This window comes from Acinetobacter rathckeae (assembly GCF_015627125.1).
GTDB classification, from domain to species: Bacteria; Pseudomonadota; Gammaproteobacteria; order Pseudomonadales; family Moraxellaceae; genus Acinetobacter; species Acinetobacter rathckeae.
In genome coordinates this window covers 57672-115342 of the sequence record NZ_VTDO01000001.1, presented here as the reverse complement: position 1 = coordinate 115342, position 57671 = coordinate 57672, and the positions used below count along the sequence as shown (strand labels likewise).

The window sequence follows — 57671 nt, the reverse complement described above, 5'->3', positions numbered from 1 at the left end:
ATTCTAATTATCGTTATGTTATTCGCTACATTCTATTCACTGTTAAATACTGAAAACAAAGCAAAAGAAATGGCACAGAAAGATTTAGACTCTACAGACTTTAGAACGGTAGAACTCAAAAAAGAGAGTAAATCATCCAATATATTTTTAATTAAATGTGGTACTAATGTCTGTGCACTTATGGATAAGAATAAAAAGACCTATCTAGAAGATACAAAAAATATCGTATTTTCTGTCAAACAAACAGGTACTAAAAAGTAATATAAAAGATGAGTAACTTAAGTTGCTCATCTTTTATAAATTCTTAGTGTAACTACACTAAAGCATTCCACATTGCCAATGCTTGTGATGTCTCTTTAACATCATGCACTCTGACAATACTTGCACCTTGTTGTACAGATAACAAATGCCCTGTCACACTACCCATCACACGTTGTGTTGCATCAGTGCATGCTGTCATTTCACCCACAAAACGTTTACGTGATAAACCCGATAATATTGGAAAGCCTAACTCATGCAAACGCCAAAGTTCATTCAGTAAAGTAATATTGTGCTGTGTATTTTTAGCAAAGCCAAACCCTGGATCAATAATAATATTTTCTGGGCGTATGCCTGATTTTTGTGCGAGTATTATTTTTTCTTTTAGCTCAGTCAATACTTCAGTAACAACATCATCATAACAAGCCAACTGGTTCATGGTGGTTGGCTCACCACGCATATGCATCAAAATGACAGGAACATCTAAATCTACGGCCATTTCAAGTGCACCAGGTCGCGTTAAAGCACGTACATCATTCCAAATATGTGCGCCTGCATCCACTGCAGCTTTAATCACATCAGGGTGACTGGTATCTATAGATAAGATCACATCTAACTCAGATAACACCTGTACAACAGGAATAACTCGACTTAACTCATCTTCTACACTTACAGCTAAAGCACCCGGTCTTGTTGACTCACCACCAATATCTATAATTGAAACACCTTGTGCAATCATTTGTTTAGCACGCTCTACAGCTGGCATGACCTGAGCATAATCACCACCATCACTAAATGAATCTGGGGTCACATTTAAAATACCCATCACCTGTGGTTTCGATAAGTCGAGTATTTGACCTTTACAATTTAGCTGTATGTTTGGTAACTGAACAAGTTGCATAATTTTCCCAGATACTTTGATATTTAGAATAAAAAAAGAGCCACAGTCAGTGGCTCTTTTTCTTAGTGTGCCGTAGGTAACGGCGGTGGTGTAGATGAACTGCTATTTTGCACAACGTCTACAATAGGATTTTCTGCCACATAGACTTTAGGTGGTCTTGGTTCATGACCTGCCATAATGTCTAAGACTTGATCACGATCAATTGTTTCCCACTCCATAAGAGCTTTCACCATCACGTGCGCTTTATCTTTATTCTGTTCCAAAATATCCCAAGCAACTTTGTATTGCTCATCTAAAATACGGCGTACCTCAGCATCGACTTGCTGCTGTGTCGCTTCAGAAATCGTACGACTTCCTACACTGCCTAAGAATGATTGTTGGTTGTCATCTTCATATACCATGACACCCATCTTCTCAGACATACCATATTTGGTCACCATTGAGCGTGCCATTTTGGTTGCACGCTCAAAGTCATTTGACGCACCCGTTGACTGCTGATTAATAAAGATTTCTTCAGCAATACGACCACCAAACAAGATTGCGAGTTCATTTAACATTTTATGTTTGTAATGACTTACATTATCTTGCTCTGGCAACTGCCAAGTCACGCCAAGTGCCCAACCACGTGGCATAATAGTTACTTTATGCACAGGGTCTGTGCCTGGTAAAACTTCTGCAACAATCGCATGACCCGCTTCATGATAAGCCGTCGCTCTACGCTCTTCTTCACGTAAAACCATTGATTTACGCTCAGGCCCCATATAAATCTTGTCTTTTGCATCTTCAAAATCATGCATATCAACAGTATTTTTATTGCGGCGAGCAGCAAACAATGCAGCTTCATTCACCAAGTTAGCAAGCTGTGCACCAGAAAAACCAGGTGTACCACGTGCCAATACTTTTAAGTCAACACCAGTTGCAGATGGCAATTTCTTCAAATGAACTGCTAAAATTTGCTCACGTCCATTAATGTCTGGCAAACCAACCATCACTTGACGGTCGAAACGGCCAGGGCGAAGTAATGCTTTATCAAGTACATCTGCACGGTTTGTGGCAGCAATCACAATAATGCCTTCATTGCCTTCAAAACCATCCATTTCAACCAACATTTGGTTTAATGTTTGCTCACGCTCATCATGACCACCGCCTGTACCTGAACCACGATGACGACCGACAGCATCAATCTCATCAATAAAAATGATACATGGTGCATGGCGTTTTGCTTGTTCGAACATATCACGTACACGTGATGCACCCACACCAACAAACATTTCAACAAAGTCAGAACCAGAAATACTAAAGAATGGGACTTTGGCTTCACCTGCAATTGCTTTTGCCAGCAACGTTTTACCTGTTCCTGGCGGGCCAACCATCAACACGCCTCTAGGTATAGAAGCACCCAAACGTTTAAATTTCGTTGGATCTTTCAAGAAGTCTACAATTTCAACAACTTCTTGCTTTGCTTCATCGCAACCAGCAACGTCTTGAAAGTTAATTTTAATCTGATCTTCTGCAAGCATTTTGGCTTTGGATTTACCAAAACTCATTGGGCCGTTCTTACCGCCTGCACCGCCACCCATGTTACGCATAAAGAACATAAACAACAAAATAATGAGTAACACAGGAAAGCTCGCAATCAGTAATTGCATGAGCACACCTTGACGTTGAGGTGCTGTACCCTCAACAACAACATTATTTTTTATTAGACCCGGCATCAGTTCAGGGTCTTGTACCGCAGGGCGGATTGTTTCAAAACCTGAACCATTCTTTTTTTCGCCAGTGATTTTTTCGCCATCAATTGTGACTTGCTTAATTTGGCCTGCATTAACCGCAGAAACAAACTCAGAATAGTTCATTTGCGATGGTTTATTGTGATCACTGATGTTGCTGAATATTAAAATCAGCACGCCGAGTATCACCAGCCACAACACGGCGTTTTTAAAGAGATCGCTCAAAGCTTCATTCCCATATCATCAATCTAGTTTGATTCTAAGCCCAAATAGCTTAAAACCTTTCACGAAAGTAAGTGATTGCACGTTACGCCATAAATTGCAACCATGCACAATTTTTGCAAGCTTGGCAAGTCACCATTAGCCACTTTTTCTACGTTGTCCAATCAAAAAAACTTCTTTTGACCTTGCACGAGATGCTTCTGGCTTAATTGTCTTTAACACTTGAAAAGTGTCAACGACTTGTTTACGAAACTCATCGAACCCTGAACCTTGGAACACTTTAACGACAAACTGTCCATTTGGCCCGAGTACCTTTTGTGCAAAATCTAGGGCAAGTTCACACAAATAAATTTGACGAGGTTGATCTACAGCCCTGTTACCTGATGTATTGGGGGCCATATCTGAAATTACAACGTCTACTTGCCGACCATTTAAAATATTTAACAATTTTTCAAAGACCTCTTCCTCACGAAAGTCGCCTTGTAAAAAAGTTACGTCTGGTAAAGCATCCATTTCTAAAATATCAGATGCAATCACCAAACCTTTCGAACCTACAAGTTTACCTGCAATTTGCGACCAACTCCCTGGTGCCGCACCTAAGTCGACAACGGTCATACCTGGCTTAATCAGTTTGTACTTTTCTTGGATTTCCAGCAACTTATATGCCGCTCGAGCACGATAACCTTCTTTTTGTGCTTTTTTCACAAAATGATCATCTAAATGCTCTCTCATCCACGCACGACTGCTTTTTGACAGCTTTTGGTTGGTAATGCGTGTTGCCATAATCATCTAAATTCAAAAAATAATTACTTTATTGTACGCAAAAAACCACCGATTTGCAGTAAAGAACTGTCAAGTCAGCATAAGTTTTTTAAATCATGCCTATCGTTTATATACACAATTTGCCATATCTACACCATTTAAGGTGTTTAACATTTAAAATTTAGAAATGACAACTTCAAACATATATTGCCATATTTTCAAAACTTTAAATCAACCACTCCACTGACTTTAAGCAATCTAGCACACTTTAATCTACAAAATAAATGCCATAGAACATAAATGCAGTATAATAAGGGCGCTTTATTTATTACAAAAGCAAGCAAATTTGCTATACTTCAAAGCTTATTTACAATAGGTTAAACCATGGCTTCTTTATCTATCCAAGAGATCAAACGTCTACGTCAAATCGGACACTCACTCAACCCAGTTGTTATGATTGGCGGTCAAGGCTTAACAGAAAATGTAATAGAAGAAACTTTACGTGCACTCAATGACCATGAACTGATTAAAGTTAAAGTGGTGGGTGAGGATCGTGAAATTCGTAGCCAAGTGATTGAAGCTTTAGCAGAGCAAACTCAGTCTCATGCTGTGCAAAAAATTGGTAAAATTGTTTTGTTATATAAAAAAGCTGCGCAACAAAACCAAAAACTTTCTAACCTTGTTCGCTACGCACACTTGTCTAATTAAATTATTATGGCAAGTTACGAACTCATTCCGTTTCAACGCTTTGATGATGTGAATATTATTACAGCCATTGAACAGCAATCCTCTTTGCTCAATGTCGGCTTTTGGGTTAAAGACCCGAATGGCTTAATTGAATGGCCTGCCGTACAAAAAACGCCGAGTAAAGCTGATTTTTTGTGGCAAGACACCTGCTTTGAGCTATTTATTGGCATACGTGATCAGGATGAGTATCTAGAAATTAACTTATCTCCTGCACAGCTTTGGCAGTGTTATGGCTTTGAAGAGTATAGATACCCCGAATGCATACCACCACAGAAAAGTCAGGGCGCTGAACTTATTGAGCTCAAGCGAACACATTACGGCATGAGTGCAACCCTTGATATCGCACAATTTTTAGCAACCAATAAAGTCAGCATACAGCAAGTATTTGTTGGCATATCTGCTGTACTAAAAACGACTCGTGGTGAGCAATTTTACGCCTTACAGCACAGTAGCCCACACGCAGACTTCCACAATAAAAGAGATTGGTTACACCAAATCTAATCCTAACGACATATCATGAGAATAAGACCATATGATTTGGTCTTTCTCGTGCCCTATCAGAACCTCTTCCCTCACCCCACCATTTTTGAATGGTACATCACCATTGCTTGCAAATTATTGTTCGTATTTAAAGTGCTAAAGATATGACAAAACACCCTAAAGCTTTGAGTAAATACAAAACGACTAATAACACTTAAAAACCACAAACAAAAATTAATAATATATATCAATAATTTAAATTAAAAACCCATATAAAACCGTCTTTATCGAATTCAACAAACCGTGCCATATAATAAAATTCGGCATAAGCAATGTTTTTATTATTATTTGGGAAAAAAACATTCTTTTTATAGTCTCAAATAAAGCCATAACAATGACAGTTTATAAGTTTTATGAAAAAAACACCCCAAATAGCTCATGACAGCTTACCTATTTTAGACCTTAGAGCATTCTATAATTTAGAAACAAGACCATCTTTTCTAAATGAATTGCAATATATCGCGCGCCACGTTGGTTTTTTCTATTTGATAGGCCATGGACTAGACACAACAAGAATCCAAGAAATCTTATCTTATACACATCAATTTTTTGCACTAGAGCAATAGGAAAAAGACCGTTTGGCGATAATAAACTCCCCTCATTTCCGAGGCTATACAAAGGTAAATGGAGAAATTACGCAAAATAAACCTGACATTCGAGAGCAAATAGATATTGGAGCTGAACAAAAGGAAATTCCTTTCACTGAAAACACACCAATCTGGACACGCCGACAAGGGCCAAACCAATGGCCACATCAATGGCCCGATTTTAGGCAGGCCATTGAGGCGTGGTTGTCAGACAATCAAAGAATTTCTATCGATTTATTACATGCTTTTTTGTTGGCACTTGGCGTAGATGAAAAGAGTTTAGATCCCTTTGTATTAAAAGACCCCAATGTATCTCTAAAGCTCATTCACTACCCAAAAGTTTCCACTCAAACAGAACCTCAAGGTGTGGGAGCTCACAAAGACACAAATATTCTAACCTTGCTATTACAGGACAATACTGGAGGACTACAAGTACAACTAGATGATCATTGGGTAGATATTCCATATGTTGAAAATGCATTTATTATTAACATTGGCGAAACACTTGAGTTAGCAACAAATGGGTACTTGGTTGCCAATAAACATCGTGTCATCTCACCTAAAAATAAAGATCGTTATTCAGTGGCCTATTTTATTTCACCGAATATTTTTGCAGGGAGTCTTCCCATTCTTGACTTACCACAGCATTTAAAAGATTTAGCAAAAGGCCCAACCAGCGACCCCAATAACCCTCTTCTTATAGATGTAGCAGAAAACAATATGAAGAGTCGTTTACGCTCACATATGATGTCACAAAAAAGTTTTATCCAAACCTCTATGAAACATTAAATCACATTCAAGGTGGTATATATGCAAAACAATAAATGGATATTTTTAGCGATTCTTTCAGCTTTATTTATTATCAGCTGCTCAGGTTATTTAAAAGACTCTCCTACACAAAATCAAAGTACGCAAACTATCAACCTTGGGTCGAACGGCTCGGATGCCCAGATTTGGAGATATATTGCACAATCTGAACAAGCAAAAGCTGTAGGATTAAAAATTAATGTGAAAGAAATTAATGATGGTGTGGCATTAAATAGAGCAACTTTAGACAAAGAGATTGATGTCAATGCTTTTCAATCTTGGGGTTACTTCAATACATTTAACCAAGTGAATCACAATCAACTTGCTGCAATTTCCACAACTTATTTAGAGCCTATGGGGTTATATTCAAAAAAATACCACCTATTAAGTCAACTCCCCAATTCAGCAACAGTTGCAATTCCTAATGATGCAGCAAACACTGCTCGTGCATTAAGACTTTTAGAACAAGCTAAGCTCATTAAACTGTCCAATTCTTTTAATGCTATTTCTGGAAACACACATGACATTATAGAAAACCCAAAACATCTTGTCTTTAAGCTGATTGATGGCTCAACCATTCCAAGAGCATTAGGTGATGTAGATTTAGCTGCAATTGGGAATACCGTTGCTCTAGACAGTGGACTCAATGTTTTAACAGATGCACTTGAGCATGAACGTATTAACCAAACCACCACACAAAACATTAACATCCTTGTTACACGTCAAGAACGTGTCAATGATAAAGCACTGAAAACGCTCGCCACCTTATATCATCAACCATTTGTCGCTCAATACATCAACAAAAATTTTGCTGGCACTAAAATTGATGTCAATCGTCCTATAAATAGGCTTGCTGATTAAAAAAACCAATCGACACCTCACATATACCTCAAGTTCAGTAACCTCTGTGACACTTAAAAACCCAAATCATCTGCGCACAGAGGCGTATTTTCGCAAGGGCCATATTATCTAGAAAGAACATAGACTTTTTTTAGTAATATGCGTACAATGCTTTTTTAAGTTACAAACGTGCCAAACCTTTAAACAAGGTCCATGATCTTCGGTTTAATCGTTTTTTTACAGCTTAAAAATCAGGAGCTTCAACTTGAGCACCCCCGCCATTTTAGCCCTTGCCGACGGTACCGTATTTCACGGCCAATCTATCGGTGCACAGGGATCAACGACTGGTGAAGTCGTATTTAACACTGCCATGACAGGCTATCAAGAAATACTGACTGACCCTAGCTATGCACAACAAATTGTAACCCTGACTTATCCTCACATTGGCAATACTGGTTGTAATGCTGAAGATGTTGAGTCTGGTTCAATTCAAAAAGTATGGGCAAACGGCTTAATTATTCGAGATTTACCATTACTGCATAGTAATTTTCGTGCCACTATTTCTTTGTCTGACTACTTAGTACAGCAAAACATCGTTGCGATTGCAGACATTGATACACGTAAGCTCACTCGTATTTTACGTGAAAAAGGTGCACAAAATGGTTGTATCTTGGCGGGTGACAATATTACTGCTGAAGATGCAATTGCAAAAGCACGTGCATTTGGTGGCTTAAGTGGTTTAGACCTTGCAAAAGAATGTTGCGATCCAAAAGGCTTTGAATGGACTGAAGGCTTATGGGCACTGGGTCAAGGCTTCACTCAACCAGAAATGAAGTTTCATGTGGTCGCGTATGACTACGGCGTAAAAACCAATATTTTACGCATGCTTGCAGATCGTGGTTGTAAACTCACTGTTGTACCTGCACAAACACCTGCAAAAGATGTATTGGCACTCAATCCAGATGGTATTTTCCTATCTAATGGCCCAGGCGACCCTGCAGCGTGTGACTACGCGATTGAAGCAATTCAACAACTATTAGAACAAAGTAACATCCCAATGTTTGGTATTTGCTTAGGTCACCAACTGTTGGCTTTAGCATCTGGTGCACAAACGGTGAAAATGAATCATGGTCACCATGGTGCAAACCACCCTGTAAAAAACACCCAAGATGGTACTGTGATGATTACATCACAAAACCACGGCTTTGCTGTTGATGAAAAAACGCTTCCTGAGAACCTCACAACAACACACATTTCGTTGTTTGATGGCACGTTACAAGGTATTCATCGTACCGATAAACCTGCATTTAGTTTCCAAGGTCACCCTGAAGCCAGCCCTGGCCCACATGACTGTGCACCACTATTTGACCACTTTATCGAATTGATCGAAGCATCTAAAAGCCATTAAGGAGCGAAATAATGCCTAAACGTACGGATATTAAAAGCATCTTAATTATTGGTGCTGGCCCAATTGTGATTGGTCAAGCCTGTGAGTTTGACTACTCAGGTGCACAAGCATGTAAAGCACTTCGTGAAGAAGGCTTCCGTGTTATTTTGGTCAACTCAAACCCTGCGACCATTATGACTGACCCATCTATGGCAGATGCAACATACATCGAGCCAATCACATGGCAGACTGTTGAACGTATCATTGAAAAAGAACGTCCAGATGCAGTATTGCCAACGATGGGTGGACAAACCGCTTTAAACTGTGCCCTAGATTTAGACAAACATGGTGTTTTAAGCAAATACAATGTTGAACTGATTGGTGCAAGTAAAGACGCGATTGAAAAAGCTGAAGACCGTAAACTATTTGACCAAGCCATGAAAAAAATTGGTCTTGAATGCCCACGTGCAGCTGTTGCAGAAAGCATGCAAGAAGCTCTCGACATTCAAGCTGGTTTTGGCTTCCCTGTCATTATCCGCCCGTCATTTACTATGGGTGGTTCAGGTGGTGGTATCGCATACAACCGTGAAGAGTTTCTTGAAATTTGTGAACGTGGTTTTGAACTTTCACCAACGCATCAACTACTCATTGATGAGTCTTTGATTGGTTGGAAAGAGTACGAAATGGAAGTTGTTCGTGACAAAAATGACAACTGTATTATTGTCTGCTCAATTGAAAACTTTGACCCAATGGGTGTGCATACGGGTGACTCTATTACTGTTGCACCTGCACAAACACTGACAGACAAAGAATATCAACTGATGCGTAATGCATCTGTGGCGGTATTACGTGAAATTGGCGTAGAAACAGGTGGTTCAAACGTTCAATTTGGTATTAATCCAAAAGATGGCCGTATGGTTATCATTGAAATGAACCCGCGTGTTTCTCGTTCATCTGCCCTTGCATCTAAAGCAACAGGTTTCCCAATTGCTAAAATTGCAGCAAAACTGGCTGTAGGCTACACCTTAGATGAATTAAGTAACGACATTACAGGTGGTGCTACCCCTGCATCGTTTGAGCCATCAATCGACTATGTTGTGACAAAAATTCCTCGCTTTAACTTTGAAAAGTTCCCGCAAGCAGAACCTGTACTCACCACACAAATGAAATCTGTGGGTGAAGTCATGGCAATCGGCCGTAACTTCCAAGAGTCACTCCACAAAGCATTACGCGGCCTTGAAGTCGGTTGCTGTGGTTTCGATGAAAAATTAGACCCAAGCCTAACCAATCCAAAAGATAAAATTTTGGTTGAGTTAAAAGTTCCTGGCCCTGACCGTATTTGGTATGTGGCAGATGCATTCCGTCATGGCTTTAGCTTAGATGATGTATTTGAAGCCACAAAAATTGATCGTTGGTTCCTTATCCAAATCGAAGATATTATTAAAACTGAAGATCACATTAAATCACTTGGTTTTGGTGATTTAACTGCTGAAAATATCCGTTCATTCAAACGTAAAGGTTTATCTGACTTACGTATTGCAAACTTAATGGGTATTTCACAAAAGCAATTCCGTAAGCAACGCTGGAATTTAGGTATCTACCCTGTTTATAAGCGTGTAGATACATGTGCTGCAGAGTTTGAATCAAGTACGGCGTATATGTACTCAACCTATGACGAAGAGTGCGAAGCAAATCCGTCTGATCGCCAAAAAATAATGGTGATTGGCGGTGGACCAAACCGTATTGGCCAAGGGATTGAGTTTGACTACTGCTGTGTACATGCGGCACTTGCCATGCGTGAAGATGGTTACGAAACCATTATGGTCAACTGTAACCCAGAAACAGTTTCAACAGATTACGACACCTCTGACCGCTTGTACTTTGAACCAATTACCCTTGAAGATGTACTAGAAATTATCCGTACAGAAAAACCAAAAGGCGTGATTGTACAGTACGGTGGACAAACACCACTGAAATTGGCACGTGCACTTGAAGAAGCAGGCACGCCAATTATTGGTACGTCACCAGATGCAATTGACCGTGCCGAAGACCGTGAACGTTTCCAACAGATGATTCAACGTCTTCAACTGCGTCAGCCAAATAACAGCATTGTTAAATCTGCTGAAGAAGGTATCTCTGAAGCATCAAAAGTGGGCTATCCTCTTGTTGTACGTCCATCTTATGTACTGGGTGGTCGTGCCATGGAGATTGTATATAACGAAGATGAGCTTAAACGCTACCTTCGTGAGGCTGTACAAGCATCTAACGACTCGCCTGTACTACTCGACCACTTCTTAAACTCAGCAATTGAAGTCGATGTGGACTGTGTATCTGACGGTAAAAATGTCGTGATTGGCGGGATTATGCAGCATATTGAAGAAGCAGGTATTCACTCAGGTGACTCTGCATGTTCAATCCCACCATATTCTTTATCTAAAGAAATTCAAGACGAAATGCGTCGTCAAACCATTGCCATGGCAAAAGAGCTTAGCGTGATTGGTTTAATGAATGTACAGTTTGCAGTCAAAGGCAACGATGTCTACGTACTTGAAGTTAACCCACGTGCATCTCGTACCGTACCGTTTGTGTCTAAATGTATTGGCGAGTCATTGGCGAAAGTTGCAGCACGTTGTATGGCTGGTATTTCACTACAAGATCAGAACTTTACTCAAGAAATTATTCCTCAGCATTTTTCTGTGAAAGAAGCAGTCTTCCCATTTGCTAAATTCCAAGGTGTTGACCCAATGCTTGGCCCTGAGATGAAATCTACAGGTGAAGTCATGGGTGTCGGTCAAACGTTTGGCGAAGCATTCTATAAAGCTGTACTTGGTTCAAATGAAAGACTGCCTGGTTTGCCAACTGAAGGCGAAACCAAGTATGCATTTTTATCCGTACGTGAGTCAGATAAGAAAGATGTTGTTGCGATTGCAAAACAATTGGCTGACTTTGGCTTTAAATTGATTGCGACAACAGGGACTCAAAAAGTCATTACCGATGCTGGTTTAAGCTGTGAACGTGTAAACAAAGTGACCGAAGGTCGTCCTCATATTGTAGACCGCTTGAAAAATGCGGAAATACACCTTATTGTAAACACAACCGAAGGAAAACAAGCACAGTTTGACTCTGCTGCAATCCGTCGTGCTGCTTTACAAGGTAAAGTGTACTACACCACAACCATTAGCGGTGCTGAAGCAGTATGCCAAGCATTTGCAGTTAAGTTACCAATGGACGTATATCGTTTACAAGATTTAGTAACAATCAGTTAATCCGTTTTACCGAAGGTCCCGCTACCTATTCGGTGGCGGGATTTTTTTATTTTTAAACATCTATTTTTTATTTTTGGAGGGACGACATGCAACGTTACCCAATGACTCCTGAAGGCAAAAATGCTCTTGAAAAAGAGCTACAACACCTTAAAACATCTGAAAGACCACGTATCATTCAAGCGATTGCTGAAGCACGTGAACATGGTGATTTAAAAGAAAATGCTGAATACCACGCCGCACGTGAGCAACAAGGTTTTTGTGAAGGGCGTATTCAAGATATTGAAGCTAAGTTAGGTGCAGCTCAAGTGATTGATGTAAAAGAACTTGAGCAAAACGGCCGTGTCGTTTTCGGTGTTACTGTGACAATTGAAAACCTAGATACCGAAGAGCAAAAGACCTATAAAATTGTAGGTGATGATGAAGCTGATTTTAAAATTAATAAAATCTCAGTCAACTCTCCAATTGCACGTGGTCTTTTAAGTAAAAGTGAAGGTGATGATGTCAAAATCACGACTCCACAAGGTGAAGTTGAATACGAAATCGTCAGTGTAAAATACTTATAACTAAATGGCAGGTCTTAATCCAATTAAGGCCTGCAGTCATTCATTTAAACGGTAAATAGTATTTCAGTACACTATAATAAAAATATTACTTTTCCAATTATTATGTGATGCAAAACACCATATATTATTAATAATAATCAAAAATCACAAATAAAATACTTATTGAGACCTTATCAAGCTATATTTAAAAGCTGTTATTTGATACAAAGAAGTAATGCATCTTTGATGAGGAACTATAATGAAAAAAACAGTTCTTTTACTTGTATTCTTTTTAACATCACAACATTGCCTGGCTGAAGAAATCCATTTTTTGGGTTCAATTGTCGAAGAAAGTTGTAATATCAGAGCCAACAATTACGCAACATGTGCTACAAAAATATCTGGAAATACAGAATACGCAATGCAACACAGCTCAAACCACCACATACGCACATTGACTTACTTTTAATCCATTAAATCAGTTCACTCAAAACTACATACAAGTAAAAATTAACAAATATGGCTCTACAAGGCCTTGGTATTATTAGCTGTATGAACAATTAGATAGTTTCACTATATCTTAAGAGAAAATTCTACTTTTAAGTCCTATTATTTTTAGGGGGTAATGTAATCGTTTAAATGTAGCGACAATCTATATTTATAAAAAGTATAGAATAGCTCAATTAATTCTTAATGTGACAGAACCATTTTTCTTGGCTAGAATTAATATTTTCTCAACAAAACTTGTAATATTTGATAAAAAATGACAGAAATAAAACCTTTAATCGGCATTGATCTTGGTACAAGCAACTCGCTTGTTGGTGTATTTGAAAATGGCCAACCTAGACTCATTGAAAATGCTTATGGAAATAAATTAACTCCTTCTGCAATTGCAATGGATGAAGATCAGCAGATTCTTATTGGACAGGCTGCTTTGGAGCTATGTGCTTCAGGTCAGGATGTTTTAACCTGTTTTAAACGATTAATGGGGACATCCAAACAATTAAAATTAGGTGATCGTAGCTTTTCAGCTGTTGAACTTTCATCGCTGATTTTACGTTCCCTTAAACAGGATGCCGAGCATGCTTTGCAATGTAAAGTGGATGAAGCAGTCATTACAGTACCTGCTTATTTTAATGATATACAACGTCAAGCGACAATTTCTGCGGCCGAACTGGCTGGATTGAAAGTAAGCCGTCTGATCAATGAGCCGACTGCTGCAGCTTTGGCCTATGGGCTAGGTCAAAGTAATGATAGTTGTTTTCTTATTTTTGATTTAGGCGGTGGCACATTTGATGTTTCAATTGTTGAGCTGTTTGATGGTGTCATTGAAGTACGTGCCAGTGCAGGAGATAACTATCTAGGTGGAGATGATTTTGTACAGCTATTGATGAAACAGTTCTGGAAGAAGAATGCTTCTCTCTTTGCTTATAGCGAAAGCACGATTCCTTATGATGTTGAAATCGCATTAAAAGCTAAAGCTCAATATTGTTTGCATGTACTGAGCAAACAGGCTTCTACTCAGCTTAATTTTAAATGGAGAAGTCATGAAGCAACGCTTGAAATTTCGCAAAATGACTTGATTAATTGGGCAGAGCCATTGTTATTAAGATTACGTCGCCCGCTTGAACGGGCTTTACGTGATGCTCGAATTTCACCCAAGCAAGTAGATCAGATTATTATGGTGGGTGGGGCAACACGTATACCTGCCGTACGCAAATTGGTCACCAAGCTATTTGGGCGTTTTCCTTCGACTAGTGTGCAACCAGACGAGGCAATTGTAAGAGGTGCATGTATTCAGGCAGGTTTAAAAGCCAAAGATCAATCCTTAAAAGAAGTTGTTCTGACTGATGTTTGCCCATTTAGCTTAGGGATCGCAGTGGGTGATGAAGGGCAGTTTTCGCCTATTCTGGAGCGTAATATTGTTATTCCAGCCAGTAAGGTAAATACGTATACTGCGATGAGTAAAGGCCAAAAAGAGATTGTAGTTCAAATTTATCAGGGAGAGCATCGATTGTGTAGGGAAAATATTTCTCTAGGTGCTTTAAATGTATCGTTACCGAAAAATGACGATTATTTGTCGATTGATGTCAGATTTTCCTATAATCCTAACGGGATTCTGGATGTGGATGTCTATGTTCCAGCGACTGGTGAGAAATTACAAAAAGTTGTGGTCAATCACCAAAGTGTTATGTCTGCTGAAGATATCGAAAAATCCCGATTACAGTTGCAATCACTTAAAATTCATCCGCGAGATAACTTGATAAACAAGAGTTTAGTCCTACGTGCTGAGCGCCTGTACAGTGAACGAACGGGTGATCTGCGTTCTCAAATTGGTGAACGCACAGAGCGCTTTAATCAAATTCTCAATCTACAAGATGAACGACAAATTCGAGAAGCTAGACCATATTTTGAGGCTTTTCTAAATGAGGTCGAAGATTTGAGTCTATTTGATGACTATTAAATAAGTTTAAACGAGCAATAAGTGCCATGAAAAGCGTCTTATGAATTATTCACATCTTAGGTAAATGAGTGTCTGTCACATCGCCAGACACTCGATCAATACCATTAAGATTTACTCAACTGCTTTTTTGCTTTTAAGCTTTTATATAAATAAAAACTTGTAATGATGCTAAATAAATGAATGTAGGGTCCAAGCAGAATGATAATGACATAAGTGCTATATTTGATGAAAGAAGAAAGCTTTTTTGTATCGAATATTGTAAAAAATAATCCTACAAATACTAGGGAGGCTGCATAAATATAAGACTTTGAACTTTCTGATATGAGAAAATAGCCAACAGATCCTACAAAAGAGATTCGAAGTAAAATGATGATTGCTGTTTTACGTATAAATTGTTGTTTGGTTAAATCATTCTTATTTTTCCCAGAGCCAAAAGTGTAAAAAAGCGGACGAAATGAATCTGGAAATAGCAAACAACAGATTGAAATTAGACTATAACTGATTAGCCAAGGCTGATGAGGTTGACCTAAAGTATAAAAACCAACACTGAGTCCAAGACACAGAACTGCTATTCCTATTGCCATCATTGAGTAGTCAAATTTAGTATAAGCACTTTGAAAGATACGATTCATATTTTTATGGGCATCTAGCTTTAAACAACCCAATAAGATAACGGTAGAAACCAGCCATAAATAACTAAGTGAAGAATACAAAATTGCTGGTAAAAATGAAGCGGTAATGCACATGAGAAAACCAGTGATAAACCAGATTTTTTGATAAAGATATAAAAGGTCATCACGATGTGGAAAAGCTAGAATTTTTGCATGAACCATTGGCTGAATAATCAATGTGAATATAATAAATACGCCTGCTGAAACTAGAATAAAGCTTTTTTCTGTAAGTAAGCTTGATAAAAATTGAGGCAATATCATGAGCGTTGCTATCAAAAGAACTAAATTCACTACAAAAAAATATTTAATTTCATTGATACTTTTAAGAAAATTATAGTTAATATTCGATGCAGTATCATTTATCTCAAATTGATCAACGACATCGATGACTTGCTGATTTGGATAATGGTGTCCAAGCTGTTTTTGAAGATGTAGCATCTTAAGAGGATGAAATTTTTGGGTACCTGAAAGTTGCTCAAAAATAGAATAATCATCTTTAGATAATGATTTAAATAAGTCACGTTTCTGTAAATATTCATGTAAGCGCTGTTGAAGTACGCGACTATAGTGGTGTTCATTATATTCATGTACATCATCTGGATAGATAAGATTCCATAGCTCAAGAAATCTGAAATATTTCGGACTCATTCTATCTACTCTCAGCTCTGCTAGAGCACTCGTAAACTGGTCTTTGATTTCAATTTGCTGTCCAAGCGGAAGATCAAACTGCTGACTAAGTAATAAGCTAAATCTTTCAAAGACTTCATCATTGATATTATCCTCCCACAATAGTTGTTTAACTTTATAAAGCTCATCAATGATAGGACTTATTTTCTCCTCAATAATTGCTGGATTAGTTTTCTCATTACTGAGCTCAAATGCCATTTCAGAATGATCGGAAAATGTATTAATCTGATCAGGCGCTGTAGAAGATTCTGCTACGTACCCCAAAAAGTCGTCAAGATCGTACTTACGTAGCAAATCATCCATGCGTTCAGTATAAGAAAGTCGTGTGGTTTGTTCTTCGATTAAATCTAGATGATAAGCAAATTCGTGCAATGCTTCTCGAATATTGAAGTGAATATTTTTATCGACGATATGTTGTTGAATGGTCAGATGGAGTTCTTCTAGTAAAGTATCTAATGATTCATTAATTTCGTTTTCTTGAGTGGGTTTAATTTGCTCAATTGAGTGGTTTGCTATTTGATCATCATTAAAAATAGAATCCTGACTCTCCCTCTCTTCTTGATCGAATAGTCTATATTCTGCTTCATATTGGGCTGTTTGAAGCGCTTCTCTGAGCAAAATAAACTGATTTGGCTGAGTATCTTGATCAATTTGCTTTAGTTTTACAGCATATGCTTTTTTAATCTCTCTTAAATTTGTGGTTGGTTCTATTCCAAGTTGTTGCCATACAGTCATTTCTTTTACTCAAAATTTCGTTATCTATCTTTAGAAAAGCTGATACAAATCAGCGAAGTAATAATTAATTGATGATCTAAGTAACTATTTAATTTTACAAATAAACTATAAACCACATTAGGATTACTTCATCAAAAAATGGATAAATAATTATTTACTCTCTACATTTTCTTAATACGCAGATTCAAAAACGAAGTGCAACGTTTTTAATGGTAGTTGAAAACGTTAGAGTGTATTAATCTCATTCTGAAGTTTTCAACTCGCAATTGGGTAATACCCCCATTATTAATCGAAAGAATAAGTAGAAACTCTTAACCGATTGTTATTGTTTAAAGTTAGTTGGTCTACTATCAACAGACATATGCGGTCGTTCATAATTATAGAAGTATTGCCATGCTGTTGTACAGTTTTGTACGTCATCAATCTCTTGAAATATAGTCAAAAAATCAATAATACAATACAATTAAAAGATGAGTTATTCAGAACATTTTAGACGCAAAGTGATAGCCAAGCTTGAGGAGGAAAACTCCATCCGAGCAGTTGCCACACAATTTGAGATTGATAAAAATACAATTTTGAGTTGGAAAAAAGACCTTACGCCATCCGCAAGCAAAAGAACCCCTCAGATTAGGATTTAGAAAAGCTTTAGATCCGCTTCAACAAAAGCATCCGATTGTTTATCTTGATAAAAGTGGGTTTAAATCAAACAATCATTGACCTCATGGTTACTCTCGAAAAGGAGTATCATGTTATGGTTCATTTAACTGGCAATGAAAGAACCAAACCAATGCGATTGGTGCATTATATCAAGGTCAACTATTTGCAGTCGGCTTATTCGACTGTAAAATTAATTCCGATGTATTTTATTTCTGGGTAGAACACTTTTTCATTCCTGAATTACCCAAACATAGTGTCATTGTTATGGATAATGCAACCTTTCATAAACGAGTAGATACACAGAAGTTATTAGAACAACATGGGCATGGATTAAGAAAAAGAAAAAAGAATGGCAGGAAGATTGTATTGACCGACTCATTCAAATGTTTTTCCATATCTGTATGAATAGTTAGTAAGTTTGGCTATAAATTGGATGAACAGAATCTTTTGATTTATTTCGTAAGAAGTCTAATATTTTTATCATCTGTATTCAAAATTAGGAATTGCTATTTCAACCCGACACCCATAAAAATTCCAATAGAACTTATAATTTTACAAAAAGTTAGCTTAATATTTATTCAACTTCCCTTTTAAAAACCATTACTTTTCAATCAATATATTCAAAATAAATATATCAATTATGCTTGAATTTACTCTTTTTTCTAATATAATGCGAACCCGTTAACACTTTATTAAAAATTAGCTAACTAAAGTCTTTAGTTATATTATGGGTTCAGACATGAAAAAATTTGCTTTCGCTCTTGCAACATCAGCACTCGTGATCGGTACAGCACATGCAGCTGATGGTACAATCTCTATCACTGGTACTGTAACAGATAAAACATGTAACATCGCAACTGCCGCAGGTAAAAACTTCACTGTTGCTCTACCAACTGTTTCTAAACAAACGCTTGCCAATACAGGTGACGTTGCAGGTCGTACACCATTCACAATTAACTTAGATAAATGTTCTGATGGTAAAGTTGCAACTTATTTTGAGCCAGGTGCTAACGTTGACTTCAATACAGGTCGTTTAAATAATGCTTCTGGTTCTGCTAAAAATGTACAAGTACAATTACTTGGTAGCAACAATGGCTTCCTACCTATCTTAGCGACTAACTCAAAAACTTCGCCAAGTAGCCAAACGAACTCTCAATGGGTTGATGTTGCTAACGGTAAGGCTGACTTAAACTACTATGCAGAATACTATGCAACAGGGGCATCTACCGCAGGTACTGTTGCTACTTCTGTTCAATACACCATTATTTATCAATAGTTGATTTTAGTGAAGCAAGGATTAAACTTGCTTCACTGTTTCATATTACAATATAAGGGCTGTGTTTGACGATGAGTAAGAAATATATATTACCTAGCATTTTAGTTATTATTGCATCTATTTTTACAATAAATGCGTATGCTGAAATTGTACTTCATGGTACTCGTGTTATTTATCCGTCAAACAATAGAGAAGTCTCTTTACAAATGACCAATGAGGGTGAAAGACCAGCTCTAGTACAAGCATGGTTAGATGATGGTGATGCAAACAGTACACCCGACCAAGTCAAACTTCCATTTATGATTACCCCACCTGTATCTCGCGTAGAACCGACAAAAGGACAGACACTTCGTATTTCTGCATTACCGAACAGTAATCTATTAAATCAAACACAAGAATCTCTTTATTGGTTAAATATACTAGATATCCCCCCAAGAGCCACAGGTTCGAATGGATCTGATAACTCCTTACAGCTTGCCATTCGCTCTCGCATTAAATTTATTTATAGACCTGCTTCAATTAAAGAAGATGTCAACAAAGCACCTGAGCAATTACAGTGGCAAAGCTCAGGGCAGCAACTTGTAGTGAAAAACCCTACCCCCTTTTTTATTACCATTACATCTGTTTTTGAAGGAAAGGAACAGCAAAAAAATGAGCTTACCCCCAAAGGTTTGCTACTTGCACCCTTTTCAGAACAAAGCATTAAACGTTCTAATCTAAATACCAATCAACTTGAGTTCACAACCATCAATGACTACGGTGGTCGAGTAGAACAAAGCATTAAACGTTCTAATCTAAATACCAATCAACTTGAGTTCACAACCATCAATGACTACGGTGGTCGAGTAGAACAAAGCATTAAATTAAACAAGTAATCTTAAAGTACGCCTTACATTTATTTATCTTTTAAAGCGTGGCATTTCGGTTAAAAGAAAATCATGGCTAAAAAAATATATTCCCATACGCTCACATTATTTGTCAGTATGATCACATACCCTATGGTCACCCATGCTGAATCAAATACGCTTCAAGAGGCCGATTTCGACCCTGCTTTTATTGTTGGTAATAATAAAAGTATTGATGTATCACGTTTCAAGTACAGTAACCCTGTACTACCTGGTGAATATAACCTTGATGTATATGTAAACGGCAACTGGTTTGGAAAACGCAAAATGGTTTTCCAAATACAACCAGATCAAAAAATTGCCACAACATGCTTTGAAGCAACGACATTACTCAGTTATGGCGTAAAAAAAGATGCCTTAAGCCAATCTATAGATTTTGCACATAAAAACAACCAGTGTGTAAATATAAACCAATGGATTAAAGAGGCATACTATGATTTTGATACATCGAGTCTCAGACTAGATGTGTATATTCCACAATATGCCATGCAAAGTAATGCACAAGGTTATGTTGACCCTGCGATATGGGATCGTGGTATTAATGCTGGATTTCTCTCCTACAATGCCACTGCATATCAATCTAGCAACCGCTCATCAGCAGATAAAGATAGCCTAAATGCATTTATGAGCCTGAGTATGGGAGCAAATATTGCAGGTTGGCAACTACGCCATAATGCGCAAGTACAGTGGAGCAATGCCGATACTCAAACCAAAAAATCGCTGTCTTACACAACCAATAATACCTATATACAAAAAGCATTCCCTGACTATCGTGGTGTAATTACCATTGGTGATAGCTTCACCAATGGTGAGGTTTTTGATTCTTTGAGCTATCGTGGCATCGACTTTTCTAGCGATGACCGTATGCTACCCAATAGCTTACAAGGTTATGCACCACAAATTCGAGGAATTGCAAAAACCAATGCCAAAATTGAAGTAAGGCAACAAGGACAACTCATCTATCAAACCAACGTTGCCCCAGGCCCATTTGAAATTAATGACCTATACCCAACTGGCTTTGGTGGTAATATTGAAGTGCGTGTTATAGAAGCAGATGGTCAAATTCAAAAATTTGCTGTACCTTATGCTTCTGTTGTGCAAATGCTTAGGCCAAAGCTTGATCGCTACTCAATGACACTGGGTAAGCTCCGAGACAATTCACTTAGACATCATCCAAGTTTTGCTCAGGGTAAATACCAACGTGGTCTCAACAACCATGTCACTGGTTTTACTGGTTTTCAAATTGCAGATGATTACATGTCATTTCTTTTGGGTTCAGCATTTGCAACACCTATTGGTGCAGTGTCATTAGATTGGACTCATGCAAACGCAAGGTTGAATCAAAAAACAGTGACAGGACAAAGCTATAGACTAAGCTATAGCAAACTCATCGTACCAACCAGTACAAATCTCACCTTAGCTGCATATCGTTACTCAAGTGAAAACTTCTATAGCTTACGTGATACATCCATTTTTAATAATTTGATTGATCAAGGCATCAATACTGCAGGCGTTGGCAAGCAGCGTAGTCAATTTCAAATCACTTTAAATCAGGGATTACCACAAAAACTAGGCAATGTGTACTTGGTAGGTTCTTGGTCTGATTATTGGAACCGTAGCCAACGTTCAAGACAATACCAATTTGGTTATAATAACAACTATAGAGAAATAACTTATGGTATATCTGCTACACATCGCTTACTAGATACCGTGGGTACGTCATCTAAATCAGATACAGAATATGTATTTAGTGTGAACTTCCCGCTCAGTATAAAGAAAACTGCAGCGAATGTAAGTGCAACCTCAAGTAAAGACAGTCAATCTGTAGGTATAAGCGGTATGGTTAATGACCGTTTAAGCTATGGTGCAAATGTATCTAAACAAAATAATATCAATGCCTACAACATCAACAGTAGTTATAAAACAGATGTTGCAACACTGGCTGCATCTTATAGCGATGCCTCAAGCTACCAACAAATGATGTTGAGTATAAGAGGTAATGTTGTATTACATGCAGGCGGTTTACAATTTGGCCCAGAACAAGGACAAACCATCGCCATTGTGTATGCACCAAATGCTGTTGGTGCAAAAGTTAACAACCTCTCGGGGCTACGTATTAATAAATCTGGGTATGCAGTTGTGCCCTACCTTACGCCTTATCGTATTAACGATGTGACACTCGACCCACAAGACATGTCTGACCAAGTAGAACTACAAGAAACAACCCAACGTATTGCACCTTATGCAGGTTCAATTACACAACTGAGTTTTGCCACCAAAATAGGATACGCCATTTATATTGATGCAAAACAAGCAGATCAGACAACACTTCCTTTTGCTGCAGAAATATCAAGCTCAAAAGGAGACGTCATTGGCTTGGTTGGACAAGGCAGTTTAGCTTACTTAAGAACTCAACTGACAAAAGATACCGTGACGGTAAAATGGGGAGACAATCCTTCTCAGCAGTGCCATATTTCCTATGATTTAACGAATCAGCTGAAAAAAACTCAAGCAAGTATGCTCATGACAGAGGCCATATGCCAATGAAAAAAATTTTAATGACCAGCTTACTCGGTTTCTCAGGCATGGCTTTTTCTGCACTAAACCATGCCGCATGTATACAATATAGCGGTTTTATCACAACAGATATTAATATGGCACTTGGTCGAATTGTTGTTAGACCAACAGATACTGTAGGAAAGATACTCGTTAAAAAACAATTTTCCATACCGCAAAACAACTCTGTAACATACTGCGATCGAAATGGCGGATATGCCAATGCCGTACTTTCAAAAAACCCCAATTTGAGTACTTTAGGAGACTCTATTTACGATACCAATATTCCAGGCATTGGCATACGTTTGTATCGTGAACTACCGTCCGCAACTTATTTTTCAGGTTATTACCCATATAGAAGAACTTTGGGGCAAGGTCCATGGAACTTAGGTGAAGGCTATTTTGTTGTTGAAATTATTAAAACAGCCAATCAAACAGGTTCTGGTCAGTTAGCTTCTGGCCGTTATAGTTCATACTATACAAATAACTATGAAATTACGCCTATTTTAACCAGTACACTTTATGTAAATACAGCCAGTATTAGTTCAGCATCATGTGCAATACAAGGCAATGTCGATAAAACTGTTACTCTACCAACTGTTGCAAGTACGAGCTTTACGGGGATTGGTTCCACTCAAGGCGAACAGTCACTCAATATCAGTATTTTATGTAATGGTGGTTCTACGACATCGACCTATACTGAAAATAGTCAAATTAGTTTAAGTTTTGGCTTTACAGCAGACAGTAGCAGTAATCAAGTCATCAAAAATACAGCCAGTGGCTCAAAAGCAGCTACAGGTATTGGCTTACAACTGATCTCAGATTACAACAATCAAAATAAAGTGATTGAAAATGGCAGTCATATTGATCTCGGCTCAATATCAACCAATCAAAATGCACAATATGACGTTCCATTACGTGCACGCTACTATCAAACTGCAAATAAAGTGACGGCAGGTGAAGTCAAAGGCATTGCAACACTAACCGTAGAGTACCAATAAGACTAAAACTTAAACAAAAAACCTCGCTCAAAGCGATCATCCGAGTTTTTTGTACAAATAAAAAAAGCCACGATTAAATCGTGGCTTTTTTACAATTAAAAACGTATTACGCTAATTTCTTAGATACGTAGTCAATTGCAGTTTGTACAGTTGTCAATTCGTTTGAATCTTCATCTGGAATCGTAATGTCAAAATCATTTTCAAAAGACATGACAAGCTCTACTAAATCTAGAGAGTCTGCACCTAAATCATCAGTAAAAGACGCTTCATTTTTAATTTCTTCAGCGTTCATACCAAGTTGTTCAGCTACAGCTTGTTTTACACGTTGTTCGATATCGCTCACAGGAGGTCTCCTCGTTACTTGCGGCGTTTTAAATTGCCGCTAGTTTAATTGAATATTTAAAATAATGGAAGTTTATACATGCGCTTAAGCCATGTATAAGCCACCGTTTACATGTAATACCGTACCAGTAATGTAACTAGATTTGTCACTTGCTAAAAAACTCACCGCATGTGCAATATCTTGCGTATTACCTAAACGACCAAGTGCAACTTGTTCAGTCATTTTTTTACGAATATCTTCACTCAATTGCTCTGTCATTTCAGTTGAAATAAAACCAGGGGCAACAGAGTTTACAGTAATCTGACGACTACCCATTTCTTTGGCTAAGCTACGGCTAAATGCTTCAATACCTGCTTTGGCCGCTGAGTAGTTTGCTTGACCAGGGTTAGCAAAATGTGCAACCACTGAACTAATATTAATAATACGTCCAAAACGAGCACGCGTCATGCCCTTCAGTACACGCTTAGACAAGCGATAAACTGCTTTTAAATGAATATTTAGAATATCGTCCCAATCATCTTCGCTCATACGTAATAATAAATTATCACGTGTAATACCCGCATTGTTTACAAGGACTAAAACTGGGCCAAAACGTTGTTCGATATCAGAAACAACAGCATCTATAGCAGCTACATCACGTACATCTAATACAGCACCTGTACCATTGTCTGCAAAAGTTGCGCTCAGTTGTGCAGCACCAGATTCTGAGGTGGCTGTACCGACAACAAAGAAACCATCTTGAATTAATTGTTGTGCGATAGCAGCACCAATACCACGGCTTGCACCTGTGACTAATGCAACTTTACGTTGTTCTTGACTCATACAATCTGTCCTTCTGCGACTAAAATGGCACTCAGTGCATCTTCTATACGACTAGGGGTATCTAAAGCAAACGTTTTTTCAAGGTTTGGCAAACGCTTTGCCATATTGCTCAGTACAACACCTGGGCCACATTCTGCAATATAACCAATGCCTTGATCTTGTAATCGTTGAATGGTTGCCGTCCATTGTACCGAGCGATAAAGTTGTTCTTTTAAAGATAAACGCAATATTGCAACATCTTGTGCAACATCTGCACTCACATTTTGTATGACAGGAATCTTAGGCAACTCAATGGCAGTTTGTTCCAATGCATCTGCAAAAGCCTCTGCAGCCGGTTTCATTAAGGAGCAATGTGATGGCACAGACACAGGCAATGCAATGGCTTTAGAACCTTGTTCCTTCGCTTGGTCTATTGCAATTTGTACCGCAGCTGCCGCACCTGCAATCACGACTTGCCCTTTGGTATTGTAATTGGCTGCTTCAACATGACCTGAACCTGCTTGGCTTGCAGCTTGGCATAGGTCTCGCACCTGCTCATCGCTTAAGCCTAAAATGGCAGCCATTGCACCTTGCCCTTGTGGCACAGCACTTTGCATAAGCTTTCCACGCAAATGTACTAACTTTACCGCATCAGTCAACGTAAGTGCTTGACCTGCAACCAATGCACTGTACTCACCCAATGAGTGGCCTGCTAAGTACTTAGGTACAACACCACCTAATGACGTCCACACACGCCAGATTGCAGTGCTTGCAGTAAGCAATACAGGCTGTGTATTTTCTGTTTGATTTAAGCCCTCACCTGATTGTGCAATCTGCCAAAGGTCAAAACCCAATGCATCAGATGCTTCTGTAAAAGTGTCTTGTACAAGACTAAATTGTGTCGCGAGGTCGGCCAACATACCTGCTTTTTGTGACCCTTGACCAGGAAAAACAAATGCTGTTTTTTCCGCTTGAGCACATTGCTCGAGTGGTTTAGCAGACATATTTAGTATCCTTTTATCTTCTTATGAAGTTCAGGCGTGCAATTTATCATTATTTTTTAGACTTTTTAATTGCCAAATACAACATTTCACACATAAAAAAAGGAGCAAAATGCTCCCTTTTTTATCAATCAAGTCACCTTGACCAATGTCACCATTATTCAGCTGATGCTTTAGCGAATAATTGACGACCACGGTAAAAACCATCTTTAGTCACGTGGTGACGACGATGAGTTTCACCTGTAGTTTGGTCTACAGTTAATGCATTCTCGGTTAAAGCGTCATGAGAACGGCGCATATCACGGCGAGAGCGACTTTTACGGTTTTGCTGAACAGCCATGATGGCTCCTTACAGAAATCGAAAAAATGGATCAGAACAATTTGGTTGTCTTATACACAAGTATAACATACTTTATGAATTAAGTTTACCTTTCAAACTTGCTAATACATCAAACGGATTATCCCGTTTTTCTTCAACAATGTCCTGCTCGGTAGGTCGATGCTTATGTTCGCAAGCATGGTGCTTAGGTGACAATGGCATCAACAATAATAATTCATCTTCTAACAATGTCAGTAAATCAACAATCGCAGGCTCATCAAATGACCCTTTGCTTGAAGACTCACTTTCACCAAGAACGACGAAATCAGCATCCTCATCCAAGCGCTCTATCAGTGACTCATCTTCAACCAGTGCAAGATGTACATTAGAAACTAAATCAATTTCAACAACCTCCAAACAGCGTTGGCAAGTCATTGGTGCTTTAGCTTCAATGTCTGCATCTAACCACACAAGGCGTAAATATGCGTCCATTGATAGTTTACAATTTATTTGAACCGGTTGATGCTCAACTGATCCAACTGTTTCACGAGCTATACGAGCAAAGCGAGACAGGGGCAGTGTTCCTGACCATGTAAAGCCTTGTTCAGCCCATTTAAACGGCTCAATGTGTGCCGGAAAGGTATTTGCTGACATAGTTAAGGCGGCAATTCTACAAATTCATCAGAACTCTGTCAAAGTTTAAGATACAATTTCTCACTTTTAAACAGAACTAACGGGTAAATAAGTTATGCTATCGCCTATTTCAAAGCAAAAAACAGCGACATTATCACTCATTGATACCCTAAACCAACTTTGTGTACAACAATCTGTAGATCAAATTGAGCAAATGCCTTGGTTTGATCAAACAACTGAAACACAACAAGTGGATTGGCTCATCTTACACTTTAATGCATGGTTTTCCCACCATAATGTCAAACTAATTAAAGGAAATAACGAACCCGAATATTTTCCAGCATCTACAAACGCACCCGCTCGAATTGAGTTTGCACACGGTTTTTTTAATAGTGCACTGCATGAAATTAGCCATTGGTGCATTGCAGGTGCTGCACGTAGAGCATTACCCGACTTAGGTTACTGGTACGCACCAGATGGTCGTTCTGCCGAACAACAGCAACAATTTGAACAGGTTGAAGTTAAACCACAAGCCATTGAATGGTTATTTGCAACGGCTTTTGGCCGTAAATTTAATGTATCTTTAGACAATCTTACAGGCGAGTCGAGTGACAGCACTGCGTTTAAAGACCACGTTTTTCATCAGGTACAACTTTACTTTTCTGGTCAAGCCAAGCTTCCTAAAGATGCATTACTGTTTATTTTTTATATTTGCTCTAGTGTACGTCAGGGTCAAATGTTATCTATCAATGAGTTTACACGCCATGCATTAGACTAATGACCTAATAAGAAATGGTCACAATGACGGAATCACTATAAGTACCCGGGCTCACCGCAGTTTGTGCAATATTAGGAATTCGGCCATACACTATTGTATTTTGTGCCGTGCCTGTACCTGTAAGACTAACCACTTGGCTTGTATTCCATTGTCGTGTACGCGTTGCATCTGAATATAAGTCATATGCAATATACTCTTGGCTAGCCGTACTATACATTCGGCGTAAACCCAAACTGCTACTATAGTAATCTCCTAGTCCAAGCTGAATACTATACGGCGTACCTGAATTACAAGTACTATTCACTGCACCTGTTGCATCATAAACTGTGTTCGATGTATTCACACTTGGCATTGTACCAAAATTCACGCTAGATGTTGTATTGAGCTGACAGAATTTAGGCACAACATAAGATGCTGTGAGTACCATACTTCCTGCATCAGGGTTATTTAAGTAATCTGCCACTGTATTACGCTCACAACTACCTGCCCTTGATTGCATATCCCAGTAAATCGTGGCTGTTGCTGTATATGTTCCCACGGGATACGCCAATAAACTGGATGTTTGTGCAGGCACCATTAAACTCACATTATAACTAATCGTATTACCTGAACGTGAAGTCGTGGTAGGCCCATACCATGTACCACTGGTCATACTGGAGGTGTTTCCTCCCCCACCTACCGTACCATACACACGTATGGGCAAAGTTTTATCACTATTAGCAGAAGTATTGGCAGTAAAAGAAGCCATCACACAAATACGTGCCAGACTGGTCGGTACAAGAAAGAAGCCTAGACCAAGTGGGCTACTGTAACATAAGATTGTACCACTCATAGCCACAGGGGCATCTGACATAATATTTGAAGAGGTATAATTATATGTACCTGAAGTTGAACCTGAGTTCTCACATACCGCATAAGATGTATGACTTATACATAATGCCAAGCAAAACCCAATGGCCACGAGAAAATAACGCAAATAACGTCTACAAGTAAATCTCATACTTATTGGCATACAAACGGCCCTATTTTTTCGATACCAGAGGTATTTTTTTCATTATAGTCAAACTGTGCAGTACATTCACCCTCACCCAACAAATCAACAGTTAAAGTATTGTGTTGCAACAGCCCATCAACAAAAACTTCACCATCATAACCCAATACAGCTTGTGACTGACCATTCACTGTCACAGTATATCCGGCACCTAAATCTGCTTGTTTCGTATTGACCAAATGTACAATGGCAGACACCACTTGATGCGCTTTAAAGTCAATAGAGGCACCTTGTTTATACCCTGCGGTTAATTTTTTCTCTGTGCTATCTATTCGCCAATCTAAAGGTAGGTTCGCAGGGTTAGCGTAAATGGTATGGGTTCTATACGGCGTTAAATCTGAAATAAAGAAGTTTCCTTTTGAGTCAGTCTCCCCTAAAGTTACACCACCATTAATCACTTTTGTTCGAGGCCCTGCATTTTTAACCAAGGCATACCCGTCACCCACTTGGTTGGCTGCAAAAAGCTTATTTTCCGCAAAAACCAAAGCACCTGTGGCAGACAAACCTAACTGTTGCAACATATTACTATAGTTATATTTGGCAGAAAGGTATGCATAACGATGAGTATAATTTAAATAAGTAGACAACCCTTGTACATCTTGACTATGGCTTGCACTTACCCCCCACCCCAAACTGTTTAAACTTTGTGTTGATGAACTTGCAATATCGACTTGCTGTGACGTGACATTACCATCGACACCTGCAGTCGTGGCTATACTTAAAGCTGATTTTTGAGGAGTGTAGCGTAAGGTCAGATATGCACCAAAATTCTTTTGATTGATCATGTCTTGATATGCAGAGAAAAATAGACCCCAGCTACGGCTTAAAGTTTTACTTAAACTCAATGACAGTTGCTTATAGCGATTACTCTGTGTCATCACAGAATTATAGCCCAAGTAAACGCTTGCACCACTTGTGAGCTGGTAATTTGCTCCCAATCGAAACATTTGTTTGGCAGATGACGTACTGTCCGTCTCTAACAAGGTACTACTAGAAGGAACATAATGGGTTGTATAATAGCGATCTGCGACTCGACCTAAGTTAAAATAACCATCAAAACCATTGAGTATACTCATATTAAGATTTAGTTTTGATGATGCCTTAAACTCCAAGGTACTTGAAACCAAAGCTCCTGTTTGACCATCATATTGGCTTGCCGCAACATTGGTACTTAGCACACCACGATCAAACACATTGGTTGCAATACCTGCCCCTAAATTTAATAAACCATTTGATGAAAGCTCAAGCCCCCCATCTACCGTCAAACGAGGTGTTAAACCATAGCGTAATGAAGATGATGAAAATAAAAGCTGTGGTGCATAATCATTCGAGCGTGTTGAGTAGTTAAAGCGAGGGACACCCACATCAACAGAAAACTGATTAATGCCTTTTTGTAAAATCTTAACAGACGTATAGTATGGTTTTGTAGAGACCGACTGCTGACCATTCATGTCTGTCGTGACTAAAGTGACCTGATTTCCTGAAACAAATGGTAACGATTTAACATCAAAAGGGCCTGATGGAATTGCACCTGAGTATATTTTTTGTTGATTCACATACAAATCTAATGTCGATGGTAACGTTGCTGTACCGGAAAGCTCTGGTGAAGCAATCGTGACAATATCTCCTCTTTGCTCATAAGCACTGGCCCACTGCAAACCCAACAAACGTACACTGCTATTCCACTGCGTACTATTACTCACAAAATCCCCTAAGGTATAAGAGCGAATTTTTACAGGGTCAATATATTGCCAATAACTCGATAAGCGAACAAAGTTTGGATGATTATCATCGGTTTTTTTTTCGTTACTATATGAAAATAAACTACTTAAGCTACCCCAAGAGTGGTTCATCATTAAATGACCACTGGCTGCCAAATACTTTTTTGTCTGACTATAATTTTGATACAGATTATAATTAAAAATCGTTGCATTAAACGGTTGCGAATCAACGGCTGTCGTTTTAGAGGTATCGTCTGATAAGTTAACCGCATAACGTGCTAAATAATTTACTGGCACATCTAACAATAGTGTTTGATTCGATAAGTCATATTGGTAATGAAGCCAAGGTAGGTCTTTTAAATTCACCCACTCTGTATCTACAATATGACTGTCTATTTTTAGACGTAGACTCCGTAAGTCTAATGCTGAAATGAAGAATTGGCCTTGTGCATTGGTTTTGACACGAATCAAATCACTGCTTGGATAATGATTGACAGACACATTTAAAAATAAATCTGCATCTGTCTGTAATTTAGAGACATCTAAAGTCGCAACTGGGGTAATAGCAGGAATACTGTCTTGATCTAATGTAAAGCTTGTATCAGCAGAAACAAAGGTGCTATGAATTAAGGTGACCCCAAAGAAAAAATATACCTTTTTTTGCACCATAGGCTTTATAACCGAGTTTCTTTACCATTTACAACAAGCTGTAAATAATATTGGCGTGATGGATCAAAGATAAAATCATTACGAATTGGATAACTTTTCTGACTTCCTGCAAGTACATAACCATTAACAGTACCAATTTGCAATGGATACTCTTTATTTGTTGTTGCGTCTACTAGTTTTACATCCGTAAGTAAAGTACGTATACCGCCTTGATTTGTTACAGTAAGCACACTTTTATCTGCATATTGTTCAATTGTCCAAGCCAATTTAAGTTGACTATTTGGATTGGTAATAAAAACAGGCAATGAAATTCGCATCAGTACTGTCAGGCCTTGCGACAATTTACGACTGTCTATAGGTTTTGGGATCTCATCTAAAATTAAACGATAGCTCTTTTCACCAGTAATTGGCTTTTTGTCTAAATGCACTATACGATAATTATATGATGATGATGCGGCTAAATGTGTCACAGGTGGGCTAATCACCAAGTCCGTAGTGGGTACTAAAATATCTTTTCCATTTTCCTGCGTCCATTTAAACGCTCTTGCCTGTAAAGTTGTTGATTCAGACGATTGATTAAATACAGTCAAAGTTTGGCTGTTTTGAGCCATTTCAAATTCAACTGTTGTGGGTGAAATACGTAGTGATGCTGCTTGCGTACTGCTCGCACACAGTGCAACCATACACGCAACGACGCTACTAAAAACACCTAATCCAAACTTCTGCATAACGACAACCATATACATAAAAAATACAACACTAAAAATAATAATGTGGTGGAAGTATTTAGCACCCTTCCACCACACATAGACCACATATTGTGCATGTGAATCTATATCACATCACTGACGTTTAGTAATTTACAGTTAGAACTACTGTGTCAACGTATGAACCAACACTTGGTAATACTGTGCCCGCAGGGATTTTACCAAATACTTGTGTTGCTTGTACTTGGCCTGTACCTGTACCAGAAAGTACTGTGCTTGTATCAATTTTATTTTTGTAACCTGCATCTGAGTATAAGTTGTACGGTAGAACATCTGTACCTGCCGCACCACCAATCATCTGACGTTGGCCAGAAGCAGCATTTGCACCGCCATCAAAAGTAAGGTTCCATGCTGTGCCTTTGTTACACAACACGTTTACAGCACCATTACCACTTGCAGCAGTGCTTGCATTGGCATCTGTAGCTAAGCTAGACAATGAACCAAAGTCTAATGTGGTATTACCCATGCTACCACCCGTTGCAGAGGTGTTAATGACACAACTCGAAGTAATTTGTGCTTTTACAGTCATTGCACCATTTGTTGTTGCTGCAGAAGCCGAATCTGCAACAGGAAGGAGAATCGCTAACATTGATAGAAATTTATTCATAAAATTTCCCCTATAAAGTAAAGGTGAGAGAGAAGTAAAGAGAGATACTTAAAAAATTAATGTAAATAACTCAACATTAACTATTGTAAGATAGAATATTTTTCAATTATATAACAGTAACCAAACACGACCTAGCCACTCAAAATAGACATGAATAATGCCTTCTTCGTAAATTGAAACAAATTACTCCTTTTTACAACCAGAGGTATAGTGATTTAAAACACATATTTAACTCAAATAGCGATAAAAATCACACCAAACAACCCCATCTAACAGCTAAAGACTAGCACCCAAATATTTACATAAAATTACAATAAAACACAGAAAAGCCAATGTAAAAGCTGTGGACCACCTATTTGATATAAAAAATAAGCCAGATCCAGCTTATGATGCCAACAAATATTTTGCCTGCTGATGATGCTGTGCACGAAGTTCTTCAATATCTACACATTGCATTTCTTTGTCTTTCACAACCCAATTGCCTTTCACCATGACATGCTGTACTTGATCTGCACCACATAATAACAATGCAGAAATTGGATCATGACTGCCAGAAAAACGTAGTTCTTCTAAACGATAAAATGCCAAATCTGCCTGATACCCCACAGCAATTTGCCCCAAATGGTCGGCTCGCCCAAGCAATTTTGCAGAGCCTTGTGTCGCCCAATTTAAAGCCAGTTCAGGTGTGATTTTTTCAGCACCATATTTTAAGCGTTGTAAATACAAGGCTTGTTTCGCCTCTAAAATAAGATTAGAGGCATCACCAGATGCCGAACCATCTACCCCCAAACCAATTGGAGCCCCCGCTGCTTGCAAATCAAGTGTCGGACAAATGCCTGATGCCAAACGCATATTGGAATGTGGACAATGGCAAATACCCACCCCATGTTCCCCTAAACGTTTGATCTCGTCAGCATTAAAGTGAATCCCGTGTGCAAGCCAAGTGCGATTATTCAACCAACCCACACTTTCTAAATAATCGACAGTACGTAGCCCAAACATTTTTAAACAAAACTGTTCTTCATCTAAGGTTTCAGCCAAATGTGTATGTAAGCGAACATCTAATTTTTCTGCTAAATCTGCACTTTGTTGCATAATTTCACGCGTGACAGAAAATGGCGAACATGGTGCTAATGCAATATTCACCATCGCACCTGCATCTCTTTGATGGTATGTTCTCACCAAACGCTCACTATCGGCTAAAATGGTCTCTATCTCTTGTACAGTATGTTGTGGAGGTAAACCACCTTGGTCTTGGCCTAAACTCATTGAGCCACGTGTAAGCATCACTCGCATACCTAAAGATTGAGAGGCGTGTACTTGTATATCAATCGCATCAGTTAACTGCTGCGGAAATAAATAATGATGATCTGCTGCAAAAGTACAGCCAGACATCACCAATTCAGACAACGCAACTTGCGTGGCTAAATATAATTGCTCAGAGTTGAGTTTTGCCCATACAGGGTACAAATTCTCCAACCAAGGAAACAATGGTGCATTGACCACAGGTTTCCATGCTCGCGTTAACGTCTGATAAAAATGATGATGACTATTAATTAGCCCAGGAATAATCACATCACGGCTGGCATCATAGAACTGATCATATGGCGTAGTCGGTTGTTGTCCTAAAGCCACTAACTCTACAATGACCCCACCTGAAATCACCACGCCACCGCTTGCATCTAACTCATTTGCAGTATAAATGGCTTGCGGGTTTTTGATCCAAACTGTTGTCATGTTGGCTTACTCTTTTTGTGTTCACTAAAGTTAAGCAAAAAATATGCCTTAAAGTATAAAAATTCTGTCGTACCTTGCTTATATTTCAACAAATACAATAAACATAGAAGTGAGTATGACTGACTAGAAATATGCTTACAATTTATGCATAATACGCCATCAAAAAATCTTGCTGGAGCGTCGCATGCTACACCTTAGAGTCCATCCTGATAACCCACAGCAACGACTCATCAAACAAGCTGTAGATCTTATTCGTGAAGGTAATATTATTGTTTACCCTACAGATGCGGCATATGCAATTGGTTGCAAAATTGGCGATAAAAATGCTGTAGAACGCATTTCTCGTATTCGTCAGCTTGATGCAAAACATCAGTACACCATTTTATGTAGTGACCTATCACATTTGGCCAACTTTGCCAAAGTAGACAACCCAACCTATAGACTATTAAAAGCACATACACCTTCTGCAACCACATTTATTTTACCTGCAACCAGCGAAGTGCCTAGACGCTTAATGCACCCAAAGAAAAAAACCATTGGTTTACGTGTACCTGACAACACCGTGTGTCAAATGCTATTACAAGAATTTGGTGAACCATTACTTACCAGTACACTCATTCTACCCAATCAATCTGAGCCTTTAGATGACCCATACGAAATAGAAATGCAGTTAGGCAATTTGGTTGATGTGTTTATTGACAGTGGTTTTGGTACGCTGAAAGAAACCAGTATTGTTGATTTATCAGGTGACCAAGCCGAAGTGATTCGTCATGGTGCAAGCGATGTGAGTGCTTTTGAGTAAGATGTATTTACTTTTAAAATAAATAGATTAAAATCATTCGGTACATTTTCGATCAAGTTGCTGACGTAACAACTTGATCTTCTCATGCTTTTGAAAATTCGCGTGGCTTAAATATTTCATGAATTCTGCTTTACAAGCTCCTGTGGCACAGTCGCCTGCTATACGTGTATTTGACCAATACCACAATGACATCCCTGACGACTTATACATTCCACCCGCTGCATTCCAAATTTTGCTCAGCTACTTTGAAGGACCACTCGATTTTTTACTGTATTTAATTAAAAAAAATGGCTTTGATTTATTACAGCTCGACATTGCGCCAATTGCCACGCAATACCTAAGCTATATTCAGCAAATGAAGTCACTTGATATCGAGCTTACTGCTGACTATTTGGTCATGGCGGCCTTACTTGCTGACCTCAAATCTAGACTCTTACTGCCTAGACCAACTACACTTCAAATTGAAGATGACCCAAAACAGCAACTGGTGGAACGCTTAGAACAGTATTTACGCATAAAAGAAGCCGCAACGGCGTTAAATGCTCTACATGTACTCGACCGAGACACCTTTAGCCCTCAAATCATGCTTGGACAGGCCAAAGTCAATCTCGATGGGTTCGACGCCAATATTTTAAGCGATGCCTTGCACTGCCTATTTAACCGCCCCGAGCCGATGACTCACCAAGTTGCCTCAGAGAACGTATCGCTCGAAGAACGCATGGAACATATTGAACACACATTACAACGTGGCCAACGTTACACATTTAATCAACTACTTACGCCCAAGCAAGGCAAAGTCGGTATGGTGGTGACATTCATGGCCATTTTAGAGTTAGCAAGACAAGAAAAGATTACAATTTTAGCCACAGGTGTTGAAGAGCCTTTGTCTATTTGTGGAGTTCAAACATGAATACGGCACAACAGCATGATGTTTTAATGCAACTTGAAGCGATTATTTTTGCCAGTGACACACCTGTTTCAATTCAGTTCTTGAAAGCAGCTTTTAAAAATCAATATAATAAGCAAGAGATCAAAGTATTATTGCAACAATTGGCCACCTTACAGCATGGTCGCTCAATTGAACTGATTGAAACAGCCCAAGGCTATAGATTTCAAGTACGTGCCAAATACCGTGAAACCATTCAAGAGACATGGCCAGACAAGCCCATTAAGCTCTCTCCATCTCTCGTTGAGATATTGGCCGTGATTGCTTACCATCAGCCCATGACACGGGCCGATATTGAACATATTCGAGGTGTGACCAACAATAGTCAGGTACTCAGAACCCTGTTTGACTGGGGCTGGATTAAGGAGTCAGGCTATAGAGAAGCGCCAGGACGACCCGCACTATTGGTCACAACCCCTCAATTTTTAAATGCTTTTGGTGTATCTTCATTAAGCCAACTGCCACCGCTACAGGATACCAAGGACGTATTCATGACACTTGATGCACATGCAACAACGTCGTGAAAAGGTGCACTGTTGATTGATTAATTCTAAGGTTTACTGTTATGAGTGAAAAGTTACAAAAAGTTTTAGCACGTGTTGGCCTCGGCTCACGTCGTTATATGGAAGAAGTGATTGCTTCTGGTCGTGTCAGTGTCAATGGTAAAGTCGCACATGTTGGCGAACGCATTGAGCAAGGCGATGAATTACGTATTGATGGCCGTAAAGTCCAGTTTCAAGTTGAAGATGAAATTCGTCGCCGTGTACTCATTTACTATAAACCAGAAGGTGAAATCTGTTCACGTAGTGACCCTGAGCAACGCCCAACCGTATTTGACCGCTTACCCCAAATTCCAAATGACCGTTGGGTGATGGTGGGTCGTTTAGATATTAACAGTACCGGCCTATTACTGTTTACAAACGATGGTGAACTTGCCAACCGCTTAATGCACCCATCAAATGAAATTGAACGTGAATATGCCGTACGTGTGATGGGTGACTTAACACCAGAAATGCGTAAAAAACTGACTGACGGTGTTGAGCTTGATGATGGCCCTGCCAAGTTTGAATCGATTACCGACTTAGGTGGTGAAGGCATTAACCGTTGGTATCAGGTTGTGGTAAAAGAAGGACGTAACCGTGAAGTACGTCGTTTGTTTGAATCACAAGAGCTCAAAGTCAGTCGTCTACTACGTACTCGCTATGGTTCTGTGATTTTACCAAGAGAACTGCGTACAGGTCGTTGGACTGAGCTGGATAAAAATGACATTGATGCATTAACCAAACTGGTTGAGCTTAAACCACGCCAAGGTACAGGCCTATTTGGTTTGGCAAAACGCCGTGCTGAGCGTATGTCTGAAAACCCAATGCCTGCACGTCGTGGTGGCTACTTGCGTCAACAGCCACGTGAAGAAGATTCATCGAATCAAAAATCACCAAGACCATCAAACCCGCGTCAAGGCCATGGCAATAACAATGGTGGCAATCGTGCTAAACCGTATGGCGCACCACGCCGTAACCGCCGTAACGATTCAGAGTAAATCAATACAAACAGCCTCTATTATATAGAGGCTGTTTTTTTATAAAGCATCACTTAAAGTTGGAATATCTATCCAATCTGCTTGTGGAAAGTGCTGACTCACATACTGTTTTAAATAACGTTTGCTCTCATTGGCAATACATACATCTTCTGCATCGTGGCACAGATTATACGCTACAGCATGCAAGGTCATACCTCTGTGCTTTAAAGCCTCTAAACTCAGTAAGGTATGATTAATACTGCCTAAACGCCCTGAAGTCACCAAAATGACAGGGTATTTTTTTTGAGCAATATAATCAATACTAAGTAACGCTTCAGTCAAAGGCACCATCAAGCCCCCCGCACCCTCAAGCAAGACCACATCAAAACGCTGGCTTAAAGTTTGCGTGGCCTGTTCAATGCGATCAAAATCAATCTCACGCCCATCTATACGTGACGCCAAATGTGGCGATGCAGGATAACTAAATATTTCAGGCATCGTGGTTTTGTCATGGTCTTCGGCAAAAAATGGCACACCCATGATACGACGGTGCTGTTCAATGTCTTCAGATACCGTATCATTACCTGTTTGTACCAGTTTTTGCGTAATGACTTTTTTACCTTGTGCCAAATATTGCCTAGCCAAATAGCCTGTGGCATAGGTTTTACCAATTTCAGTGTCTATACCACTAATAAAATAAACATTGTCCATTATTTTTTCCGAGCAATCACATAAAGAGGGTGATAGGTCAATGCATACTGACGGTTACCCTGTGTATCAAGCTGACTAAACTTGGCATAGTCATCATAAAACTGCTGTAGTTTTCGTTTATTCCACACAAAATCACGTTGATTTGCTGTGACACCTGTGGCCTTTAAATGTTTCAGTACGCGCAAGGGGTGTGCAAACCACAGGGTCATGATGTCTTGCTCTATATACAAGACCTCAAAACCTTGATGCTCTAACATCGCTGTCATTGTATCAACAGAGGTATAATCTAAGCCATGACCTGTGAGGGCTTTAATTTCTTGTAAGTTTTTCTCAGAAAAACTCGAAAAGACCAACCAGCCTTGATCATTTAACGCCTGATGTATACCTGCAAACAGTTGTTCAAGGTCTTGCACCCATTGCAATGCTGAACTAGACACCACCGCAGTTAAATGGCTTGGCAATGGCATGTGTTCAATATCGCCAATGCAAAACTCAAGCGAGTCATTCGGCTGAAAAAATTGCTCTACCTCGGCATAAATATCGTTAGCAAAATAGCGCTGTGGACGATACTGCCCTAACATCTGTCGTGTCAGATTCCCTGAACCACAACCAATTTCTAGCATTTTCTCAAGTGGTACAGGTACATACTGTGCCATGAGCCTGCTTAAATGTAGGCAAATTTTTTGCTGTGCAATGGCTTGTTCACTATAGCTTTCTTTAGCACGAGCAAAACGCTGTTTGACTTTATTTTTATCAATCTGCATCACAAGACATCTACCAAGGCATCAAGCTCATGCAAGCTAATAGATGCCATTAAAGAAATACGTAACCGTGCCTGATGCTTTGGCACAGTAGGTGGACGCACAGGCATAATATAAAAACCAAGCGCTTGTAACTGTTTTGATTTTTGTACCGCCTGCTCACTTTCACCCACAATAATCGGTACAAGATGACTACTTGATAGACAATCATAGCCCTTGCTCATGACCTCATTTTTGAGAACATGCCCCATGTGTTGTAAATGCTGACGCTGTTTTTGCATACCCTGCATACGCTCAAACATAAAATGCGTCCATGCAATATTAATGGGTGGTAATGCAGTGCTAAAAATCAGTGGACGCATGGTGTTAATTAAATAGGCTTTAATAATTTCATCACAGATTAAATAACCACCAACCGATGCCAACGCTTTACCAAACGTACCGACTAAAAAATCAATGTGTTCAATCACGGCGTATTGCTCAGCACAACCTAAACCACGTTCACCACGTACACCGATGGCATGAGCTTCATCGACATATAACATCACTTTATTAAACTGCTGTTTGAGCATGACTAAACCATGCAAGTCCACCTCGTCACCGTCCATACTAAAAATACTTTCAGTGACAATCAGAATGCGCTCGATGTCAGCATCATCATGGTACTTTTCAAGCAGTTGCTTTAAATGGTTTAAATCGTTGTGCTTATAGCGTACATACTTGGCTTGGCTTAAACGAATCCCATCAATCATACTGGCATGAACCAGCTTATCTGCCAAAATCAGTGTTTTGGCATTGGCCAGTGCTGGTAATATGCCAATATTCATGTGATAGCCACTATTGAACAATAGGGCTGATCGTCCAGCAAACGCACTAGACAATGTCTGTTCAAAGGCAGTGTACTCATCAAAATTACCCGTGAGTAACCGTGATGATGAACTGGTCATCAGGCTTTGATTTTGCTGTAAAAACTGCTGTTTTAATTCACTTTGACCCGCCAAGCCCAAGTAGTCATTTGAAGACAGATTCAGCATACATTTTGATGCCACAGTCAACCAATGCCCGTGCTGTTCATTATGAGTCAACTGGCGATAATTACCCTGCTTTTTAAGTGTGTCTAAGGTGTTTTGATAATGGTCTAACAATGACATATTTCACCTTTTGATAACTGCCGTACAACCTCAGACAATACCGTTAAAAGCTGTGTTAAATCGGCAGATGAAATCACATACGGTGGCATCACATAGACCAGTTTTCCAAAAGGTCTCACCCAAATACCACGTGCCACAAATATCTCTTGGAGTTGTTTGAGGTCAACTACCTCTCTCATTTCCACCACACCAATCGCACCTAAAACACGCACATCTTCTACACCATTTAAATCTGCAAGTGGTGAAAGTTGGCTTAATAAGATCTGTTCAATTCTGGAAATATTGGCTTGCCAGTCTTGTTCTAATAATAAAGTGGTGCTTTTTAATGCTACCGCACAGGCCAAAGGATTGGCCATAAAAGTTGGGCCATGCATAAACACCCCTGCTTCACCACTGGAAATGGTTTTTGCAATATGATCAGAGGTGAGTGTGGCGGCCAGTGTTAAGTATCCACCTGTAAGTGCCTTGCCAATACACATAATATCTGGGGCAACCCCTGCATGCTCCCACGCAAACAATTTTCCTGTACGACCAAAACCTGTAGCAATCTCATCAAAAATCATCAGAACTTGATATTTTTCACACAGCTTTTTTGCTTGGCGTAAATATTCGGGGTGATAAAACCGCATGCCCCCTGCACCTTGTACAATCGGCTCAATAATCATGGCCGCAATATGCTGATGGTGCGTGGCTAAAGTGGTTTCTAGAGCAGTGATATCATCGGCAATCCACTCACTGCCATAACGGCTTTGCGGTGCAGGCACAAAATAACGAATAGGTAATGCAGAACCAAAAACCTGATGCATACCTGTCACAGGGTCACAAACAGACATGGCATTCCATGTGTCGCCATGATAGCCCGAGTGCGTGGTCACAAAATTGGTTTTTTGATGCTGACCTTGTGCTGTCCAATATTGCACAGCCATTTTTAATGCCACCTCAACCGCCACTGAGCCTGAGTCTGCATAAAAAATTTTATCTAAATTGTCAGGGGTAATCGCCAGTAATACTTTACCCAGCTCAATGGCAGGGTCATGCGTTAAGCCACCAAACATAATGTGTGACATCTGCTGTAACTGGTTTTGAATCGCTTCATTGAGTGCAGTATGGTTATAACCATGTATGGCACACCACCAAGATGACATACCATCAATGAGCTGTGTACCATCGTCTAATTCAATGGTTGTGCCATACGCACGTTTGACCTTAAATGTAGGCAGTGGGTCAAGCATTGAGGTATACGGGTGCCATAAATGCAAACGATCAAATGAATCACTCATTGGCTTTGGGCTCTGAAGCGACAAGAAAAACGTTATGTTAGTTTTTTTACTATAGCAACGCTATTGCGAGATACGACAAATTGTTGTTTTACAATCTCTGTAAATAATGCTGTATACGCATTGCCGTTTCCTGAGCATGAAAAACAGGAAAAGCATGACTCATACCCTGCATCACTTCACACGAATACTGCTGTTGTAATGCATGCATCGCAGCGATTGGCACAAGTTGGTCTTTTTGTGCAAATATATGATGGCTTGGTATTGTTTGAAGCACCTCTCGTACATCTAACTGCTGCAACCAGTGTAAACCCTGTGTATAAAGTGACTCATTTGGTTTGGATAAATCAGTTACAAGCTTTTGCCACTGTGCTTTTGCTTGTTGATCGCCACGGCAGACATTAAAGTAAAATTGTTTTAGGGTTGCCTGACTCTCATTTAAATATTGTTGTTGAAACTGATCAAAGGCCTGTACTGGCATTGCATGTGGCCAATCAGATGAAGCCACAAAACAAGGATTTGATGCTAAGGTAATCACAGGTTTTATTTGCTGATCATGTGTTAACAGATAATGAGACAAAGTCACAGCAAGTTGCCCACCTAAAGACCATCCCACTAAAACATCTGCATGGAATGCCTCATGAATGAGTGCTTCAGGAATGTGATCAGGGTCAAAAATATCATGTACGCTGACACAGTGCCCCCGCTGTTGTAATTCATCACTTAATGCTTGCAAGGGTAAAACACCCATGCCCCACCCTGTTACAAGTATGATCTTTTTCTTTTGCATCATTTTAAAACACCAAAAACCAATACCATAATTATACGATGCTGAGCCATTAGGTCGATGCTCAAAAAGTTCATGGCATAAAAAAACCCAAACATTTCTGCTCAGGTTTTTTATACCGCAAAGAAAACTACTTGGTCTTACGTTGTATCTCTTGCTTGGCTTCTTCTAACATTTTGGTAAAGGCTTTGTCTGCATGTAAACGTGCCACAATCGCTGAACCTGTAATACGGCCAGCATCTACATCACTTTGCCAATGTACGCCACAAATTACACGGCTTTGACCAAACTCATAGCCACGCTGTAAAATTTCATTTTGGCGTTCAGGGCGAATCTCTGCCAACACCAAAGCAGATGACCAACCAATGGTGGTATGGCCTGAAGGATAAGACCCGTTTTTGCTTAAACTGGCTTCATCATTTGGTGTACACGTATGTGAATTAAAGAACATAAATGGACGCAAACGCATATAATGCTCTTTCGCCGCTTTAGTTGCATAATTCCCTGCATCTGTACGTAACTTTTTCAAAATTTCATACGTAACAGGTGTATTTTGTGGTGAAATTTCAATACCAAAAGCTTGTGAAAAAGGCTTACCAATATTGGCATCAGATAAGTCTGCATCTTCCGCAGCCACTTTCCAACGCTCTGTACCCACAAGGCTTTTTGCTTGGTCATACGCCGCTTTATCACGCAAAAAATCGACGCTATTGTATGCAGGTGGTGCAGGTACAATCGCTAAACTGTCTGGTGCTTGATTAAGCTGTAAAAACGAGTTACTTTGCTCTAGCGCATAACTTGTAGATACCGCACCTATAGTAGTGATGAGTGTGCATAATAATGTTTTAATTTTCATACTTTTTACTATTTGATAAACTTACAAGCGTTATAATATAACAGCTATTTTGACCAAAAAATGACAAAGCCATGTCATTTATATGACAAAATGCATATGTGTTATGATGATCACTTTATATAAACCACATGCCATCGTATGCGTTTTTACTTTTTTATTAACCTCATGTCATTCAACATACTTCAACCTTTACATGCAGCAAATGACTTTAAAATGAGTACCTCTGCAACATGGGTAGGACAAACTGCACCTGATTTTCAGCGGTTAGATCAAAATGGTAAGCCACATACACTCAGCCAATACAAAGGCAAATGGGTGGTGCTCTATTTTTACCCCAAAGATAACTCTCCAGGTTGCACCGAAGAGGCCAAACAATTTAAAACGCTTTATCTTCAGTTTTTAAAACAACACGCTGTCGTACTTGGCGTCAGCTTAGATGACATGGCATCACACCAACACTTTGCAGATAAACTTCAACTACCCTTTCCTATTTTAGTCGATGACAAACAAACACTTGCCCAACAGTTTGGCGTAGTACGCAACTTTGGCATTATTCAGTTTGCCAAAAGAGAAACTTTTTTAATTGACCCTCAAGGCAATATTACGTACCACTACCAAAGCGTAAATACACAAACACATGCCGCTCAGGTATTGGCAGATATTACAAAAGCCAATCAACATTAATGCTAACTTTGGCAGATAAAAGCAACACAAGCTGCTCGTTTTGGATTTTGCTCACCTAAGCAACAATCTAAAAAGTGGTCTTGTACCATTTGTGCTTGTTGTTCTATGCCATAGTCTAAAAAGCACTTATTCTCTGACAATACGTAACGATAGCGCCGATTCAATATAGCACGACGAATCACAGCTAAACCATGTTGCACTTGCCATACATGCACCATCTCATGAATAAACCATGATTGAGTGTAAATATTGGCTTGAGAAAAATCATCAGACCACTGTGCAATATGAATATAAATATTGCCATTGGGGCTTAAAGCATAATTTTGTAAAATAGCCCTATGTGCCACAATAAACACGTCATCGAGTTCAATACTGTTAGCAAAAACAGAATGTACTAACTGCTGTTCACCAAGTGTTAATTTACGCTTTTTTTGCACAAAACGGGCATTTAATCGCTGTAAAAACCGTGTAAAGCACATGCAACACCTATATAATAGAAAAACATGAATGTTATTCGTAATAAACTGTTATTTTTTATTATATCCACATCGTTTTTTAGATATTTAGGCCTAATCTTGGCAGTGTATCTTATTTATCATAGTACACTTGCAGTGAAACCCGAAAATATCAGTATACCATTACAATTGGCTGAATAATTAAACTCAAAAAATCAGCCGATTGTTTATCCTTTAAAGGAATAGGATTTTGTTTAAATGAAAAATTTTAAAATAGCACTTGCTCAGTTTTCTCCGTACATTGGTAACCTAGAACACAATACGAAAAAGATGATTGAGCAAGCCCATCAGGCCAAATTAGATGGTGCAGACCTGATTGTATTTCCTGAACTTAGTATGTTGGGCTACCCTGCCGAAGACCTGCTGTTACGCCCAAGTCTTAAAAAAAGAACCTTAGATGCCTTCCAGGCACTTACCGAGGTCAAAGACATTGTCATGGTGTTTGGTTTTGCCCATCAGACTGAACAAGGTCAAACCTATAACTCGGCTGCTGTCATGAAAGATGGAGAAGTACTAGGCATATATAACAAACAAAACTTGCCAAACTACGGCGTATTTGATGAAAAACGCTACTTTAGTGCAGGACAACAGCACCTTGTCTTTGAATACTTTGGGCATAAATTTGGTGTACTCATCTGTGAAGATGTCTGGACTCTAAGCACAGTACAACAATTGGCACAGCTCAACATAGACACCGTATTGGTACTCAATTCATCTCCATACGAGGTGGGTAAACCACAACACCGTATTCAAACCCTGACCAAACTAGCTCAACAACTCAATATTAATATTGTTTATACCAACCAAGTGGGCGGTCAAGACGACTTAATTTTTGATGGTACGAGCTTTGTCGTCACACGCGATGGTCAACTTATTTTAAAAGCACCTTCTTTTGAAGAGAAAATCTATAGCGTCACGTATGATCAAGCCAAAGCAACTTTTGAGCCATCAACAATTGCACCTGAATTAGACACCATGGCAGAAATTTATCAAAGCCTTGTCATGGCAACACGTGACTATGTACAAAAGTCAGGTTTTCCAGGGGTGATTTTAGGTTTATCTGGTGGTATAGATTCTGCATTAACACTCGCGATTGCTGTAGATGCACTCGGTGCAGACAAAGTACAGGCTGTGATGATGCCATACACATATACAGCACAAATCAGCATTGAAGATGCAACCACTCAAGCCAAAAATCTAGGTATTACTTTTGGTGTAGCTGAAATACATAACATTGTAAAAAGCTTTCAACAAACCCTATACCCATTCTTTGGCAATGCACCAACAGACAGCACCGAAGAAAATTTACAAGCACGGGCACGTGGTACATTACTCATGGGCTTATCCAATAAATTTGGTAACCTTGTACTTTCAACAGGCAATAAATCTGAGCTTGCTGTGGGTTATTGTACCCTCTATGGCGACATGGTTGGTGGCTTTGCCGTACTCAAAGATGTATATAAAACCATTGTATTTGAGTTGGCAAAATACCGTAATAGCATTGCTGAAGAACCCGTCATTCCTGAACGTGTAATTACTCGTCCACCATCAGCAGAGCTAAAAGCCGAGCAAACAGACCAAGATTCTTTACCAAGCTATGACGTGCTTGATGGTATTTTATATGCCTATATTGAAGAAGACCAAAGCCAAGATGATATTATTGCTAAAGGCTTTGACAAAGTCGTAGTCGAAAAAGTCATTCAAATGGTCGATCGTAACGAATACAAACGCCGTCAAGGTTCTATTGGACCACGCATCAGTTCACGTGCTTTTAGCCGTGAACGCCGTTATCCAATTGTAAACCATTGGACTGCAGGTAAATAAACCAACCGCCTGTCAGTGAAAATGATTCACTGACAGGCTTTTTTTATGCTTAAAAATTATAACAACTTACAATTAAGCAGATTCAGCATTGCCTCTTGAGTATTCTGCTTTATTATATAAAACACATTTTTTTCACTTTATATTTTTCATGACTTCTTCAGCCACGTTAGCACTTAGCATAGAACTTTTACAACAACCCTCTGTTACACCTAATGACCATACCTGCCAACACATTATTGCCAAACGTTTAGAAAAACATGACTTTCATATTGAAAACATGCGTTTTGAAGATGTAGACAATATTTGGGCACGCCGTGGTACAACAGGCCCTGTATTTTGTTTTGCAGGTCATACCGATGTTGTACCCACAGGCAACGTAGATGCTTGGCACTCTGCCCCATTTAAGCCAGAAATACGAGATGGCAAACTCTATGGGCGTGGCAGTGCAGACATGAAAACAGCCATTGCAGCCATGATTACAGCCACAGAGCGTTTTGTTGAAAAATACCCAAACCATAAAGGCTCTATTGCTTACCTCATTACTTCTGATGAAGAAGGTCCTGCCAAAAACGGCACAGTAAGAGTTATTGAAACCCTAGAACAACGCCATGAAAAAATAGACTGGTGTTTGGTCGGCGAACCATCGAGTACAAACCGCTTAGGTGATATTGTAAAAAATGGTCGTCGTGGCTCACTCAATGCCAAAATCACCATTCAAGGCAAACAGGGTCATGTAGCCTACCCACACTTGGCGAAAAACCCAATTCATTTAGCAACCTCTGCCATTGATACTTTATGCAAAACTACATGGGATCAAGGTAATGAATACTTCCCTGCGACTAGCTTCCAAATTTCAAATATTAATGCAGGTACAGGTGCAACAAACGTCATTCCAGATGTTTTAGAGGTCACCTGTAATTTCCGTTATTGCACCGAAGTCACCGCAGATGAACTCAAAGCACGTGTGATTGACATCTTAGAAACCAACCAACTGGACTATCAGATTGAATGGAACTTGTCAGGTCAGCCATTTATTACCCCAGTAGGTGATTTAGTCAAAGCCACTCAACATGCCATTCAAAAAGTCTGTGGTTATGACACCACACTATCTACTAGTGGTGGCACATCAGATGGTCGATTCATTGCTCCAACAGGTGCACAAGTCATTGAATTGGGTGTGCTGAATGCCACTATTCACCAAGTCAATGAGCATGTAGATATTACCGACCTAGAACCACTGTCTGCCATTTACGAAGAAATGCTTGTACAGTTACTCACTTAACATATAAGTCAGTCAATATCACGCGACTGTGTCTATGCACTGACCTATTTATCAACAGCATTTTTCATACCTATAGCCCATAATTACGATAGAATATGGGCTAGGTTTTTTATTTATATTAGGACAATTTAACATGCGTGCGAGCCGTTTTTTGTTTGCCACTCTCAGAGAAAATCCAAGTGATGCAGAAATTATTTCGCATCAGCTTATGCTTAGAGCAGGTATGATTCGCAAACTAGCATCGGGTTTATATACATGGTTACCTTTAGGCAAACGTGTTCTAAATAAAGTTGAAACCATTATTAAAGAAGAAATGGATCGCTCAGGTGCATTAGAAGTCTTCATGCCTGTCACGCAACCAGCAAGTTTGTGGCAAGAATCTGGACGTTTTGTTCAATATGGTCCAGAATTACTGCGTTTTAAAGACCGCCATCAAAATGACTTTGTACTGGGCCCAACACACGAAGAAGTGATCACAGACTTTGTGCGTAACGAGCTCAAAAGCTACAAACAATTACCCATTAATTTATACCAAGTACAAACCAAATTCCGTGACGAAATTCGCCCACGTTTTGGCGTGATGCGTTCACGTGAGTTTATTATGAAAGATGCTTACTCTTTTCATATTAACCAAGCCTCTTTGCAAGAAACCTATCAGGTGATGTACGACACTTATTCTCGTATTTTTACCCGTTTAGGTTTAGATTTTAGAGCAGTACAAGCAGATACAGGTTCTATTGGTGGCTCAGGCTCACACGAATTTCATGTTTTAGCATCAAGCGGCGAAGATGCAGTAGTATTTTCATCTGAATCTGACTATGCAGCCAATGTAGAAAAAGCTGAGGCATTATTGGTTGGCGAACGTGCTGAACCAACACAAGATTTAAAATACGTTGAAACACCTGCGCAAGACACCATTGCCAAAGTATCTGAATTTCTTGGCTGTTCAGCAGAACAATCTGTGAAAGCACTTTTAGTACAAGGTACTGCTCAAGAAGATGGCAATATCCCTGTGATTGCTTTGTTTGTACGTGGTGACCACGAACTCAACACCATTAAAGCAGAAAATCACCCACTTATTGCTTCACCACTGACTTTTGCTACTGAAGAGCAACTCAAACAACACAACCTACCTGCAGGCTTTATTGGGCCACAAGGTTTAGTTGAAAAAGGCATTACTGTTATTGTTGACCGTTCTGCTTCTATTTTGTCTGACTTTGTTGCAGGTGCAAACCTCCCTAACCAACATGCTGTTGGCGTAAACTGGGAACGAGATGCAAAACTCTCTGAAGTATATGACTTACGTAACGTGGTTGAAGGTGACTTATCACCAGATGGTAAAGGTACACTACAGATCAAACGTGGTATCGAAGTCGGTCATATCTTCCAACTGGGCAACAAGTATTCTGAGGCACTAAAATGTACAGTTTTAGGTGAGGAAGGTCGCCCTGTCACTTTAGAAATGGGTTGCTACGGTATTGGTGTGACCCGTGTAGTTGCAGCAGCGATTGAACAAAACTTTGATGAAAAAGGCATTATTTGGCCAACCGCACTTGCACCATTTGAAGTGGCGATTGTACCAATGAATGCACATAAGTCGCCAAGAACTGTTGAAGCGGCCGAAGCCTTATATGTTGAGCTACAGAACTTAGGCTATGATGTCTTACTTGATGACCGTAACGAACGCCCAGGTGTGAAATTCTCAGATCTAGAATTGGTGGGTATTCCGCACCGCATTGTGATTGGTGAAAAAGGACTCGATGCTGGCACGTTTGAATACAAACAACGTACCGATAATGAGTCACGCAATTTAAGCAAAGATGAATTACTTGCAGCACTGCAAAAATAAGCGAAACATCAAAAAAAGCCGTGCATTATTGCACGGCTTTTTTATTATGCTTTAGGCAGTGTAACACCTGTTTGACCTTGGTACTTACCACCGCGGTCTTTATATGACGTTTCACAGACTTCATCACTTTCAAAAAACAGCATTTGAGCAACACCTTCACCTGCATAAATACGTGCAGGCAAATTGGTTGTATTTGAAAACTCTAATGTCACGTGGCCTTCCCACTCAGGCTCAAGGGGGGTGACATTTACAATAATACCGCAACGTGCATATGTCGATTTACCTAAACACACTGTCAGCACATTTCTTGGAATACGGAAATATTCCACTGTACGAGCTAAAGCAAATGAGTTAGGTGGAATAATACACACGTCAGAATCTACATTAATAAAGCTTCTTTCATCGAAGTTTTTTGGGTCTACAATCGCTGAATGCACATTGGTAAACACTTTAAACTCAGGTGCACAACGCACATCATAACCATAGCTAGACACGCCATATGAAATAAGCTTTTCACCTTGCTCATTAAATCTGACCTGATTTTCAGCATACGGTTCGATCATGCCATGATTTTGGCTCATTTCGCGAATCCAACGATCTGATTTAATTGCCATATCTATTCCAACATTTACATATATTTATATAGCCATACTTTAACTGAAATCATGTGCTATTGAAATGTTCTCGCCTTTTTATTCATTGCCTTCTTTTTTATGATTATAAGTATAAAATTTTATTGTTATTGAAATCATAGATATAAAAAATCAGCCACTCTCTTATGAGAATGGCTGATTGTTACCTAAAGATTGATGTTAGTTGCTGTTAAATTACCACTGGTAACCAACAGATGCCGCACCACTGATGTTGCTACGAGTATCTGCAGAAGCACCGAATTTCCAAACATATTTGTTGCTGTCTGTAATCGCACTTACACCAATCGCCACAGCACCTTCACCACGGTAACCACCAACACCCGCACTCACCATGCTCTTACCTGCTTCAGTCGGTTGTGGCAAGTTACCTACAGCCATTGCTCCTGCAATACCTGCGTTGGTTTGGTTACGAAGCTTATTCATTTGCTGATTCGTTTGCGCAAATGCACTTTCTAAGTTACCTACACGTGTATCTACCGCAGTTAATGCACCACCTACACTATTATAGCTACCACCAGCAACGCTATACGTCGGTTGTGATACCGTACCGTCTGCTTGTACTGCTGAACCACCGCCTAATGCTGCAGCAGTTGCCGCACTTACTTTGTACACCTGTGCACCGTTTACAGCATCTGTAGAACTTGATGAAACGCTGCCACTCGCAACACCACTCACTGTACGGCTTGTACCTGCACTGTTCGCAACATTAATTTGCGTACCTGCTGAGTCTTTACCAATACTAATCGCAGCATCGTTGCTTGCTTGTTGCACAATACCAGTTTTACCGCTACCAATATTGCTTACTGTAGTCTGCAAGCTACTAATGTCATTGGTATTCGCTGTCACTTGGCTTTGTACATTCGCCAACTGCCCACCATTGACTGCATCTTTAGAACCTGCTGCAATTTTACCATCTGCAACATTGGTAATGGTTGTACCATTACTACCACCTAAAGTGATTTTGTCTTTATTGACACTACCATCTGCATTAGTGCCATATTGCACTGCACTGTTTGCTAATTGGTTTACACTACTACTTACACCGCTAATCGCAGAGTCTAATTGACCTTTGTTCACAGCATCCGTTGAGTTTACACCGTTAGCCACATTGGTGATGGTTTTACCACCTGCATCAATACCAGACGCTGTCACGCTTGGCCCTGTTGCTTTACCTGAGCTATCTTTAAAGCTTAGACCGCTCGTACCAATTGTTGTGCTTGAACCATCTTTAGCTGTATATACTGTGCTACCAGCAGCATATTGTGAGCTGTTACCTGTGTTGCTATTGGCAACAGTTAAGCCTGTTGCAGCAAGTGTACTTGTATTACCAGCACCATCTGCAACAGATACACCATTATTACCAACTGATGTATTGCCTGCGGTCACAGATGTGACATTAATGTCTTTACCACTGGTATTCGCATTTTGTACTGCTGCATCTAATGCGTTTAAAGCACCTGCTAATGTCGTCGATGTTGTACCACCTACAGTATAGGTCGGGTTACTGATTGAACCATCACTGTTTACTGTAGCACCGCCACCTAAAATACTCGCTACAGATGCTGTGCTTGTATCTAATTTATTATCTACAGATTTAAGTTGTGCAACGTTCACGGCATCACTGTTGGCTGTACCTGCCGCAACACCAGTAATTTGACGATATACATTATTCGTTGCATCACCCACTGCAACTGCACCCGTGGTTGACGTTGTTGCAGCAATCGCACTTGCATCTGATGATGCTACTTTTGCTGGAGCAAAGCCTGTAACATTGCCTGCTGTACGTGCGGCTGAACCTGTACCTAAGACCACCGAGCCTGCTGTTGTTTGTGTCACATTGTTACCGACAACAAATGTGTTATCTGTTGATACCGTATTGTTGTTACCCAATACATAACTCTCATTACCAGTCACCGTACTCGGGTCACCAAATGCACCTGAGTGATTACCAGAAACTGTATTTCCTGTACCAACACTAATTGACTGCGTACCAGATGCTGTTGCACCATCACCAATCGCTACAGATGATGTACCTGAAACATTTGAGTTATTACCAATAACCACAGAGTTAGTCGCTGCCGCTGATGCTGTTGCATTTACACCCAATGCTGTTGAGTTTTCACCCGCAGCACTAGAGTCTTTTGCATCTGTTGCTGCATTGGTATGGGCAAATTTAACGCCCTCTTTATTCATTTTTTGAACAGTTTCACCAATAGTCAGGTTATCTGTAGTGGTTTGGCCTGATTTATTGTAAGTCAGGAATTGTGAATCAGCATTATTTCCTTGATTCGTATTAACGACTTGGTCTGTAACATTAAATGTTTGTCCGCCAGCGCTCACACCTGTGACCGTATTTTTCACAACATTGGCAAGTGTATCCAGTTGACCTTTATTCACTGCATCTGATGCACCAACACCATTTGCCACGTTACTAATGGTTGTTCCACCGCCTGTGACTACACCATTTTCAATGGTCGCTGTGTTGTTGCCATTACCTGCCACAATGCTCGCATAGTTAAGACTACCATCACTATTTTTTGCATATTGAACCGCTGAATCACCCAATGAACCTAACTGGCTTTGTAGTTTTGATTGTACTTCTGCAACTTGACCACCTGTCACAGCATCCGTTGAGCCAGCAACAACCGCACCACCTTTAAGGTTAGTGATTGTTCCACCTGCAAGGTCTAGACCTGATTTAGTCAATGATGGCCCACCAGCAACGCTCACGCCTGCCGCTGTCACGGACGTACTGTTTCCTGATGCATCTGCAACAGTTACACCAGAAGCTGTGGTACCTATGCTATTACCTGCTGAATCTTTTAAGGTATTACCAGAGGCTGTCAAGCTATTCGTATTACCATTTTTATCTGAAACAGTCGTACCTGATGCGATCGTAGCATTGGTATTACCAGAACTATCCGTTACCGTAGAACCTGTTGCTTTCAGACTGTTACTATTGCCATCTTTGTCTGAAACAGTCGTACCTGATGCTGTTGTAGCATTGGTATTACCAGAACTATCAGTCACTGTAGAACCTGTTGCTTTCAGACTGTTAGTATTACCATCTTTGTCTGAAACAGTCGTACCTGATGCTGTTGTAGCATTGGTATTACCAGAACTATCAGTCACTGTAGAACCTGTTGCTTTCAGACTGTTACTATTGCCATCTTTGTCTGAAACAGTCGTACCTGATGCTGTCGTAGCATTGGTATTACCAGAACTATCCGTTACTGTAGAACCCGTTGCACCGTATACAGATGTGTTACCTGATGTATCTTTTACAGTATTACCCGAAGCTGTAGTCGATGTACTGTTACCAGCTTTATCCGTAACAGTATTACCTGTTGCTGTTAAGCTGTTACTGTTACCACTACTGTCTTTCAATGATGCTTCTTTGGCACTATAACTTGCTGTATTACCATCGCTATCAGCCACTGTCGTGCCAGCCGTCGTAAGCTTACTTACGTTACCTTTACCATCATCAACAGCTACACCATCTGTATTAATCGTTGTATTTCCAGCTTTCACACTATCTACGACAAGCTCTTTAGATGTTGCAACTTGGTAATTGGTACTACCATCAGCATTTGTATTTGCAGTAACTTCAGTATTTAAACCACTTGTCACTGTCGTTTTGGCTTTCGTCGCTTGGTCTTTTAGACTTGCAACCGCACCATCTACTGTATTTGCACCCGTACCACCAATATCTGAGGTGGTTATCGTGCCTGTAGCGGCATCATATGTCGCTTTACCACCTAATACAGTTGCTGTACTTGCACCAACTGCATCAGTTTTTACACCACCTGCAGATGCAACTTCATCCAATTGTTTTTTGTTAACAGCATCTGTGCTATTTACTGCATCACCGACATTACTAATGGCTTTACCACCTGCATTAACACCTGAAGCTGTAATGCTTGGACCAGTTGCTACGCCACTACTGTTTTTAAAGCTTAAACCTGCAGTATCTAGGACAGTTTTATTACCTGCACTATCGGTTACCGTTGTACCCGTTGCACCATATACAGAAGTGTTACCAGTTGAGTCTTTTACAGTATTACCCGAAGCTATAGTCGCTGTGCTGTTACCATCCTTATCCGTGATTGTCGAACCAGTCGATCTAGTCGTTGTACTATTACCACTACTGTCTTTTAATGATGATTCTTTAGCACCATAACTTGCTGTGTTTCCATCACTATCAGCAACTGTTGTACCTGCTGTCGTAAGTTTACTTACATTTCCTTTACCATCATTAACAGCAACACCATCATTATTGATCGTTGTATTACCAGCTTTGACGCTGTCTAAATCTAGATCACGATTTAAACCATATTTTATGCTGTTACCATCTTTAGTCACGGTTAAGTTTTTCTCACCAGATGCAGTTCCAACTTCCAGCGTATCACCTGCTTTAATTGCTTTACCATTTGCACCATTACTCGTGACTGTAAAGCCTTGGTCTAGTGCTGTAATTGCATCACCAACATTTGTTTTACTCACACCATTTACACTATAAGTTGGTGCAGAAATGGTTCCCGTAGCTGAGTCATATTTTGCCCCACCACCTAAAGCAGCTGCTGCACTTGTACCCGCTGCATCAGTTTTTGCACCACCTGCAGACGCAACATCATCCAGTTGTTTTTTGTTAACAGCATCGGTTTCATTAACAGCATTACCAACATTTGTAATTGCTTTTCCACCTGCATCAACACCAGAAGCAGTAATACTTGGACCAGTTACAGTGCCTGTTGCATCTTTAAAGCTTAAACCTGATGCATTAACGACAGTGGTATTACCAGCTTTATCCGTTACGCTAGTACCAGATGCTCCATATACTGATGTATTACCATTCACATCTTTTACAGTGTTCCCGGCAGCTGTAGTCGCTGTACTGTTACCCGCTGAATCTTTAAGCGTATTCGCAGTTGCTGTCAGGCTATTACTGTTGCCAGCTTTATCAGATACTGTTGTACCTGATGCTGTGGTGGCATTGGTATTACCAGCACTGTCAGTCACTGTACTGCCCGTAGCACCATATACAGACGTGTTGCCCTTGGTATCTTTTACAGTGTTCCCGGCAGCTGTAGTCGCTGTACTGTTACCTGCCGAATCAGTAAGGGTATTGCCTGTTGCTGTGCTTGCATTTTTATTTCCAGCACTGTCAGTCACTGTACTGCCTGTAGCACCATATACAGATGTGTTGCCACTGGTGTCTTTGACAGTGTTCCCGGCAGCTGTAGTCGCTGTACTGTTACCTGCAGAGTCAGTAAGGGTATTGCCTGTTGCTGTGCTTGCATTTTTATTTCCAGCACTGTCAGTCACTGTACTGCCTGTAGCACCATATACAGATGTGTTGCCACTGGTGTCTTTTACAGTGTTCCCCGCAGCTGTAGTCGCTGTACTGTTACCTGCAGAGTCAGTAAGGGTATTGCCTGTTGCTGTGCTTGCATTTTTATTTCCAGCACTGTCAGTCACTGTACTACCTGTAGCACCATATACAGATGTGTTGCCACTGGTGTCTTTTACAGTGTTCCCTGCAGCTGTAGTCGCTGTACTGTTACCTGCAGAGTCAGTAAGGGTATTGCCTGTTGCTGTGCTTGCATTTTTATTTCCAGCACTGTCAGTCACTGTACTTCCTGTAGCACCGTATACAGATGTGTTGCCACTGGTGTCTTTGACAGTAGTACCTGCAGTTGTAGTCGCTGTGCTGTTACCTGCAGAGTCAGTAAGGGTATTGCCTGTTGCTGTGCTTGCATTTTTATTTCCAGCACTGTCAGTCACTGTACTGCCTGTAGCACCGTATACAGATGTGTTGCCGTTTGTGTCTTTGACAGTAGTACCTGCAGTTGTCAACTTGCTAACATTACCACTGCCATCATCAACAGCTACACCACTCGTATTAATCGTTGTATTTCCAGCTTTTATGCTATCTACTACAAGATCTTTAGAGGTTGCCACTTGGTAATTGGCACTACCATCATCATTTGTAGTTTTTGTAACTTCAGTATTTAAACCACTTGTTACGGTTGTTTTTGCTTTAGTTGCCTGATCTTTTAAATTAGCAACTGCACCATTTACTGTGCTCTGACCTGTGCCACCGATATCAGAAGTTATCACTGTGCCATCACTACCTACAGTCGCATTTCCACCAAGTAATGTGGCTGTACTGTCTGAGATTGAACGGACTTGTGCACCATTTACAGCATCTGTAGATGATGAACCTACTGTGCCTGCGGCCACACCTGTGACTTTCTCATTACTTGCATTAATCCCTTTAGCTGTTACCTGGCCTGTAAAAATTGGTGCATCAACAACACTGTATTTATACGTATTACTGCCTGCATCATACGTCGCTGTCGTATTTGTACCATTAGCAAATGTAACGGTTTCACCTAATGCAACTTTATCAGCAGCATCTGTATTTGCTCTGAAGTTTAGGCCTTTGTCTGCGGTCGCTTGTGCTGTTGCAGATGCTGATTTAACAGCTGCCACAGCACCATTTACTGTGCTCTGACCTGTGCCACCAATATCCGAAGTTGTCACTGTGCCATCGCTACCTACAGTCGCATTTCCACCAAGTAATGTGGCTGTACTGTCTGAGATTGAACGGACTTGTGCACCATTTACAGCATCTGTAGAGGACGAACCCACTGTACCTGCCGCAATACCTGTGACTTTGGCATTACTTGCATTAATCCCTTTAGCGGTCACCTGACCTGCAAAGGTTGGAGCATCAACAACACTATATTTATAGGTATTACTACTCGCATCATACGTCGCTGTTGTATTTGTACCATTAGCAAATGTCACTGTTTCACCTAACGCAACTTTATCAGCAGCATCTGTATTTGCTCTAAAATTTAGGCCTTTGTCTGCGGTCGCTTGTGCAGTATTAGCAGCTGTTTGTGCGCTTGTCGCAGATGACTTAACTGATGCAACAGCAGCTTCAACTGTATCTGTGCCTGTACCACCAATATTTGAAGTACTCACCGTACCGTTCGTAGCCACAGCAGCATTACCACCGAGCACTGTCTTTAAACTGTTTGCAATATTAGAGCTATATGTTTTTGCTTGTTTTAACTGTGCAACGTTTACAGCATCAGTATCTGCTTGACCTGCAGCAACACTGGTAATTTGACGTGTCGTTGTAGTGCCATTACCTACAGAGATAGCACCTAAGTTAGACTGCCAAGTTGTACTCGTTGCCGTAGAGTTTGCACCCGTTAAAGCATCATAACCTTGTATGCCAGAAGCAGTAGAAGATGCTGAACCACTACCAAGAGCAACACCATTTGCAACCGTAGCACTTGAATTTGCACCTATAGCAATTGCACCTTCTGCAGATGCATTCACTGATGTACCTATAATAATAGAGTTTTTCCCTGAAGCATTCCCTTTACTGCTCCCACTCCCATCACCTGTAGTCACTGCCAACGCGCCAATTGCTGTAGCCTGAGAATCATTACCAATCGCTGTCGAACCTTTTGCTGTAGCCTGTGCACCTGAACCAATCGCTGTAGAACTATCAGCTGTTGCTTTTGCCGCATTACCTATGGCTGTTGCTGCGCCAACCGCACAAGGTGCATCACTATTCCCACCTATAGCTACAGCACCATATGGATTTGTACCTGCACCACTACAATATGTACCGCCACCAGCAGTATAACCAGCAAAAGAGGTTTGAGATATCGTCAGTAACACTAAAGATGCTGTAGTACCCACTACTGCACGTGTAGATTTTTTCTTAGACTTACCTAGCTCAGATACAGCACACCACGCACCTAGTGCCACATTCCAGACTACTTTATATACTTTATTCATGGATATACCTTCAGTTTTTTATTAAAAATGCAACCCTACTTCTGAGTGTTATTTGACCTGCTGTTTTTTCAGTCAAAACACATAAATCCTCCATACTATTAGCACAACTTTGCAAAAAAAATAAAAAATAAGTAAACCAAGTCTCATATATAAAATAAAATGTTAACTTATGTAATTGAGATTTTGGATAAATTTCACTCTAAAACTCATGGACTTATGTTGGTAATAAGCCATACGTACATGATTTACATTACATTAAATT

Annotated in this window: 45 protein-coding genes and 6 pseudogenes (1 of these 51 only partly in view); 25 read left to right on the top strand and 26 right to left on the bottom strand. The window is 39.8% G+C overall.

Annotated elements, in window-relative coordinates; genetic code table 11:
• A protein-coding gene (locus tag I2F31_RS00530; RefSeq protein ID WP_195769141.1) for a hypothetical protein crosses the window boundary here: on the top strand, positions 1-261 show its final stretch. Its footprint begins 375 nt before the window's first position; 261 of the gene's 636 nt are visible here — the last part of the coding sequence; its start codon lies off the left edge, out of view; it ends in the stop codon at positions 259-261.
• 52 nt (positions 262-313) lie between these two features.
• Here I2F31_RS00530 and folP read toward each other — a convergent pair whose 3' ends face one another.
• From folP to rlmE, 3 genes are all read right to left on the bottom strand, one after another.
• Positions 314-1159, bottom strand: a complete 846-nt coding sequence (gene folP, locus I2F31_RS00525) for a dihydropteroate synthase (protein ID WP_195769142.1) — start codon at positions 1157-1159, stop codon at positions 314-316.
• A gap of 62 nt (positions 1160-1221) precedes the next feature.
• Positions 1222-3114: an ATP-dependent zinc metalloprotease FtsH gene (ftsH, locus tag I2F31_RS00520; RefSeq protein ID WP_195769143.1), complete on the bottom strand. Its 1893-nt coding sequence runs from the start codon at positions 3112-3114 to the stop codon at positions 1222-1224.
• A gap of 135 nt (positions 3115-3249) precedes the next feature.
• Positions 3250-3894: a 23S rRNA (uridine(2552)-2'-O)-methyltransferase RlmE gene (gene rlmE / locus I2F31_RS00515; RefSeq protein ID WP_195769186.1), complete on the bottom strand. Its 645-nt coding sequence runs from the start codon at positions 3892-3894 to the stop codon at positions 3250-3252.
• Between the two features lie 363 nt (positions 3895-4257).
• Here rlmE and yhbY point away from each other — a divergent pair, with 363 nt between their 5' ends.
• The 9 genes and pseudogenes from yhbY to I2F31_RS00475 all read left to right on the top strand — a co-directional run bounded on the left by yhbY (position 4258) and on the right by I2F31_RS00475 (position 15053).
• On the top strand, positions 4258-4581 hold the full coding sequence (yhbY, locus tag I2F31_RS00510; protein ID WP_195769144.1) for a ribosome assembly RNA-binding protein YhbY: 324 nt from the start codon (positions 4258-4260) through the stop codon (positions 4579-4581).
• Between the two features lie 6 nt (positions 4582-4587).
• Positions 4588-5121 carry a DOMON domain-containing protein gene (locus I2F31_RS00505; protein ID WP_195769145.1) on the top strand — a complete coding sequence of 178 codons (534 nt, stop codon included), beginning with the start codon at positions 4588-4590 and terminating at the stop codon, positions 5119-5121.
• 392 nt (positions 5122-5513) lie between these two features.
• A pseudogene (locus I2F31_RS13270) lies at positions 5514-5906 on the top strand (2-oxoglutarate and iron-dependent oxygenase domain-containing protein); the annotation flags it as partial.
• Positions 5907-5951: 45 nt separating this feature from the next.
• Positions 5952-6536: a 2OG-Fe(II) oxygenase family protein gene (locus I2F31_RS00500; protein WP_323127549.1), complete on the top strand. Its 585-nt coding sequence runs from the start codon at positions 5952-5954 to the stop codon at positions 6534-6536.
• Between the two features lie 21 nt (positions 6537-6557).
• Entirely contained in the window at positions 6558-7415 is an 858-nt protein-coding gene (locus I2F31_RS00495) for a MetQ/NlpA family ABC transporter substrate-binding protein (protein ID WP_195773286.1), read from the top strand.
• A 244-nt stretch (positions 7416-7659) separates the two neighbouring features.
• Complete coding sequence (gene carA / locus I2F31_RS00490) at positions 7660-8802, top strand: glutamine-hydrolyzing carbamoyl-phosphate synthase small subunit (protein ID WP_195773285.1); 1143 nt, start codon at positions 7660-7662, stop codon at positions 8800-8802.
• Positions 8803-8813: 11 nt separating this feature from the next.
• On the top strand, positions 8814-12047 hold the full coding sequence (gene carB / locus I2F31_RS00485; protein WP_195769147.1) for a carbamoyl-phosphate synthase large subunit: 3234 nt from the start codon (positions 8814-8816) through the stop codon (positions 12045-12047).
• Positions 12048-12133: 86 nt separating this feature from the next.
• Positions 12134-12610 carry a transcription elongation factor GreA gene (gene greA / locus I2F31_RS00480; protein ID WP_195769148.1) on the top strand — a complete coding sequence of 159 codons (477 nt, stop codon included), beginning with the start codon at positions 12134-12136 and terminating at the stop codon, positions 12608-12610.
• A gap of 742 nt (positions 12611-13352) precedes the next feature.
• Entirely contained in the window at positions 13353-15053 is a 1701-nt protein-coding gene (locus I2F31_RS00475) for an Hsp70 family protein (RefSeq protein ID WP_195769149.1), read from the top strand.
• A gap of 104 nt (positions 15054-15157) precedes the next feature.
• Here I2F31_RS00475 and I2F31_RS00470 read toward each other — a convergent pair whose 3' ends face one another.
• Together I2F31_RS00470 and I2F31_RS13470 are read right to left on the bottom strand one after the other, a co-directional pair.
• On the bottom strand, positions 15158-17146 hold the full coding sequence (locus I2F31_RS00470; protein ID WP_195773284.1) for a hypothetical protein: 1989 nt from the start codon (positions 17144-17146) through the stop codon (positions 15158-15160).
• 322 nt (positions 17147-17468) lie between these two features.
• Complete coding sequence (locus I2F31_RS13470; protein WP_195769151.1) at positions 17469-17588, bottom strand: integrase core domain-containing protein; 120 nt, start codon at positions 17586-17588, stop codon at positions 17469-17471.
• Between the two features lie 28 nt (positions 17589-17616).
• Between I2F31_RS13470 and I2F31_RS00460 the strand changes: the two genes are divergently transcribed.
• From I2F31_RS00460 to I2F31_RS00435, 6 genes and pseudogenes are all read left to right on the top strand, one after another.
• A complete protein-coding gene (locus I2F31_RS00460) occupies positions 17617-17784 on the top strand; it encodes a transposase (protein ID WP_195769152.1) in 168 nt (55 codons plus the stop codon).
• A 151-nt stretch (positions 17785-17935) separates the two neighbouring features.
• A pseudogene (locus I2F31_RS13465) lies at positions 17936-18208 on the top strand (transposase); the annotation flags it as partial.
• Positions 18209-18542: 334 nt separating this feature from the next.
• Positions 18543-19079: a fimbrial protein gene (locus I2F31_RS00450; protein WP_195769153.1), complete on the top strand. Its 537-nt coding sequence runs from the start codon at positions 18543-18545 to the stop codon at positions 19077-19079.
• A gap of 71 nt (positions 19080-19150) precedes the next feature.
• Positions 19151-19870, top strand: a pseudogene (locus tag I2F31_RS00445) (fimbrial biogenesis chaperone); the annotation flags it as partial.
• A gap of 147 nt (positions 19871-20017) precedes the next feature.
• On the top strand, positions 20018-22531 hold the full coding sequence (locus I2F31_RS00440; RefSeq protein WP_195769155.1) for a fimbria/pilus outer membrane usher protein: 2514 nt from the start codon (positions 20018-20020) through the stop codon (positions 22529-22531).
• Positions 22528-23541 carry a fimbrial protein gene (locus tag I2F31_RS00435; protein WP_195773282.1) on the top strand — a complete coding sequence of 338 codons (1014 nt, stop codon included), beginning with the start codon at positions 22528-22530 and terminating at the stop codon, positions 23539-23541. Before I2F31_RS00440 ends, I2F31_RS00435 begins: the two co-directional genes overlap by 4 nt.
• 106 nt (positions 23542-23647) lie before the next feature.
• Here the strand turns inward: I2F31_RS00435 and acpP are convergent, their stop codons facing one another.
• From acpP to I2F31_RS00410, 5 genes are all read right to left on the bottom strand, one after another.
• Complete coding sequence (gene acpP / locus I2F31_RS00430; protein WP_092747615.1) at positions 23648-23884, bottom strand: acyl carrier protein; 237 nt, start codon at positions 23882-23884, stop codon at positions 23648-23650.
• Between the two features lie 84 nt (positions 23885-23968).
• Positions 23969-24706, bottom strand: coding sequence for a 3-oxoacyl-ACP reductase FabG (gene fabG / locus I2F31_RS00425; RefSeq protein WP_195769157.1), 738 nt, complete (start codon positions 24704-24706; stop codon positions 23969-23971).
• On the bottom strand, positions 24703-25689 hold the full coding sequence (gene fabD / locus I2F31_RS00420; protein ID WP_195769158.1) for an ACP S-malonyltransferase: 987 nt from the start codon (positions 25687-25689) through the stop codon (positions 24703-24705). The genes fabG and fabD overlap by 4 nt, the downstream gene beginning before the upstream one ends.
• 154 nt (positions 25690-25843) lie before the next feature.
• On the bottom strand, positions 25844-26026 hold the full coding sequence (gene rpmF, locus I2F31_RS00415; RefSeq protein ID WP_067726483.1) for a 50S ribosomal protein L32: 183 nt from the start codon (positions 26024-26026) through the stop codon (positions 25844-25846).
• Positions 26027-26098: 72 nt separating this feature from the next.
• Entirely contained in the window at positions 26099-26659 is a 561-nt protein-coding gene (locus I2F31_RS00410) for a YceD family protein (protein ID WP_195769159.1), read from the bottom strand.
• 94 nt (positions 26660-26753) lie between these two features.
• Here I2F31_RS00410 and I2F31_RS00405 point away from each other — a divergent pair, with 94 nt between their 5' ends.
• Positions 26754-27416 (top strand): elongation factor P hydroxylase, encoded by a 663-nt coding sequence (locus I2F31_RS00405; RefSeq protein WP_195769160.1) that lies wholly within the window; start codon positions 26754-26756, stop codon positions 27414-27416.
• A 4-nt stretch (positions 27417-27420) separates the two neighbouring features.
• Here I2F31_RS00405 and I2F31_RS00400 read toward each other — a convergent pair whose 3' ends face one another.
• From I2F31_RS00400 to I2F31_RS00380, 5 genes are all read right to left on the bottom strand, one after another.
• Positions 27421-28416, bottom strand: a complete 996-nt coding sequence (locus I2F31_RS00400) for a Csu type fimbrial protein (protein ID WP_195769161.1) — start codon at positions 28414-28416, stop codon at positions 27421-27423.
• 2 nt (positions 28417-28418) lie between these two features.
• Positions 28419-30857 (bottom strand): fimbria/pilus outer membrane usher protein, encoded by a 2439-nt coding sequence (locus I2F31_RS00395; RefSeq protein WP_195769162.1) that lies wholly within the window; start codon positions 30855-30857, stop codon positions 28419-28421.
• A 5-nt stretch (positions 30858-30862) separates the two neighbouring features.
• Positions 30863-31585, bottom strand: coding sequence for a fimbrial biogenesis chaperone (locus I2F31_RS00390; RefSeq protein WP_195769163.1), 723 nt, complete (start codon positions 31583-31585; stop codon positions 30863-30865).
• A 124-nt stretch (positions 31586-31709) separates the two neighbouring features.
• Positions 31710-32231 (bottom strand): Csu type fimbrial protein, encoded by a 522-nt coding sequence (locus tag I2F31_RS00385; RefSeq protein ID WP_195769164.1) that lies wholly within the window; start codon positions 32229-32231, stop codon positions 31710-31712.
• Positions 32232-32615: 384 nt separating this feature from the next.
• A complete protein-coding gene (locus tag I2F31_RS00380) occupies positions 32616-33968 on the bottom strand; it encodes an 8-oxoguanine deaminase (RefSeq protein ID WP_195773281.1) in 1353 nt (450 codons plus the stop codon).
• A gap of 184 nt (positions 33969-34152) precedes the next feature.
• Between I2F31_RS00380 and I2F31_RS00375 the strand changes: the two genes are divergently transcribed.
• The 4 genes from I2F31_RS00375 (at position 34153) to rluB (ending at position 37256) form a co-directional block, all read left to right on the top strand.
• On the top strand, positions 34153-34770 hold the full coding sequence (locus I2F31_RS00375) for an L-threonylcarbamoyladenylate synthase (protein WP_195769166.1): 618 nt from the start codon (positions 34153-34155) through the stop codon (positions 34768-34770).
• Positions 34771-34888: 118 nt separating this feature from the next.
• Positions 34889-35680: a segregation and condensation protein A gene (locus I2F31_RS00370; RefSeq protein WP_195769167.1), complete on the top strand. Its 792-nt coding sequence runs from the start codon at positions 34889-34891 to the stop codon at positions 35678-35680.
• Positions 35677-36240, top strand: a complete 564-nt coding sequence (gene scpB, locus I2F31_RS00365; RefSeq protein ID WP_195769168.1) for an SMC-Scp complex subunit ScpB — start codon at positions 35677-35679, stop codon at positions 36238-36240. Before I2F31_RS00370 ends, scpB begins: the two co-directional genes overlap by 4 nt.
• Before the next feature lie 41 nt (positions 36241-36281).
• On the top strand, positions 36282-37256 hold the full coding sequence (rluB, locus tag I2F31_RS00360; protein WP_195773280.1) for a 23S rRNA pseudouridine(2605) synthase RluB: 975 nt from the start codon (positions 36282-36284) through the stop codon (positions 37254-37256).
• 39 nt (positions 37257-37295) lie between these two features.
• Here the strand turns inward: rluB and bioD are convergent, their stop codons facing one another.
• The 6 genes from bioD to I2F31_RS00330 all read right to left on the bottom strand — a co-directional run bounded on the left by bioD (position 37296) and on the right by I2F31_RS00330 (position 42778).
• Complete coding sequence (gene bioD / locus I2F31_RS00355; protein WP_213014772.1) at positions 37296-37946, bottom strand: dethiobiotin synthase; 651 nt, start codon at positions 37944-37946, stop codon at positions 37296-37298.
• Positions 37946-38710 (bottom strand): malonyl-ACP O-methyltransferase BioC, encoded by a 765-nt coding sequence (bioC, locus tag I2F31_RS00350; protein ID WP_195769189.1) that lies wholly within the window; start codon positions 38708-38710, stop codon positions 37946-37948. The genes bioD and bioC overlap by 1 nt, the downstream gene beginning before the upstream one ends.
• Positions 38710-39858, bottom strand: coding sequence for an 8-amino-7-oxononanoate synthase (locus I2F31_RS00345; protein ID WP_195769170.1), 1149 nt, complete (start codon positions 39856-39858; stop codon positions 38710-38712). Before I2F31_RS00345 ends, bioC begins: the two co-directional genes overlap by 1 nt.
• Positions 39846-41138, bottom strand: coding sequence for an adenosylmethionine--8-amino-7-oxononanoate transaminase (bioA, locus tag I2F31_RS00340; protein ID WP_195769171.1), 1293 nt, complete (start codon positions 41136-41138; stop codon positions 39846-39848). The genes I2F31_RS00345 and bioA overlap by 13 nt, the downstream gene beginning before the upstream one ends.
• Positions 41139-41226: 88 nt before the next feature.
• The gene (locus tag I2F31_RS00335) at positions 41227-41928 is read right to left on the bottom strand and encodes an alpha/beta fold hydrolase (protein ID WP_195769172.1); all 702 of its coding nucleotides are present in this window, start codon (positions 41926-41928) and stop codon (positions 41227-41229) included.
• A gap of 124 nt (positions 41929-42052) precedes the next feature.
• A complete protein-coding gene (locus tag I2F31_RS00330; RefSeq protein WP_195769173.1) occupies positions 42053-42778 on the bottom strand; it encodes an acid phosphatase in 726 nt (241 codons plus the stop codon).
• 213 nt (positions 42779-42991) lie between these two features.
• On the opposite strand from I2F31_RS00330, the gene I2F31_RS00325 reads away from it, so the two are divergent.
• Positions 42992-43462, top strand: a complete 471-nt coding sequence (locus tag I2F31_RS00325) for a peroxiredoxin (protein ID WP_228285117.1) — start codon at positions 42992-42994, stop codon at positions 43460-43462.
• Between the two features lie 2 nt (positions 43463-43464).
• Here I2F31_RS00325 and I2F31_RS00320 read toward each other — a convergent pair whose 3' ends face one another.
• On the bottom strand, positions 43465-43941 hold the full coding sequence (locus I2F31_RS00320) for a type IV secretion protein Rhs (protein ID WP_195773278.1): 477 nt from the start codon (positions 43939-43941) through the stop codon (positions 43465-43467).
• A 234-nt stretch (positions 43942-44175) separates the two neighbouring features.
• On the opposite strand from I2F31_RS00320, the gene I2F31_RS00315 reads away from it, so the two are divergent.
• From I2F31_RS00315 to I2F31_RS00305, 3 genes are all read left to right on the top strand, one after another.
• On the top strand, positions 44176-45801 hold the full coding sequence (locus tag I2F31_RS00315; protein WP_195773277.1) for an NAD+ synthase: 1626 nt from the start codon (positions 44176-44178) through the stop codon (positions 45799-45801).
• 148 nt (positions 45802-45949) lie between these two features.
• A complete protein-coding gene (dapE, locus tag I2F31_RS00310) occupies positions 45950-47083 on the top strand; it encodes a succinyl-diaminopimelate desuccinylase (protein ID WP_195769177.1) in 1134 nt (377 codons plus the stop codon).
• A gap of 133 nt (positions 47084-47216) precedes the next feature.
• A complete protein-coding gene (locus tag I2F31_RS00305; RefSeq protein ID WP_195769178.1) occupies positions 47217-48932 on the top strand; it encodes a proline--tRNA ligase in 1716 nt (571 codons plus the stop codon).
• Between the two features lie 44 nt (positions 48933-48976).
• On the opposite strand, the gene dcd is transcribed toward I2F31_RS00305, so the two are convergent.
• The 4 genes and pseudogenes from dcd to I2F31_RS00295 form a co-directional block, all read right to left on the bottom strand.
• Positions 48977-49546: a dCTP deaminase gene (gene dcd, locus I2F31_RS00300; RefSeq protein ID WP_195769179.1), complete on the bottom strand. Its 570-nt coding sequence runs from the start codon at positions 49544-49546 to the stop codon at positions 48977-48979.
• Positions 49547-49759: 213 nt separating this feature from the next.
• Positions 49760-50248 (bottom strand): annotated as a pseudogene (locus I2F31_RS13525) (YadA C-terminal domain-containing protein); the annotation flags it as partial.
• Between the two features lie 102 nt (positions 50249-50350).
• Positions 50351-50806: pseudogene (locus I2F31_RS13520) on the bottom strand (hypothetical protein); the annotation flags it as partial.
• Between the two features lie 336 nt (positions 50807-51142).
• A pseudogene (locus I2F31_RS00295) lies at positions 51143-57409 on the bottom strand (ESPR-type extended signal peptide-containing protein); the annotation flags it as partial.
• Positions 57410-57671: the final 262 nt, after the last annotated feature.

What these genes read in the sequence shown, in the direction of transcription:
- I2F31_RS00475 (WP_195769149.1), top strand. Translation starts at nt 13,353, where the DNA reads ATGACAGAAATAAAACCTTTAATCGGCATTGATCTTGGTACAAGCAAC.
- I2F31_RS00435 (WP_195773282.1), top strand. Translation starts at nt 22,528, where the DNA reads ATGAAAAAAATTTTAATGACCAGCTTACTCGGTTTCTCAGGCATGGCT.
- bioA (WP_195769171.1), bottom strand. Translation starts at nt 41,138, where the DNA reads ATGAGTGATTCATTTGATCGTTTGCATTTATGGCACCCGTATACCTCA.
- I2F31_RS00450 (WP_195769153.1), top strand. Translation starts at nt 18,543, where the DNA reads ATGAAAAAATTTGCTTTCGCTCTTGCAACATCAGCACTCGTGATCGGT.
- I2F31_RS00385 (WP_195769164.1), bottom strand. Translation starts at nt 32,231, where the DNA reads ATGAATAAATTTCTATCAATGTTAGCGATTCTCCTTCCTGTTGCAGAT.
- scpB (WP_195769168.1), top strand. Translation starts at nt 35,677, where the DNA reads ATGAATACGGCACAACAGCATGATGTTTTAATGCAACTTGAAGCGATT.
- I2F31_RS00470 (WP_195773284.1), bottom strand. Translation starts at nt 17,146, where the DNA reads ATGACTGTATGGCAACAACTTGGAATAGAACCAACCACAAATTTAAGA.
- I2F31_RS00410 (WP_195769159.1), bottom strand. Translation starts at nt 26,659, where the DNA reads ATGTCAGCAAATACCTTTCCGGCACACATTGAGCCGTTTAAATGGGCT.
- I2F31_RS00440 (WP_195769155.1), top strand. Translation starts at nt 20,018, where the DNA reads ATGGCTAAAAAAATATATTCCCATACGCTCACATTATTTGTCAGTATG.
- I2F31_RS00505 (WP_195769145.1), top strand. Translation starts at nt 4,588, where the DNA reads ATGGCAAGTTACGAACTCATTCCGTTTCAACGCTTTGATGATGTGAAT.
- I2F31_RS00330 (WP_195769173.1), bottom strand. Translation starts at nt 42,778, where the DNA reads ATGAAAATTAAAACATTATTATGCACACTCATCACTACTATAGGTGCG.
- greA (WP_195769148.1), top strand. Translation starts at nt 12,134, where the DNA reads ATGCAACGTTACCCAATGACTCCTGAAGGCAAAAATGCTCTTGAAAAA.
- I2F31_RS00400 (WP_195769161.1), bottom strand. Translation starts at nt 28,416, where the DNA reads ATGAGATTTACTTGTAGACGTTATTTGCGTTATTTTCTCGTGGCCATT.
- I2F31_RS00460 (WP_195769152.1), top strand. Translation starts at nt 17,617, where the DNA reads ATGAGTTATTCAGAACATTTTAGACGCAAAGTGATAGCCAAGCTTGAG.
- I2F31_RS00380 (WP_195773281.1), bottom strand. Translation starts at nt 33,968, where the DNA reads ATGACAACAGTTTGGATCAAAAACCCGCAAGCCATTTATACTGCAAAT.
- I2F31_RS00405 (WP_195769160.1), top strand. Translation starts at nt 26,754, where the DNA reads ATGCTATCGCCTATTTCAAAGCAAAAAACAGCGACATTATCACTCATT.
- I2F31_RS00325 (WP_228285117.1), top strand. Translation starts at nt 42,992, where the DNA reads ATGAGTACCTCTGCAACATGGGTAGGACAAACTGCACCTGATTTTCAG.
- I2F31_RS00315 (WP_195773277.1), top strand. Translation starts at nt 44,176, where the DNA reads ATGAAAAATTTTAAAATAGCACTTGCTCAGTTTTCTCCGTACATTGGT.
- rluB (WP_195773280.1), top strand. Translation starts at nt 36,282, where the DNA reads ATGAGTGAAAAGTTACAAAAAGTTTTAGCACGTGTTGGCCTCGGCTCA.
- I2F31_RS00495 (WP_195773286.1), top strand. Translation starts at nt 6,558, where the DNA reads ATGCAAAACAATAAATGGATATTTTTAGCGATTCTTTCAGCTTTATTT.
- folP (WP_195769142.1), bottom strand. Translation starts at nt 1,159, where the DNA reads ATGCAACTTGTTCAGTTACCAAACATACAGCTAAATTGTAAAGGTCAA.
- I2F31_RS00375 (WP_195769166.1), top strand. Translation starts at nt 34,153, where the DNA reads ATGCTACACCTTAGAGTCCATCCTGATAACCCACAGCAACGACTCATC.
- I2F31_RS00335 (WP_195769172.1), bottom strand. Translation starts at nt 41,928, where the DNA reads ATGATGCAAAAGAAAAAGATCATACTTGTAACAGGGTGGGGCATGGGT.
- I2F31_RS00320 (WP_195773278.1), bottom strand. Translation starts at nt 43,941, where the DNA reads ATGTGCTTTACACGGTTTTTACAGCGATTAAATGCCCGTTTTGTGCAA.
- dcd (WP_195769179.1), bottom strand. Translation starts at nt 49,546, where the DNA reads ATGGCAATTAAATCAGATCGTTGGATTCGCGAAATGAGCCAAAATCAT.
- fabG (WP_195769157.1), bottom strand. Translation starts at nt 24,706, where the DNA reads ATGAGTCAAGAACAACGTAAAGTTGCATTAGTCACAGGTGCAAGCCGT.
- rpmF (WP_067726483.1), bottom strand. Translation starts at nt 26,026, where the DNA reads ATGGCTGTTCAGCAAAACCGTAAAAGTCGCTCTCGCCGTGATATGCGC.
- fabD (WP_195769158.1), bottom strand. Translation starts at nt 25,689, where the DNA reads ATGTCTGCTAAACCACTCGAGCAATGTGCTCAAGCGGAAAAAACAGCA.
- I2F31_RS00390 (WP_195769163.1), bottom strand. Translation starts at nt 31,585, where the DNA reads ATGCAGAAGTTTGGATTAGGTGTTTTTAGTAGCGTCGTTGCGTGTATG.
- dapE (WP_195769177.1), top strand. Translation starts at nt 45,950, where the DNA reads ATGACTTCTTCAGCCACGTTAGCACTTAGCATAGAACTTTTACAACAA.
- bioD (WP_213014772.1), bottom strand. Translation starts at nt 37,946, where the DNA reads ATGGACAATGTTTATTTTATTAGTGGTATAGACACTGAAATTGGTAAA.
- I2F31_RS00395 (WP_195769162.1), bottom strand. Translation starts at nt 30,857, where the DNA reads ATGGTGCAAAAAAAGGTATATTTTTTCTTTGGGGTCACCTTAATTCAT.
- bioC (WP_195769189.1), bottom strand. Translation starts at nt 38,710, where the DNA reads ATGCAGATTGATAAAAATAAAGTCAAACAGCGTTTTGCTCGTGCTAAA.
- I2F31_RS00370 (WP_195769167.1), top strand. Translation starts at nt 34,889, where the DNA reads ATGAATTCTGCTTTACAAGCTCCTGTGGCACAGTCGCCTGCTATACGT.
- I2F31_RS00305 (WP_195769178.1), top strand. Translation starts at nt 47,217, where the DNA reads ATGCGTGCGAGCCGTTTTTTGTTTGCCACTCTCAGAGAAAATCCAAGT.
- yhbY (WP_195769144.1), top strand. Translation starts at nt 4,258, where the DNA reads ATGGCTTCTTTATCTATCCAAGAGATCAAACGTCTACGTCAAATCGGA.
- carB (WP_195769147.1), top strand. Translation starts at nt 8,814, where the DNA reads ATGCCTAAACGTACGGATATTAAAAGCATCTTAATTATTGGTGCTGGC.
- I2F31_RS00345 (WP_195769170.1), bottom strand. Translation starts at nt 39,858, where the DNA reads ATGTCATTGTTAGACCATTATCAAAACACCTTAGACACACTTAAAAAG.
- rlmE (WP_195769186.1), bottom strand. Translation starts at nt 3,894, where the DNA reads ATGGCAACACGCATTACCAACCAAAAGCTGTCAAAAAGCAGTCGTGCG.